General features: G+C 51.5%; 74 protein-coding genes, 3 tRNA genes, 2 pseudogenes and 1 other annotated feature (1 of these 80 running past the window's edge). Of the genes and pseudogenes, 68 read left to right on the top strand and 11 right to left on the bottom strand.

Annotation, left to right across the window (positions count from 1 at the left end; genetic code table 11):
• The 6 genes from OGX92_RS22225 to OGX92_RS22200 form a co-directional block, all read right to left on the bottom strand.
• Window positions 1-226, bottom strand: the start of a protein-coding gene (locus OGX92_RS22225) for a lambda exonuclease family protein (RefSeq protein WP_286587102.1). The gene continues 398 nt to the left of window position 1, outside the view; only the first 226 of its 624 coding nucleotides appear in the window; it begins with the start codon at window positions 224-226; its stop codon lies off the left edge, out of view.
• On the bottom strand, window positions 223-969 hold the full coding sequence (gene bet, locus OGX92_RS22220) for a phage recombination protein Bet (protein WP_090049366.1): 747 nt from the start codon (window positions 967-969) through the stop codon (window positions 223-225). The genes OGX92_RS22225 and bet overlap by 4 nt, the downstream gene beginning before the upstream one ends.
• 16 nt (window positions 970-985) lie before the next feature.
• Entirely contained in the window at window positions 986-1,270 is a 285-nt protein-coding gene (gene gamL, locus OGX92_RS22215; RefSeq protein ID WP_045892125.1) for a host nuclease inhibitor GamL, read from the bottom strand.
• Between the two features lie 7 nt (window positions 1,271-1,277).
• Window positions 1,278-2,246, bottom strand: a complete 969-nt coding sequence (locus OGX92_RS22210; protein WP_286587100.1) for a coiled-coil domain-containing protein — start codon at window positions 2,244-2,246, stop codon at window positions 1,278-1,280.
• Between the two features lie 70 nt (window positions 2,247-2,316).
• Window positions 2,317-2,514 (bottom strand): DUF1482 family protein, encoded by a 198-nt coding sequence (locus OGX92_RS22205; RefSeq protein ID WP_048207095.1) that lies wholly within the window; start codon window positions 2,512-2,514, stop codon window positions 2,317-2,319.
• Between the two features lie 272 nt (window positions 2,515-2,786).
• Window positions 2,787-3,107, bottom strand: coding sequence for a hypothetical protein (locus tag OGX92_RS22200; RefSeq protein ID WP_286587098.1), 321 nt, complete (start codon window positions 3,105-3,107; stop codon window positions 2,787-2,789).
• A gap of 640 nt (window positions 3,108-3,747) precedes the next feature.
• Between OGX92_RS22200 and OGX92_RS22195 the strand changes: the two genes are divergently transcribed.
• Complete coding sequence (locus tag OGX92_RS22195) at window positions 3,748-3,957, top strand: hypothetical protein (protein WP_100134961.1); 210 nt, start codon at window positions 3,748-3,750, stop codon at window positions 3,955-3,957.
• 38 nt (window positions 3,958-3,995) lie between these two features.
• Here the strand turns inward: OGX92_RS22195 and OGX92_RS22190 are convergent, their stop codons facing one another.
• Both OGX92_RS22190 and OGX92_RS22185 read right to left on the bottom strand, forming a co-directional pair.
• The gene (locus OGX92_RS22190) at window positions 3,996-4,376 is read right to left on the bottom strand and encodes an SEN1984 family lipoprotein (protein ID WP_040117292.1); all 381 of its coding nucleotides are present in this window, start codon (window positions 4,374-4,376) and stop codon (window positions 3,996-3,998) included.
• 47 nt (window positions 4,377-4,423) lie between these two features.
• Window positions 4,424-5,128: an XRE family transcriptional regulator gene (locus OGX92_RS22185; protein WP_286587096.1), complete on the bottom strand. Its 705-nt coding sequence runs from the start codon at window positions 5,126-5,128 to the stop codon at window positions 4,424-4,426.
• 111 nt (window positions 5,129-5,239) lie between these two features.
• Between OGX92_RS22185 and OGX92_RS22180 the strand changes: the two genes are divergently transcribed.
• From OGX92_RS22180 to OGX92_RS22000, 37 genes are all read left to right on the top strand, one after another.
• Complete coding sequence (locus OGX92_RS22180) at window positions 5,240-5,467, top strand: helix-turn-helix domain-containing protein (protein ID WP_040117293.1); 228 nt, start codon at window positions 5,240-5,242, stop codon at window positions 5,465-5,467.
• A gap of 28 nt (window positions 5,468-5,495) precedes the next feature.
• The gene (locus tag OGX92_RS22175; protein ID WP_045344953.1) at window positions 5,496-6,041 is read left to right on the top strand and encodes a toxin YdaT family protein; all 546 of its coding nucleotides are present in this window, start codon (window positions 5,496-5,498) and stop codon (window positions 6,039-6,041) included.
• Between the two features lie 85 nt (window positions 6,042-6,126).
• Window positions 6,127-6,996 (top strand): replication protein, encoded by an 870-nt coding sequence (locus OGX92_RS22170; RefSeq protein WP_286587092.1) that lies wholly within the window; start codon window positions 6,127-6,129, stop codon window positions 6,994-6,996.
• Window positions 6,981-7,853: an ATP-binding protein gene (locus OGX92_RS22165; RefSeq protein ID WP_286587090.1), complete on the top strand. Its 873-nt coding sequence runs from the start codon at window positions 6,981-6,983 to the stop codon at window positions 7,851-7,853. Before OGX92_RS22170 ends, OGX92_RS22165 begins: the two co-directional genes overlap by 16 nt.
• Window positions 7,850-8,149, top strand: coding sequence for a protein ren (locus tag OGX92_RS22160; protein WP_286587089.1), 300 nt, complete (start codon window positions 7,850-7,852; stop codon window positions 8,147-8,149). Before OGX92_RS22165 ends, OGX92_RS22160 begins: the two co-directional genes overlap by 4 nt.
• Entirely contained in the window at window positions 8,146-8,679 is a 534-nt protein-coding gene (locus OGX92_RS22155) for a hypothetical protein (RefSeq protein WP_286587087.1), read from the top strand. The genes OGX92_RS22160 and OGX92_RS22155 overlap by 4 nt, the downstream gene beginning before the upstream one ends.
• Entirely contained in the window at window positions 8,676-8,888 is a 213-nt protein-coding gene (locus OGX92_RS22150) for a hypothetical protein (RefSeq protein WP_198579588.1), read from the top strand. The genes OGX92_RS22155 and OGX92_RS22150 overlap by 4 nt, the downstream gene beginning before the upstream one ends.
• Window positions 8,885-9,334 carry an ead/Ea22-like family protein gene (locus OGX92_RS22145; RefSeq protein WP_286587084.1) on the top strand — a complete coding sequence of 150 codons (450 nt, stop codon included), beginning with the start codon at window positions 8,885-8,887 and terminating at the stop codon, window positions 9,332-9,334. The genes OGX92_RS22150 and OGX92_RS22145 overlap by 4 nt, the downstream gene beginning before the upstream one ends.
• Window positions 9,331-9,555: a hypothetical protein gene (locus OGX92_RS22140; RefSeq protein ID WP_234113492.1), complete on the top strand. Its 225-nt coding sequence runs from the start codon at window positions 9,331-9,333 to the stop codon at window positions 9,553-9,555. The genes OGX92_RS22145 and OGX92_RS22140 overlap by 4 nt, the downstream gene beginning before the upstream one ends.
• 1 nt (window position 9,556) lies before the next feature.
• Window positions 9,557-9,730, top strand: coding sequence for a hypothetical protein (locus tag OGX92_RS22135; protein ID WP_286587083.1), 174 nt, complete (start codon window positions 9,557-9,559; stop codon window positions 9,728-9,730).
• 3 nt (window positions 9,731-9,733) lie between these two features.
• Window positions 9,734-10,309, top strand: coding sequence for a hypothetical protein (locus OGX92_RS22130; RefSeq protein WP_286587082.1), 576 nt, complete (start codon window positions 9,734-9,736; stop codon window positions 10,307-10,309).
• Window positions 10,309-10,611, top strand: coding sequence for an ASCH domain-containing protein (locus tag OGX92_RS22125; RefSeq protein WP_286587081.1), 303 nt, complete (start codon window positions 10,309-10,311; stop codon window positions 10,609-10,611). The genes OGX92_RS22130 and OGX92_RS22125 overlap by 1 nt, the downstream gene beginning before the upstream one ends.
• Window positions 10,604-10,801, top strand: coding sequence for a hypothetical protein (locus OGX92_RS22120; RefSeq protein WP_286587080.1), 198 nt, complete (start codon window positions 10,604-10,606; stop codon window positions 10,799-10,801). Before OGX92_RS22125 ends, OGX92_RS22120 begins: the two co-directional genes overlap by 8 nt.
• Window positions 10,802-10,868: 67 nt before the next feature.
• Entirely contained in the window at window positions 10,869-11,363 is a 495-nt protein-coding gene (locus OGX92_RS22115) for a DUF1643 domain-containing protein (RefSeq protein WP_032943664.1), read from the top strand.
• Window positions 11,356-11,613: a DNA polymerase III subunit theta gene (locus OGX92_RS22110; RefSeq protein ID WP_286587079.1), complete on the top strand. Its 258-nt coding sequence runs from the start codon at window positions 11,356-11,358 to the stop codon at window positions 11,611-11,613. Before OGX92_RS22115 ends, OGX92_RS22110 begins: the two co-directional genes overlap by 8 nt.
• On the top strand, window positions 11,613-11,867 hold the full coding sequence (locus tag OGX92_RS22105; RefSeq protein WP_286587078.1) for a hypothetical protein: 255 nt from the start codon (window positions 11,613-11,615) through the stop codon (window positions 11,865-11,867). Before OGX92_RS22110 ends, OGX92_RS22105 begins: the two co-directional genes overlap by 1 nt.
• A gap of 198 nt (window positions 11,868-12,065) precedes the next feature.
• A complete protein-coding gene (locus OGX92_RS22100; protein ID WP_286587077.1) occupies window positions 12,066-12,503 on the top strand; it encodes a recombination protein NinB in 438 nt (145 codons plus the stop codon).
• A gap of 16 nt (window positions 12,504-12,519) precedes the next feature.
• Entirely contained in the window at window positions 12,520-12,666 is a 147-nt protein-coding gene (locus OGX92_RS22095) for a NinE family protein (protein WP_259472355.1), read from the top strand.
• Window positions 12,659-12,949 (top strand): DUF1364 domain-containing protein, encoded by a 291-nt coding sequence (locus OGX92_RS22090; RefSeq protein WP_286587076.1) that lies wholly within the window; start codon window positions 12,659-12,661, stop codon window positions 12,947-12,949. The genes OGX92_RS22095 and OGX92_RS22090 overlap by 8 nt, the downstream gene beginning before the upstream one ends.
• Window positions 12,946-13,308: a crossover junction endodeoxyribonuclease RusA gene (gene rusA / locus OGX92_RS22085; RefSeq protein WP_286587075.1), complete on the top strand. Its 363-nt coding sequence runs from the start codon at window positions 12,946-12,948 to the stop codon at window positions 13,306-13,308. Before OGX92_RS22090 ends, rusA begins: the two co-directional genes overlap by 4 nt.
• Complete coding sequence (locus OGX92_RS22080; protein ID WP_088732240.1) at window positions 13,305-13,442, top strand: YlcG family protein; 138 nt, start codon at window positions 13,305-13,307, stop codon at window positions 13,440-13,442. Before rusA ends, OGX92_RS22080 begins: the two co-directional genes overlap by 4 nt.
• Complete coding sequence (locus OGX92_RS22075) at window positions 13,442-14,131, top strand: bacteriophage antitermination protein Q (RefSeq protein ID WP_286587074.1); 690 nt, start codon at window positions 13,442-13,444, stop codon at window positions 14,129-14,131. Before OGX92_RS22080 ends, OGX92_RS22075 begins: the two co-directional genes overlap by 1 nt.
• Before the next feature lie 121 nt (window positions 14,132-14,252).
• Window positions 14,253-14,327: transfer RNA gene (locus OGX92_RS22070), tRNA-Asn, on the top strand.
• A gap of 5 nt (window positions 14,328-14,332) precedes the next feature.
• Window positions 14,333-14,407 (top strand) — tRNA-Thr (locus OGX92_RS22065).
• Between the two features lie 2 nt (window positions 14,408-14,409).
• Window positions 14,410-14,485: transfer RNA gene (locus OGX92_RS22060), tRNA-Arg, on the top strand.
• Window positions 14,486-14,670: 185 nt separating this feature from the next.
• Window positions 14,671-14,943: a phage holin family protein gene (locus OGX92_RS22055; protein ID WP_048224292.1), complete on the top strand. Its 273-nt coding sequence runs from the start codon at window positions 14,671-14,673 to the stop codon at window positions 14,941-14,943.
• Window positions 14,943-15,431 (top strand): lysozyme, encoded by a 489-nt coding sequence (locus tag OGX92_RS22050; RefSeq protein WP_286587073.1) that lies wholly within the window; start codon window positions 14,943-14,945, stop codon window positions 15,429-15,431. Before OGX92_RS22055 ends, OGX92_RS22050 begins: the two co-directional genes overlap by 1 nt.
• The gene (locus OGX92_RS22045) at window positions 15,428-15,865 is read left to right on the top strand and encodes a lysis protein (protein WP_286587072.1); all 438 of its coding nucleotides are present in this window, start codon (window positions 15,428-15,430) and stop codon (window positions 15,863-15,865) included. The genes OGX92_RS22050 and OGX92_RS22045 overlap by 4 nt, the downstream gene beginning before the upstream one ends.
• 280 nt (window positions 15,866-16,145) lie before the next feature.
• Window positions 16,146-16,691, top strand: a complete 546-nt coding sequence (locus OGX92_RS22040) for a KilA-N domain-containing protein (protein WP_286587071.1) — start codon at window positions 16,146-16,148, stop codon at window positions 16,689-16,691.
• A 144-nt stretch (window positions 16,692-16,835) separates the two neighbouring features.
• Window positions 16,836-17,177, top strand: a complete 342-nt coding sequence (locus OGX92_RS22035; RefSeq protein ID WP_286587070.1) for a DUF1413 domain-containing protein — start codon at window positions 16,836-16,838, stop codon at window positions 17,175-17,177.
• A 150-nt stretch (window positions 17,178-17,327) separates the two neighbouring features.
• Window positions 17,328-17,546 (top strand): hypothetical protein, encoded by a 219-nt coding sequence (locus tag OGX92_RS22030; protein WP_286587069.1) that lies wholly within the window; start codon window positions 17,328-17,330, stop codon window positions 17,544-17,546.
• On the top strand, window positions 17,543-17,749 hold the full coding sequence (locus OGX92_RS22025; RefSeq protein ID WP_286587068.1) for a hypothetical protein: 207 nt from the start codon (window positions 17,543-17,545) through the stop codon (window positions 17,747-17,749). The genes OGX92_RS22030 and OGX92_RS22025 overlap by 4 nt, the downstream gene beginning before the upstream one ends.
• A gap of 3 nt (window positions 17,750-17,752) precedes the next feature.
• On the top strand, window positions 17,753-18,391 hold the full coding sequence (locus OGX92_RS22020) for a putative metallopeptidase (protein ID WP_286587067.1): 639 nt from the start codon (window positions 17,753-17,755) through the stop codon (window positions 18,389-18,391).
• 31 nt (window positions 18,392-18,422) lie between these two features.
• Window positions 18,423-18,890 carry a DUF2280 domain-containing protein gene (locus OGX92_RS22015; protein ID WP_286587066.1) on the top strand — a complete coding sequence of 156 codons (468 nt, stop codon included), beginning with the start codon at window positions 18,423-18,425 and terminating at the stop codon, window positions 18,888-18,890.
• Window positions 18,874-20,172, top strand: a complete 1,299-nt coding sequence (locus tag OGX92_RS22010) for a PBSX family phage terminase large subunit (RefSeq protein WP_286587065.1) — start codon at window positions 18,874-18,876, stop codon at window positions 20,170-20,172. The genes OGX92_RS22015 and OGX92_RS22010 overlap by 17 nt, the downstream gene beginning before the upstream one ends.
• A gap of 12 nt (window positions 20,173-20,184) precedes the next feature.
• Window positions 20,185-21,654 (top strand): DUF1073 domain-containing protein, encoded by a 1,470-nt coding sequence (locus OGX92_RS22005; protein ID WP_286587064.1) that lies wholly within the window; start codon window positions 20,185-20,187, stop codon window positions 21,652-21,654.
• Window positions 21,581-22,588, top strand: coding sequence for a phage minor head protein (locus tag OGX92_RS22000; protein WP_286587063.1), 1,008 nt, complete (start codon window positions 21,581-21,583; stop codon window positions 22,586-22,588). Before OGX92_RS22005 ends, OGX92_RS22000 begins: the two co-directional genes overlap by 74 nt.
• 45 nt (window positions 22,589-22,633) lie before the next feature.
• Here the strand turns inward: OGX92_RS22000 and OGX92_RS21995 are convergent, their stop codons facing one another.
• Complete coding sequence (locus tag OGX92_RS21995; protein ID WP_286587062.1) at window positions 22,634-22,834, bottom strand: hypothetical protein; 201 nt, start codon at window positions 22,832-22,834, stop codon at window positions 22,634-22,636.
• On the opposite strand from OGX92_RS21995, the gene OGX92_RS21990 reads away from it, so the two are divergent.
• From OGX92_RS21990 to OGX92_RS21910, 17 genes are all read left to right on the top strand, one after another.
• The gene (locus OGX92_RS21990) at window positions 22,818-24,188 is read left to right on the top strand and encodes a DUF2213 domain-containing protein (protein ID WP_286587061.1); all 1,371 of its coding nucleotides are present in this window, start codon (window positions 22,818-22,820) and stop codon (window positions 24,186-24,188) included. The two genes, OGX92_RS21995 and OGX92_RS21990, sit on opposite strands and share 17 nt — an antisense overlap.
• Window positions 24,188-24,649, top strand: a complete 462-nt coding sequence (locus tag OGX92_RS21985) for a hypothetical protein (RefSeq protein ID WP_286587060.1) — start codon at window positions 24,188-24,190, stop codon at window positions 24,647-24,649. Before OGX92_RS21990 ends, OGX92_RS21985 begins: the two co-directional genes overlap by 1 nt.
• Entirely contained in the window at window positions 24,646-25,701 is a 1,056-nt protein-coding gene (locus OGX92_RS21980; RefSeq protein WP_286587059.1) for a major capsid protein, read from the top strand. Before OGX92_RS21985 ends, OGX92_RS21980 begins: the two co-directional genes overlap by 4 nt.
• Window positions 25,702-25,733: 32 nt before the next feature.
• Complete coding sequence (locus OGX92_RS21975) at window positions 25,734-26,030, top strand: hypothetical protein (RefSeq protein WP_286587057.1); 297 nt, start codon at window positions 25,734-25,736, stop codon at window positions 26,028-26,030.
• A 76-nt stretch (window positions 26,031-26,106) separates the two neighbouring features.
• Entirely contained in the window at window positions 26,107-26,487 is a 381-nt protein-coding gene (locus OGX92_RS21970) for a DUF7370 family protein (protein WP_286587056.1), read from the top strand.
• Complete coding sequence (locus OGX92_RS21965; RefSeq protein WP_286587054.1) at window positions 26,487-26,660, top strand: hypothetical protein; 174 nt, start codon at window positions 26,487-26,489, stop codon at window positions 26,658-26,660. Before OGX92_RS21970 ends, OGX92_RS21965 begins: the two co-directional genes overlap by 1 nt.
• Entirely contained in the window at window positions 26,660-27,016 is a 357-nt protein-coding gene (locus OGX92_RS21960) for a hypothetical protein (protein ID WP_286587053.1), read from the top strand. Before OGX92_RS21965 ends, OGX92_RS21960 begins: the two co-directional genes overlap by 1 nt.
• A gap of 2 nt (window positions 27,017-27,018) precedes the next feature.
• Window positions 27,019-27,483, top strand: coding sequence for an HK97 gp10 family phage protein (locus tag OGX92_RS21955; RefSeq protein WP_286587052.1), 465 nt, complete (start codon window positions 27,019-27,021; stop codon window positions 27,481-27,483).
• Complete coding sequence (locus OGX92_RS21950; protein WP_286587051.1) at window positions 27,480-27,863, top strand: phage tail termination protein; 384 nt, start codon at window positions 27,480-27,482, stop codon at window positions 27,861-27,863. The genes OGX92_RS21955 and OGX92_RS21950 overlap by 4 nt, the downstream gene beginning before the upstream one ends.
• Before the next feature lie 62 nt (window positions 27,864-27,925).
• Window positions 27,926-28,669, top strand: a complete 744-nt coding sequence (locus OGX92_RS21945; protein ID WP_286587050.1) for an Ig-like domain-containing protein — start codon at window positions 27,926-27,928, stop codon at window positions 28,667-28,669.
• Window positions 28,670-28,726: 57 nt separating this feature from the next.
• A complete protein-coding gene (locus OGX92_RS21940; RefSeq protein ID WP_286587049.1) occupies window positions 28,727-29,398 on the top strand; it encodes a DUF6246 family protein in 672 nt (223 codons plus the stop codon).
• Window positions 29,399-29,410: 12 nt separating this feature from the next.
• The gene (locus OGX92_RS21935; RefSeq protein ID WP_286587048.1) at window positions 29,411-32,350 is read left to right on the top strand and encodes a tail protein (tape measure); all 2,940 of its coding nucleotides are present in this window, start codon (window positions 29,411-29,413) and stop codon (window positions 32,348-32,350) included.
• A complete protein-coding gene (locus OGX92_RS21930; protein WP_286587142.1) occupies window positions 32,350-32,850 on the top strand; it encodes a hypothetical protein in 501 nt (166 codons plus the stop codon). Before OGX92_RS21935 ends, OGX92_RS21930 begins: the two co-directional genes overlap by 1 nt.
• Window positions 32,850-33,320: a hypothetical protein gene (locus OGX92_RS21925; protein WP_286587047.1), complete on the top strand. Its 471-nt coding sequence runs from the start codon at window positions 32,850-32,852 to the stop codon at window positions 33,318-33,320. The genes OGX92_RS21930 and OGX92_RS21925 overlap by 1 nt, the downstream gene beginning before the upstream one ends.
• Complete coding sequence (locus OGX92_RS21920; RefSeq protein ID WP_286587046.1) at window positions 33,313-33,732, top strand: NlpC/P60 family protein; 420 nt, start codon at window positions 33,313-33,315, stop codon at window positions 33,730-33,732. The genes OGX92_RS21925 and OGX92_RS21920 overlap by 8 nt, the downstream gene beginning before the upstream one ends.
• Window positions 33,692-36,178: a host specificity factor TipJ family phage tail protein gene (locus OGX92_RS21915; protein WP_286587045.1), complete on the top strand. Its 2,487-nt coding sequence runs from the start codon at window positions 33,692-33,694 to the stop codon at window positions 36,176-36,178. Before OGX92_RS21920 ends, OGX92_RS21915 begins: the two co-directional genes overlap by 41 nt.
• A 58-nt stretch (window positions 36,179-36,236) precedes the next feature.
• Window positions 36,237-38,450 carry a tail fiber/spike domain-containing protein gene (locus OGX92_RS21910; RefSeq protein ID WP_286587044.1) on the top strand — a complete coding sequence of 738 codons (2,214 nt, stop codon included), beginning with the start codon at window positions 36,237-36,239 and terminating at the stop codon, window positions 38,448-38,450.
• Here OGX92_RS21910 and OGX92_RS21905 read toward each other — a convergent pair whose 3' ends face one another.
• Window positions 38,451-39,485, bottom strand: a complete 1,035-nt coding sequence (locus OGX92_RS21905; RefSeq protein ID WP_191219833.1) for an acyltransferase — start codon at window positions 39,483-39,485, stop codon at window positions 38,451-38,453.
• Window positions 39,486-39,993: 508 nt separating this feature from the next.
• On the opposite strand from OGX92_RS21905, the gene thrS reads away from it, so the two are divergent.
• The 13 genes and pseudogenes from thrS to OGX92_RS21835 all read left to right on the top strand — a co-directional run.
• Window positions 39,994-41,922 (top strand): threonine--tRNA ligase, encoded by a 1,929-nt coding sequence (gene thrS, locus OGX92_RS21895; protein ID WP_003832572.1) that lies wholly within the window; start codon window positions 39,994-39,996, stop codon window positions 41,920-41,922.
• Between the two features lie 3 nt (window positions 41,923-41,925).
• The gene (infC, locus tag OGX92_RS21890; protein WP_048997935.1) at window positions 41,926-42,468 is read left to right on the top strand and encodes a translation initiation factor IF-3; all 543 of its coding nucleotides are present in this window, start codon (window positions 41,926-41,928) and stop codon (window positions 42,466-42,468) included.
• A gap of 96 nt (window positions 42,469-42,564) precedes the next feature.
• Window positions 42,565-42,762: a 50S ribosomal protein L35 gene (rpmI, locus tag OGX92_RS21885; protein ID WP_003030583.1), complete on the top strand. Its 198-nt coding sequence runs from the start codon at window positions 42,565-42,567 to the stop codon at window positions 42,760-42,762.
• A 55-nt stretch (window positions 42,763-42,817) separates the two neighbouring features.
• Window positions 42,818-43,174: a 50S ribosomal protein L20 gene (gene rplT, locus OGX92_RS21880; RefSeq protein WP_003030578.1), complete on the top strand. Its 357-nt coding sequence runs from the start codon at window positions 42,818-42,820 to the stop codon at window positions 43,172-43,174.
• A 120-nt stretch (window positions 43,175-43,294) separates the two neighbouring features.
• Window positions 43,295-43,419: a sequence feature (Phe leader region), on the top strand.
• Entirely contained in the window at window positions 43,300-43,344 is a 45-nt protein-coding gene (gene pheM, locus OGX92_RS21875; protein WP_001386830.1) for a pheST operon leader peptide PheM, read from the top strand. Its footprint overlaps the feature before it by 45 nt.
• Window positions 43,420-43,543: 124 nt before the next feature.
• Complete coding sequence (pheS, locus tag OGX92_RS21870; protein ID WP_003832580.1) at window positions 43,544-44,527, top strand: phenylalanine--tRNA ligase subunit alpha; 984 nt, start codon at window positions 43,544-43,546, stop codon at window positions 44,525-44,527.
• Between the two features lie 15 nt (window positions 44,528-44,542).
• On the top strand, window positions 44,543-46,930 hold the full coding sequence (gene pheT / locus OGX92_RS21865) for a phenylalanine--tRNA ligase subunit beta (RefSeq protein WP_003832581.1): 2,388 nt from the start codon (window positions 44,543-44,545) through the stop codon (window positions 46,928-46,930).
• Window positions 46,931-46,934: 4 nt separating this feature from the next.
• Window positions 46,935-47,234 (top strand): integration host factor subunit alpha, encoded by a 300-nt coding sequence (gene ihfA, locus OGX92_RS21860; protein ID WP_003030571.1) that lies wholly within the window; start codon window positions 46,935-46,937, stop codon window positions 47,232-47,234.
• A gap of 121 nt (window positions 47,235-47,355) precedes the next feature.
• Entirely contained in the window at window positions 47,356-48,336 is a 981-nt protein-coding gene (gene btuC, locus OGX92_RS21855; protein ID WP_003832584.1) for a vitamin B12 ABC transporter permease BtuC, read from the top strand.
• A gap of 60 nt (window positions 48,337-48,396) precedes the next feature.
• On the top strand, window positions 48,397-48,948 hold the full coding sequence (locus tag OGX92_RS21850) for a glutathione peroxidase (protein WP_003832585.1): 552 nt from the start codon (window positions 48,397-48,399) through the stop codon (window positions 48,946-48,948).
• Window positions 48,948-49,697: a vitamin B12 ABC transporter ATP-binding protein BtuD gene (btuD, locus tag OGX92_RS21845; RefSeq protein WP_008784579.1), complete on the top strand. Its 750-nt coding sequence runs from the start codon at window positions 48,948-48,950 to the stop codon at window positions 49,695-49,697. The genes OGX92_RS21850 and btuD overlap by 1 nt, the downstream gene beginning before the upstream one ends.
• 77 nt (window positions 49,698-49,774) lie before the next feature.
• The gene (locus OGX92_RS21840; RefSeq protein WP_003832591.1) at window positions 49,775-50,239 is read left to right on the top strand and encodes an NlpC/P60 family protein; all 465 of its coding nucleotides are present in this window, start codon (window positions 49,775-49,777) and stop codon (window positions 50,237-50,239) included.
• Window positions 50,240-50,557: 318 nt separating this feature from the next.
• Window positions 50,558-50,752 (top strand): annotated as a pseudogene (locus OGX92_RS21835) (EAL domain-containing protein); the annotation flags it as partial.
• A gap of 16 nt (window positions 50,753-50,768) precedes the next feature.
• Here OGX92_RS21835 and OGX92_RS21830 read toward each other — a convergent pair.
• A pseudogene (locus OGX92_RS21830) lies at window positions 50,769-51,083 on the bottom strand (IS1-like element IS1B family transposase); the annotation flags it as partial.

Genomic DNA, 51,083 nt, shown 5'->3' with positions numbered 1-51,083 from the left:
ACATCTCACGCGCCACTGGCTCCAGTTCGGTACCGCGCATCATCGCGGCATTGGAGAATCCTTCCTCCAGTTTCCCGGTAAGCCGCTGGCAAATCAGCTCAGCCATGTAGTTCTGTCGGCTGGCGGAGTAACCAGACTTTGTGCGAGCCATGACATCAGCCAGTCGACTGGCTGTGACCTTGCCGCAGCGCGCGGCAAACCATTCTGGTGTGCGTTGTTCCATCATTCAGCCTCCGTCTCTGCGGCATTGATAGGTTCGGCGTTGTCGACAGCAAGACTCATGTCATACATGCGTCGCTTCTCAACTGCGCCGATCACCTGCTTCTCTTCAGCGCTCAGCGCCACCCAAAACTCCTGGTACTTCACAGTTCCAAGGCGGGCGGCAGACTCACCTTTAGCGATCAGTTCGGGGCGACGACTGTCTGATTCATGGCCTGCATGAACTTCTGCTGTTGTTCCTTCAATAACTCGCTCTGCCTCGTCCTGGTCGAAGATGCCAGCGAACCCAAAGGCCAGACGCGCGCACTGAATCAGTGTCTTGTGGCGAAGCATTCGGGTAGGGTGGGACTGCCAGGGTTGTGTGTTGCGTTTACACTCACCCATATATTCGGTGACGACTGTCGGGTGGCTGCGGTCCTTGCGGTAAATCTTGCAGGTACACGCGCCTTCCTCTTTGTCGTAAGAGAATTCCATGCCGTCAAACTGAGGATGTTCGTTGATAATTCGCGCCCATCCGTCAACACCAACCACCGGCACGATCCCGCCTTTATCTGGGAAAGCGTAAATCTCTTTGGTCCATGGATTCAGGCCGTACTGGTTGGCGACGATCAGCAGGGCTGTAAACTGCTCGTCCGTGACGTTGCCACCTTTGAACGCTGTATTCTTCAGCGTATTCATCAGGTCTGTACCGGCATCCATGCCGAGGCGTGCGGCCAGTTTTCCAGCCATAGTGGAAAGTGCAGTACTCATTGTTAATCCCTCAAAGTTAAAACGGGCAGCCGGTACGGTGTTCCCAGTCGTATTCCGCCTGGGCGTAAGCAACTGCCGAAATGAAATCGTTGTAGGCCTCGCCAGCTTTATCGCTGCGAAGTCCTTCGTATGGGCTGGAGTCAATCGGGATCGTGAAGTGGAAGAGGCCGGACGGCTCTTTTGGCATCATGTCGATGATTTGCTGCGCCCGGTCGTCGATCCACTTCTCTTTCTCGTCGGTGAGCTGCTGCTCAACCCAGCGCCGATCTTCGATGCGGTCGTAAGTGAGGTATGCGTTCATGGTTGCCTCAATATTTGATGTGCGCGTCCTGCACTTTGCCGCCAGCGATCGCCAGCACTGCTTTCTGCGCAAATTCTTCGGGGATGCTCTGAGCAATAAGGTCTGCGTAGACACGACGGTTGACGGTGCGGCGGTGCTCTTTGTCCGCGGCGCGTCGCGCTTCTTCTTCAGCTTTGCGCTGCTCTTCGGCCAGACGGGCGGCTTCTGCCTCTTCCTGGCGGCGGCGCTCCGCGGCAACGGCTTCTTCTTTTTCGCGGCGCGCACGCTCTTCTGCTTCCTGCTTCTCGCGTGCCGCACGCTGTTCCGCTTCAATGCGCTGGCGTTCCGCCAGCTCAGCGCGAGCTTTCTCTTCAGCTTCACGGCGCGCTGCGGCTTCAATCTCCTCTTTGTGCTTCGCTTCGGCATCGCGGCGGGCTTGCTCTGCCGCTTCCTGCTTCAGCCGCTCGTCACGCTCACGCCGGGCCTGTTCCGCCTGGCGGCGCTGCTCTTCGCGGTCACGGTCGAAATCCTTGTTCATCAACAGAGCCATTTCGTGGTCTGCTTCTAACTTGGCCGCCAACTCCTGATCGAACTTGATGTTCATTTCCAGCGCTTCGGCGTGCAGCGCGTTCATGGCTTCTTCAGCCTTAATGCGTTCCTGCTCGGCTTCCCATTCGGTAAGTGGGCGCCGTACTTCATCCTTCAGCGCGTCCAGCCTCTCACGTACAATGCGGCGGCTTTCGTCGATCTGCTTCGGCAGGGCCTTAAGCTCGGCAACCAGATCTTTACCGGCGTTGTCGATATAGGTTTTGGAGCGGGCAACCTTATGCGCCATGGATGCGATAGCATCGCGGCCTTTACGGGTAGACACATCCGGTACCAGGCTGCGAGCTTCTTTCTCGATCGCCTCAATAATCGGGTCGAGCTGTTCTTTGGTGGTGAATACCGCCATTGCGTTCTGTTTCTCAATGACGACTAAATCCGTTACTTCGCTCATGGTTTCTCCTGAAATTTGGATGTGCAGATCCCGCCCGCAGAAAGCCAGGCCGATCGGTTGAATAGGGTGGTTACTGCTGCGCGATGGATTTCGCCGGGAACTCGCCGTTGCGGAGGATGCTTTCTACTGGCCAGCATTCTGCCGTTACTTTCTGCTCTGTAGCTGCCTGGCTGCATTCCTGCTGGCTGTCGTATACGCCGAGAATGACATCCTGATAATCACCGTTGGTCATTGCCACGGTCAGGACGAGTGCGAATAAAGTTTCCATCAGTGAAGAGTCCTCCCGATGGCGACGGCGTAAAGGCGCTTTGCTTCTTCCCACGCCGGAGCATTGCGATGGAGTACCGCGAACGAAGCGAGTCGTTGGGCCTCTCTGATCTGCTGCTGGTTTACCATGATTTCCTCTTGGCCTTATCGCGGCGAACGGAACGGTTAATACAAGACTTCTGCGCTAATGGGCGGTGGATGGCCGCCGGTTGTCATAACTAAGCCGCCTCGGTGAAGCGACTGAGGTATGAAAAAACCCGCCGTGGCGGGTCTTCAGAAATAGTCTTTATGGTCGTGCATCGCTCGCTGGAGGATCACCTTTGCATCTTCAAAGCTGGCAGATTCAAAAGCCTCTCTTATGGCCTTAGCCAGGCAAGTCGCATCGCTTTCATAGTCATCAGCTCTGCTTTCCCAGTTTGATGCCTCTTCTTCAGCCTCATAAAGGCGATCGCCATACTCGCACTCGAGTTCCTGGCGCACTTCATCACGAAACTTCTCCTTGATGATTTCGGAGGCTTCTTCAATCGGCATTGTTTCCAGAATCGTCTCTGGCTGATGAGTGCCGTATTTCAGTGAGATGTCAGTAGCAAACATGCAACCTCCAAAAAAAATGCCCGCGCGCTGGCGGGCCAAGAAGACTTTTCCAATCCAACCAGAACAGGATCATCGTCTCCTGTGCGGTTGAGATGGCATTATTACCATCACCAAGCATCGGCGCCCGGTGCTTGAGGTTGGCTCTGTAGTTACCCACTGATGCGGGAGAAATGCTTTGGTCGGTGTGGGCGGTAACCAGCCGCATGAGCCGGGCCCTCTTCACGATTAGGCCGTTCTCACTGACCACACCCCAAAACATTCCCTGTATTGGTCAGCGCCAACTCCCTGCCAGTGTTGCCCGTTCTCACGCCGTTCTCGCTCTCGCGCGGGGATACTCTCTCACCGACCGGATCGCACCCGGTGATACAGCACGTTTTCGTGTAGGGGTCTTAACAGGTCATTGACGCTGTAAATCTGCATGTTGTTAAAAAGCAGGCGACTTGCTGTCCGCCGCTGGCTAACTTCGCTCAGCTGTCGAGGTTTCGTTTCGATGGATTGATAATAGCGATGAGTATTGTTTATAGCAATACGTATTGATATTAATTAATAGCAATTGCTATTATCGCGTTGATAGCTAAAGGAATTTAATTTTGTAAAAGTTGCATGTTATGCTCATAAAAACATCGAGAGGGCGGTATTCATGGAACTGGATGATGAGAGAATTAACTTGATGGCTCACGCTGCTGGGCGTGCGGTGATGGAGTTATGTCTGGCAGATTTACCTGTGACTCAGCAAGCTATAATCGACAAGCTGGAGCAGTACCGAAAGGAAACCGGCAACGTGATCGGTAAAGGGATTAACAGAGATGCAGCGGAGATCGTGCGAAAAGGAAGGAAAGCAATTCAGTGAAGAACCCGGCCAGAAAGCCGGGATGGATAACCAAGTCGTTAATCAGCCCATCCTGATTTCGTATTAATCGCTGATTCGGCCATGGTGTATTTCTGAACCTTGTCATCTTTGAAGAGGATAGTTAGCTCTTTCTTGGTGCCGTTCGTTCCGTTATGGAAAAGGCCATAGAACGGAATGAAGGTGGTGCCGTTTACTTTTACCTTGGCGAAGGAATACTTCCAAATCTCATTGCCGCCATCGGTATAGGACACTGCATCTGGTGATCCAAATAAGCCCTTCACCTCCGCTTTCGTCGTTTTACCTTCTTGGATTTTGCTCTGGACGCTAGTCTCGGTTTCGTTTTTCAACTGCTGGTTACCAGAGGATGCGCAACCGACAAGAGTAACAGCCAAAGCAGCTGCGATAAGGCACTTTTTCATTCTATTTCCTTTGCTGTGTAAGCGTCTAATGATGAAGCTAAAAATTTCTAACCGTGCTTTCTGTATGTCTGAGGCATGCTCCCAATCACTTTACCGAACACCAGTATCCTATTCATTTCTTCTTTTTCGATCGGATCCCATGGGCGATAGGTCTGGTTGTCTGAGATGACCAACAGCTTATCTTTCATCTTCTGCAGGCGCTTCACGTGGGATGTGTCATCGTAGATGAAGGCGTAGATCCCATCGCCATCAAAGTGCTGAACGCTGATATCGACGAACAATAAGTCGCCAGGCTCAATGGTTCCGGACATGCTATCGCCGCGAACATTGATGATTCTGATCTGCTCCGCCTTCCTGCCGTTGAACATCCGGCGGGCATCTTCGACTGAATATTCCACGGATCGTAGCACCTCTACAAACTCGCTGTTGATGGCTCCTGGCCCAGCGCTTACGTAAAAGTCTAGCGCTTCAATGCGGAAAGTGTCAGTAGGTCCCGGCTCGGTTTTTGGCTGAGAAATTGCGGGCATTTGACCATCGTCACGCATCGGGCCAGCTCCGGTTGAAAGCCACTCAGAGCGAACGCCAAGCGCATTGGCAATCTCAACGATTTTAGTTGAGCCGCGGGCATTGCCACTGGTCAGCCGCCAGATGGTGGGCTGAGCAACGCCAGACGCCTTAGCCAGAGCGCCCTGAGACATGCCAGATAGTTCCATCGCCTGATTCAGGCGTTCTGCAAGAGTTTCTTTTTTCATGAGTTTAAATTTATACGCTTGCGTATTGATGGTCAAAACACGTTTAGCTATTGCCTAAATCAATACGCATTGCTATTATCAATTCACACCAATACTCATAGGAATTGGAATATGACGAACAAAACCATCCAGCGCGCCATTGATATCGCTGGTAGCCAGAAGAAATTAGCCGACCTTTGCGGTGTGGCGCAGCCGACGGTATGGCGCTGGTTGCACGGTGGCGGCATTGATGCCCGCTACGTAATGAAGATTGTCAATGCAACTAACGGCAAGCTCAAACCAGCAGATATCCGTCCAGATCTCGCCCAGCTGCTTGGGGCGAATAACACAGCCGCTTAACGGCGGCCTAACCACGAAAGGGAAAGCAATGCATTCACTTGCGTATCAACAAGGTAACAAATTTTCGCCAACGGCGATGATTTACCAGAATCGCCGGGAGCCTGATTCCGCGGCGTTAAACATCGATGGGATCCGCGCTGCTGTTCGCGCCTGGGCAGCTGACTGCCGCAGCCGTGAATTTGTCGCAGCGCTGATTGTTGAAGAGTGGCGGGCAACCGGCGGCACCGGTCTTGATATCCCGACTGACTCGCACCGCCAGATGCAGAAGGTATTCCGCTGGATCGACGGCGATACCGAATATGCGACCAACAACATTCGCCAGCTGGCACCGGCAATCATGGCCGTCCTGCCGCTGGAGTATCGAAACCGCCTGGCGCCGCAGAACGACACCATGTCGCTGATCGCCTCTGCGATGAAAGAGTGTGCAGAAGCCAAGCAGGCCGTGCTGCTGGACGCTCCAGAGCATCAGAAGCTGAAAGAGGTAAGCGAGGGTATAGCGTCGCTATTCCGCCTCATGCCGGAGCAGGTAGGCCCGCTGATGACGATGGTGACGTCGATGCTGGGGGTTATGTGAGAGGAACCAGAAAAGAAAAAGCCCTTGAAGCGGTCACTTCAAAGGCCTTCCAAACACTGTGTTACGCCAAGTAACGGGAGTAAGTATGTCAAACACCGCAGAAATTCTCAACTTTCCCGCTGTAGTTTCGGGAATACAGGAGCAACGCGTGGCCGATACAGACGATGGGTACACCCGTCTGGCAAACGAGTTGTATGAGGAGCTTATCGGCGCGAACCTGACCAAAAATCAGGCCAAGGTAGCTCATGCTGTTTGCCGCAAAACCTATGGGTTCAACAAGAAGATGGACCGCATAGCAGACTCACAACTTTCTGAGCTGACCAGACTACCTCGCCAGAAGGTTAACGCTGCCAAAAACGAACTCATTGCGATGAATGTTTTGGTGTCCGACGGCATGCTGATCGGGCCCAACAAAAACCTGAGTGAGTGGGTAATTCCGGGCACTAAGCCTGCGCCAAAATGTCACCATAGTAGTGACTGTCACCATGGTAGTGACAGTGTCCCTACGGTGGTGACAAAAAGTGTCACCAAAACAGTGACAACCCTGTCACTAAAATGGGGACACACAAAAGACACTATTACAAAAGACAATAAAGACAATATTAATAAACCCCCTAAATCCCCCAAACCGGCTTCGTTCGATCCGGCTGGTGTTGACCTTCCTGAATGGCTGTCAGTTTCAGTCTGGAAGTCATGGGTCGATTATCGTCGTGACCTGAAGAAACCGATCAAGTCTCAGCAGACGGTTACCCAGGCCATCAACCTGCTCGAGCGTTGCAAGTGCAGCGGATATCAGCCTGAAGAAATTATCAACCAGAGCATTGCTAACGGCTGGCAGGGTTTGTTTGAGCCTAAGGGCGCCAAGCAGCCTTCCCGTACTCCGTCACGCGTATCTGAGAACTTCGCTGGCAAAGACTACGGCCAGACTGAAATTCCTGCATGGGCGAGGGACTGATCATGACGCTGGATGAAAAAATAACGCAACTCGAGAAAAACCTCGAAGAGCTGAGCAAACCGCCAGTTGAGATTGAAGATACTCAGGTCACTATCGCTACACAGACCTGCGAGAAGCATGGCCACTATGAGTGCAGGACCCGGACATACCCGAACTCACTCATCAAGATTCCGCCTCGTTCAAGCATCTGCCCGGGCTGCCTTAGCGACGAGTTGATCCGCCTTCAGGGTGAAAAAATTCGTAACGACGAAGCCGCGCGCAAAAGAAATATCGATCTGCTGCTGGACGGACTGAACATCCCGGCGCGCTTCGAAAACTGCACGCTGCAGAACTATGAGCCAGTGAACGACGACGCAAAACGCGCACTTAAGGTATGCCAGGCGTATGCAAGCCGTTGGCCAGAGCGTTTGCAGAAGGGTGGCGGCCTGGTGATGTGTGGAAAGCCTGGAACCGGCAAGAACCACCTCGCATTGGCTATCGCCCGGCATGCAATCACCGAGCACCAAAGCTCAGCTGTGTTCACCACCGCGCTGAAAATTGCCAGGGAGTACAAGTCAACCTGGTCGAAGGGGGCAAGCCGTACTGAAGACGAAGTGATCCGTTACTTCACGAAGCCCGACCTGCTGATTATCGACGAGGTCGGCGTGCAGTTCGGAAGCGACGCCGAGAAGCTGATCATGTTTGAAATCATCAACACCCGATATGAGCGTATGAAGCCGACCATTCTGATAAGCAACCAGACCCGGGAAGAACTGGCTGCATTCATCGGCGAGCGCGTTCTTGATCGCATGAGCGACGGCGGCGGATGCACGCTGTCATTCACCTGGGATTCTTACCGCTCCAAGGGGGCAGCATGAAAGGCAAACAGGCAATTCTGCGTTATCTCGAAACGCACCGTACCTTCACTGCGAAGGATGTGGCTGCCGAGTGTGGCATGACCATCAACTGCATCACGAAGAACGCTCTCGAGCTGGAGAAGATCCGCAAGATTGTTCGCGTGAGCAAGATCTGGCGAACGGTTACCTATCGCCTGGCGACACCAGAAGAGCAGGCTGGAACAGCGCGCAGCAGCACTAATGGAATATTCAACGAATGTCGTAACAGCGCGGCTATGCAGCGTGTACTGGCGTTTTACGGGAGAGCATCAGCATGAAACCAACATACGAAGAGCTTGAGCAGCAGGTGCTCGAACTGTCAGTACAACTCGCTAACGCCGAGAGCAAGTGCAGGGAGCTGGCGGCGGAGAATGGGGAGTTGAAATCATACCGGCCTAGACCTGGTGGTCAGGTCATGATGGAAGCGCTGGATGCTTTTGAATCGCAAGACGATTACCCAGAAGGCGGCATGATGGACGCCTTTGAACTGCTTTGCTGCAAGCACGTTGAAACCCCAGCCACCGACGCTTTCCTGGCTGAAGTACGAGCCAGTGCGCTTAACGACTTATGTGCAGCATTTGTTAAACACAAGGAACTTGCTGGTTTAGACGATAGTCAGGAAGTCACAGTATTTGAAGCAACAGATGCTCTTTTTCATTGTGCAGAGCAATTAGACACCCAGCTACGCAAAGGAGCCGCGCACCACTGCTCTCACTGTGGTGGTATTGACACCTGCTCTGAGTGCGGTTGTACAGCGACAGACCAGATGCTTGAGCAGTATCGCGCCAGCAAAGGTGCCGCGCTATGAGCAAACCAACCGATGAAGAAATCATCCAGGTACTTCGTTACCATGGCAATTGCATGACCTATGCGGTCACTCACTGGTTACGCGATAACTACAAGGGCATCAAGACAGCGTATGTACTGCGCCGCCTGAAAAAGCTTGAGGCTCTCGGTGCAGTGAAGCGAGTTAAAAGCAGTTATGCGGTTCAAATCTGCTGGGAGGCAGCCCAATGACAGCACTCAACAAACAGGCGCTGCGTGAAGCGGCGGAGAAGGCGTTACCTGCGATGAAACGCCTGCTAATGATGACTAGCGATGAGTTGTTTGATGAGGCACTGTTAAACGTCGATGGTGATGTTGATGCGGCGAATGCCTTCAGTTTGCTTTCAGGACCAGAAACTATGCTCGCGCTGCTTGATGAACTGGAACATTACAAATCACGTGAAGAACGAGTTACGAAGCTGGTCCTGGATAACTCGACAAGCTGGAATGAACTCTACAAGCAACTGGAAGCCGCAGAGAAGCGCATAGCAGAACTGGAGGCGCGGACAGTGACACTGCCAGATGAGCCTTTCTACCCAGATGGCGATATTGACTGTCCGTTATCCGTAAACCTTGTTGATATTAAAACTGCATGTGATGAGGCTGGAGTGCCGTTGGTTGTGAGGTGTGGGAAATGATAGCAGCTAATTATACCGCCCATTTTTATTGTGACTGTGATGGCTGCACATCAAAACAATGGGGTTCTCCTGATTTCGGTGAGTTCATAGGTAACTCATGGTCGCAATGCGCAAGGGAAGCGAGAAAGTCAGGATGGCGTATCAGTTCTGACAGAACCAGATGCTTTGCGCCTGGACACAAAATATGTCGCGCCGCTGGCATTGGCGTGAAGGGGGAGTGAGATGGCTAAATCAATTATCGTGACAATTGAAATTGATGTTCCTGACGAGGCGACAGACAGAGATATCACTGATTTTGTCGATGTTGAGTACGGTCAGTGTGGATCCATGAAGATGGATAACCCATGCCGTGGTGATGCGGTGGAGATATTCGGCGCCACCTGGGATAAGGACTAACCCATGACAACTAACAACCACTCGGCGAATGGTCCTGTATCACTCGATCGCCTGCACCAGATAAGCGAAATACTCAGCAAAGCAGCAGCACAAAGCGAAGGCGGCAATCTCGGCTACGCAATGGCTGATGCTGTAAAGGTGATTGATGAAGTGCTGGAAGCGAGGAACGCCGAGCCGGTAGTGCTGGATGAAGATCCGCGCGACGCATTCGAGCGATCATTCAAAATGCCGAAGCATGTCACCCGCTGTGGCACTGGATATGCAGTAACGGAGTATTCCGCATGGTTGGCCCATGATTTCATCAGGATGTGGGAGGGCTGGAAGGCCTGCCGCGCCGCCATGCTTCAGGCTAGCAACTCTCCGGTAATTCCGGATGGTTGGGTTATGGTTCCGGTTGAGCCAACAATGGCAATGCTGGACGAGTTCGACTCAATTATTGATTACGGTGCAGAAGACTCAAAGGATGCATGGAGCAGACTGATTGCAGCAGCACTGCAGCAGGAGGTGAGGTCAGCACTTGAACATGGAATGCAGCGTTACGCCGGTGCTATGCAAAAACTGTCAGAAGGGGATAAGTGATGGCTAATCTTCAAATGGCAGTTAACGGTGAATACTTCGACCAGATGAAGTCAGGCGAGAAGACGGAAGAGTATCGCCTGGTGAATAAATACTGGTGTCGCAGGCTATCGCATGGTCACAACCAAAAGCTACCGCGACGATTTGAGCGACTTATTATCACCCGCGGATACCCAAAGCGTGACGATGCAACCCGCAGAATCGACATCCCGTATGACGGTTACGAAATCAAGGTGATTACTCACCCTCACTTCGGGCCTGAACCGGTTAAAGTGTTCGCTATCAAGGTAAATATCAATGGATAAATGTCGCGGTGTTTTAGGCTTTCTGTTCGGTCATTCATATCTTCCTGTAATCACCAGAGGTGCTCCTGCTGCAAATATTGGAGCAATGGAAGGTAGCGGTATGGTCATCATCGAGTTGATAGATAAAACAAGGCCAGAGACGTTTCATGGTATCTACTGCAAGCGCTGCGGGAAGGTGATCAATGGCTAAGTCCGCAGCAGAACGCAAAGCGGCTCAGTGATGTATAATCCCCTCCATAACCCGAGGGGATTTTATTATGTCAGCGAATTTCAGCGAATGCGGTAAGTATCGATACCGCCTTGATCGGAAAATTGGAGTCGCGCTCAAGACGGTAGCGTTCATTGGTATAAACCCATCAATAGCAAATGATGTAGATAACGACAGAACCGTTAACCGGATGTTGGAATTTGCGAAGGAAAATGGAGCAGGCAAGGTCATAGTTGCTAATGTGTTTTCTCTTGTTTCAACAGATATCAATGGATTGAGAACAGATATTCCCCTAAGGGGAAATGAGCACGATTTCCACTTCCAGCAGATTATTAGCGAGGCCGATATTTTAGTTCCGTGCTGGGGGAGTAGAGCGAAGCTGAGGGCGGGTAATAGACATCTCCTGGATAATTGCATGAACTTACTACTGTCTTCTGGGAAGCCAGTCCTTTGCTTTGGGAAAACAAAATCAGGCAAGGACCCTTTGCATCCGCAAAGACTCCCATCAGGTACCAAGCTAAAGGAGTGGGCATTGGATGAGTGATTTCAACATTGCAGCAAAATCGAAAGAAGAGCAGGACAAGGTTAACGTTGACCTTGCTGCTTCAGGCGTTGCCTACAAAGAGCGTCTGAACATACCAGTTATCGCCGAGCAGGTAGCCCGCGAGCAGCCTGAACATCTGCGCGAATACTTCATTGAGCGCGTTCGCTACTACCGCGAGCAAAGCCTGACTCTGCCGAAATCATCCGATCCGCGTTATCTGGATATGGCTGCGCAGAACGAGAAGAAGTAATGGGGCGCTTAATTGTTGCAGGTATAAATTTTTATATGCTGGCAGAAGGTGAATCATACCCAACCCCTAATATCGGCAACAATTACTCCGTTTCTTACGTGGTTTTCCCTTACCAGGGTAAATGGGTTGCTCAGAAGCTTCGTAAAGGTGGTCGCTGGATAGATATCACTGACCAGCGATTCGACACCGAAAACGAGGCTTTCAACTTCACATACGAATACGCGTTTACGCACAAAGACCGCCACAAGTTTTAATCCGAGCACAGCAAGCAACGTTTGATTTCCAATAATCAACCAGCCATAATCACTTCACCAGAGCCTGAACAACTCTGGTGACTTCTGCGCATTTAAGGGGACTTAAATGCGACCACAATCTGAACTCCTCACCTTGTCACAGATGCAGAAATGCACCTGCGATTTTCTGCATTCGTCGTTACCTCTTGGAGGTGGCGTATGAAGCAGCAATATCTCCTCCGTAACACCAACATCCGCGTCAATGTCATCAACGCGATTAACCAGTTGCAGATTGATGAGAAGCGACCGGTCGTCATCGAGATAAAAGAGATGACCCGCTCCATTGACCAGAATTCCAAACTTTGGGCAATTTTGGGCGACGTCAGCGGTCAGGTTGAATGGCACGGACGAAAGCTCTCATCCGAATCGTGGAAGCACATCTTCACAGCCGCACTGGTTAAGCAGGAGGTGGTTCCTAACCTGACCGGTGATGGCTTCGTGGTACTGGGTCAGTCAACCAGCAAGATGACAGTCTGTCAGATGCGCGATCTTATCGAACTGATCCACGCCTTTGGCGCAGAGCGTAACGTCCGTTGGGGAGATGAATCTCGCTTGGCTATGGAATGGGCTTCCCGCTTCGGAGGTCAACGTGGCTAACCTTATCAATCGTGTCATGAATGGCGGCATTTACAAAGTGGCAACTCGCGGCAAGCGTAAGCCGGAACCAAACCCTTCAGAGATCCCAACACTTCTCGGCTATACCGGCGGTCTCGTCGATAAGAAATGGCTGCGCCTCGCGGCACGGAGGAAGCATGGCTAATTTGTGCAAAGCGGCGCGCGGACGCGAATGTCAGGTGCGGATCCCAGGCGTATGTAACGGCAATCCTGAAACATCAGTGCTGGCGCATATTCGCCTTGCTGGCCTGTGCGGTACCGGAATCAAGCCGCCTGATCTGATTGCCACCATCGCCTGCAGCAACTGCCACGACGAGATTGATCGCCGCACCCGCTTGGTCGATGCCGAATATGCAAAGGAGTGCGCGCTGGAAGGTATGGCCCGCACGCTGGTTATCTGGCTGAAAGAGGGGCTGGTGAAAACATGAACCAATATCGTATCTCATTGCCATGGCCGCCGAGTAATAACCGCTACTACCGACATAATCGCGGGCGCACGCACATCAGCGCAGAAGGGCAGGCATACCGCGACAGTGTCTCCAGAATCATCAAAGACTCAATGCTGGATATCGGCCTGGCCACACCCGTAAAAATCCGTATCGAGTGTCACATGCCGGATCTCCGCCGCCGGGACCTGGATAATCTGCAAAAGGCTGCCTTCGACGCGCTGACGAAATCTGGGTTCTGGCTCGATGACCAGCAGGTCGATTATTACAGCGTGAAGAGAATGCCAATCGTCAAAGGTGGCAGGCTTGAGTTAACCATCACCGAGATGGAGTCGGTATGAAACCAGAAACGATCGATATATTACGCATGCGCTGGCAGCGACTCCGTATCTACCGCCGACCGGGTTCCGTGTTGGTAGATTACCGAATCCTTCGTAACTTCGTTCGCATCTATCACTCTGCAGGAGCCGCATAATGAACAGTCAGCAGCTGGAATACGTACGTCAGCAACTCATTGTGGCGACCGCAGATCTGAGCGGGGCGACTAAAGGGCAGCTGGTAGCTTTCGCTGAGAACGCGCAATTCACCGCGACGGCGCGCAGCCGAGGCAGGAAAAAGGTATTCGACAAGGATAAGCAGCGCATGGTCAACCCAGACGGCCCAGCGATGAGTAGCAGTCAGTCCCGCGCCAAGGGCTCGTCTATAGCGCTGGTCAGCCCGGTAGAGTTCGGCACTGCTTCATGGCGACGCGCTGTCCTGTCACTGGAAGAGCATCAAAAATCCTGGCTTCTGTGGAACTACAGCGAGAATATCCGCTTCGAGCACCAGGTGGCGATTACCCAGTGGGCATGGGCAGATTTCCAGGGGCAACTCGGCGCGAAGAAGGTGGCCGGCAAGACTATGGAGCGTCTGAAGAAGCTTATCTGGCTGGCGGCTCAGGACGTCAAAGCGGAGCTGGCGGGTAAGGATGTGTATCAGCATCAGGACCTGGCCGCCCTGTGTGGCGTTAAGCCGGATAACTGGTGTCATAACTACGCCGATTACTGGCGTGCCATGTGCGCCATCTTCAAGCGGCTTGATGGAGAGTCCCTCATCTGCACTGTGAGAACACGATCACAACAAAAGGCGACTTTTTCGCAGCAGGGTATTGCAAAAGTCAATTAAATAAGCCATATTTGAGTCTACTTTGATATGCTGCCTAAATTACATCGGCGGCATGAAGATGATAGTCACTATCCAGTTTGTAAAATGAGCCCTGGCATCCCGCCGGGGCTTTTTCGTTTCAGGGTCAGAAGCACAGCGGTTGTGCGTTCGGCTGTTAACCGAATGGTCGAAGGTTCGAATCCTTCCTGTCCCGCCAAATTCGCCGGTCTAGTTCAGTGGCAGAACGGCAGCCTTGTAAGCTGCGCGTCAGAGGTTCGATTCCTTTGCCCGGCACCAATTTGCCTGTAGCTCAGTGGACAGAGCAGCATCCTTCTAAGATGTCGGTCGCTGGTTCGAGTCCAGCCAGGTGAGCCAAATCCCAGCCAGGGTATCTTCAGCCGCAGAGCTGACATTGCCACACCCTCATATTCCCGCCGCGAGCGGGTTTTTTATTTCAGGCCCCGGGAATCATCATCGATATGTCTCGTTGTTAAATCCAGCCCGAGGGCCTGACCCCTTTCAAACACACAGCTCCCGCATTTACCGCGAGGAGAGAGACTATGAAGATGGACGAAAGATACAGCAACGCGACATACGGCAGCGCTGGTCTTGCGGCTTTCTTTGCCAGCCTGTCATTGCAGGACTGGGGCTTCATCATTGGCGTCGCGTTCAGCATTATCCTCGGCGTCCTGACATACAGGCTCAATAAACGTGAGCAAATGAAGCGCACGAAGATACTGCAGGACATTCTGAACAAGACCGACTCAAGCAACCCATCGGCTACAGCTAAAGTCCTCGCTGATCTCGGACAGAAAGCCCCGAAGGAAATCTGATGAACAGCACATTGCGAAATAAAATTGCTGCCTCAATCGGCGGCGGCGCGATTGCGATCGCAACTGTCATGCTTTCAGGTAAGGACGGGCTTGAGGGTCGTGATTATGTGGCCTACCGGGATGTTGTCGGAGTGCTGACTGTCTGCGATGGTCACACCGGATCCGACATAATCCCCGGCAAGCGATATACCGATAAAGAATGCGATGCACTAACCCGGAAAGATTTAACACGCATTGCAGCTCAGGTTGATCCGCATATCAAAGTGCAGACCACTGAAACCCAGCGAGCTGCAATCTACAGCTTTGCTTACAACGTCGGCGCTACCGCAACCATCAACTCAACCCTGCTGAAGAAACTCAACGCGAAAGATTACGTAGGAGCATGCTCTGAGCTAAAGCGCTGGGTATACGCTGGCGGCAAGAAGTGGAAAGGCCTGATGAACAGGCGCGACGTTGAATATGAGGTTTGTACCTGGAGTCAGAAATGAGCAGGTTAACCGCAATCATTATTGCCGTAGTCGTCTGCATCATCGTGTCGCTTGGATGGGCTGTTAATCACTACCGCGACAACGCGATCACCTACAAAGATCAGCGTGATAAAGCCACGTCAACCATTAATGACATGCGAAAGCGTCAGCGTGACGTAGCTGAGCTCGACGCCAAATACACGAAGGAGCTTTCTGATGCTAATGCAACTATCGAAAGTCTCCGTGCTGATGTTTCTGCTGGTCGTAAGCGCCTGCAAGTCGCCGCCACCTGTGCAAAGTCAACGACCGGAGCCAGCGGCATGGGCGATGGAGAAAGCCCAAGACTTACAGCAGATGCTGAACTCAATTATTATCGTCTCCGAAGTGGAATCGACAGGATAACCGCGCAGGTTAACTACCTGCAGGATTACATCAACACGCAGTGCCTTAAATAAGCAAAATTGAAAAATATTTCAGTTGGTCATGTCTATTTATAACTATTCAATTCAACGAATATCTATTTATTGAGTGATTATATCTATCTGAATTTAAATGATTTAATCAAGCCTCGCGATTGCGGGGCTTTTTTATTCCCGCAGTAAACCGCGCATCGCAGCGCATGACAATCCCGAGTCTTTCAGAAAGCTGAGCCTGAGAACTGCCGTATATGGTGGCGACCATCTCGGGGCGGCTTTTCTGTGCGAACAGGCTCATCTTTCTAAAAGGTAAATCGCAATGACATACCCAACAGTGATCGTAAATGGCGTCTCCGTCCGTGTGGACGAGAAGGGAAGATATAGCCTGAATGACCTTCATGCCGCCGCTGTTCTGAAAGGAGAGGCTACTGAGTCGCAAAAGCCAGGTAAATTCATCCGTAGCGCTTCAGTGAAACGGTTTGTTCAGGCGCTGGTAGGCAAAGGACAAAAATGTCCTATGGAAGATAACCCGGCACTTAGGGTAATCCGAGGTGGTGACGAGCCCGGGGTATGGGCTGCAGAACTGCTCGCTATCCGATATGCAGCCTGGATTAAGCCGGAGTTTGAAATCCGCGTTTATGAAACCTTCCGCGAGGCCGTGCTCAACGGGCTTAGCAATATGAACAGACTCAACCGCCTCGACTTACTGATCGCCAATGAGACCAAAGAGGTCAGTGCCTGCGCCCGGGCAATGAACAAGTGGGGCGTCGGTGGCCGCAAGAAACTGCTCAACTGCGCGCGTGATCGGATCGTCAGCCAGATGGATCCTGATATGGTCACGCTGATGGAAGCGAAAGCTGGGTAACCGGCTCAAAATTGAGCTCGTCGGCAAGAGAGCCACTTTCACAACGGCTCTCCATTACAAAGCTCATCTGCGGGTGGGCTTGATAATGAAACTCTCTGCTGATAATGATATGACATTAAAAGTAGCTATGGAGTTGTGGGAGTTATGAGTCGCGTGAGTGCAGATTTGATTGAGAAGGCCAAAAAAGTAGTAAATGGGCCGCAAAACGAAAGTGAAATAATAAAAGTAGCGCTCGAATATTATATCAAAATGAAAGCCGGAAGGCGTTGGCAACAAGACGATGTAGATGCTTTCGTAAGTCAAATTGAGCAACTCCAAGCAGGGGAATATTTTACCATTAAGGAACTAATTGATGACTGGGAAGAACTGAATTCCTCTAGCCAAAAAACGCTAGGGAAAAAGTTATCTAAATACTCGAAAGGTTCGAAACAGGTTAAGAAAACAGGTAAGTCCGATACCAATCTACAAGGTTACCAAAAAATATGATTTGTATTTTCCTCGAATCATAATCAGTCTCGTTGCCGCCTCCGGGCGGTTTTTTATTGCCATAAAAATGAGTAGGCTTATTGTAATGGCAATATCCCTTATAGCGGATAACCAACCTAATATCCCCACAAGCGGATAAAGAGGCTCTCAATGTCCGACATCTACCAAATCACTCTAACCACCCAAACAGGCGAAACCTTCACGGGCAAGATGTCACGACGTCAGCCTGAGCTGGTTAACGGCTTTGTGCCGCTGGCGACGGAGACTGGCGAGTGGCTTTACTTTGCTCCGGCCGATGTGAAGCGCGTGCAGTTCACGCCAGTACCTGCAGAGGAAACACCGGCAGAAACCGAGGAGCCCGAATCATGAAGAGCGCATTTATCCCTGTTACCCTGAATCTGGATGTTTCAGTTGCGGGAGAAGAGGCTCAGGCCGTAGCCAGCGAACTGTTGCGCCGAACCAATGGCCTTAGCCCGCGCATCTCTGAAGATGAGGCGCTTCGCATCCTGCTGGTCGACGTGACCCGGGATTACCTGAAGGCCAAGAGCAAGGCAGAACAAACAACGGAGTAATCCATGGCTAACGATGACGAGCGCAGGCCATATCCGCCAGTCAACTTCATCGACTCCGACAACTGGCAGCCATACACCAGGTTGATCCCCGCCAATGAAGTGCATGAGTGGATAAGCCAACAAATCCTCAGCGATAGCGGAAGCATACATAATCCTGATCACGCCCATTTAATTGAAGCTGATTTGTGCTTTATGTGGGCTTCAGAATCGTTCGCGAAAAAAGGTCGATATATTCTTGGTCAGGCCGAACAGGTAATGTTCCGCGCGGGCGGCTGGCAGAAGGCAAGAATGGAACAGCAGATGTATGAATGGTTTGGGCGCATCCCGAAGTTCATCATCACGTTGGCCGCCGATTATTGTTCACAATGCAGCGACCTCGAGTTCTGCGCATTGGTAGAGCATGAGCTTTACCACATCGCCCAGGCCACCGATGATTTCGGAGCGCCTAAGTTCAACAAAGAGACCGGGCAGCCAGTGCTAACACTGCGCGGTCACGACGTCGAAGAATTCACTGGTGTCGTACGTCGATACGGTGCCAGCAAAGAAGTACAGGAGCTCGTTGATGCGGCCAATGCGCCAGCAGAAGTTGCTCAAATCGATATAGCCAGGTCATGCGGGACGTGCATGTTGAAGCTGGCGTAACGCTTTATTCAGATTGTCATGGAGGTAGCCTGTGGCAGCATTATCGACAGAGGTTAAAGCCTTCATCGTTCAATCGCTGGCCTGTTTCGAAAGCCCGGCAAAAGTCATTGAGCTTGTAAAGGCTGAATATGGCATCGATGTCTCACGGCAGCAGGTGTCGCAATATACGCCAGGAAATGCAATGGCGGCTAAGTTGAGCCAGAAGTGGATCGACCTGTTCAACGGCACCCGCGAACGCTTCCAGAATGAAATCTCCGATATCCCGATTGCTAACAAGGCATATCGTCTCCGTGCGCTTGACCGGATGATGACCCGTGCCGAGGGCATGAAGAATATGGCGCTAGCGGCTTCGCTGATGGAGCAGGCCGCTAAAGAGGTTGGCGACGCGTACAGCAACAAACAGAAGGTCGAGCACACCAGCCCGGACGGCAGTATGTCACCGAGACCGACGACGATTCGCCTGGTAGGAGTTGACCCAGCCAATGGAAAGCCAAGTTGACCTCCAGATACCGGCCAAGTTAGTCCCCGTATTCGCGACAGAAGGCATCCGCTATCGTGGTGCGCACGGTGGGCGCGGTTCGGCAAAAACGCGCACGTTTGCACTAATGACCGCCGTAAAGGCTTACCAGGCGGCAGAGGCCAATATAAGTGGTGTGATCCTTTGCGCCCGCGAATACATGAACTCGCTGGAAGAGTCCTCCATGGAGGAGATCAAGCAGGCTATTCGCTCCGTTCCGTGGCTTGATGATTACTTCGACATCGGCGAGAAATACATCCGGACAAAGAACCGCAGAGTCAGCTACGTATTCTGTGGTCTTCGCCATAACCTCGACAGCATCAAATCCAAAGCACGAATTCTTGTAGCCTGGGTTGATGAGGCCGAATCGGTATCCGCTACTGCATGGAAAAAACTTCGCCCGACAGTTCGAGAGGAAGGCTCTGAGATTTGGGTCACCTGGAACCCGGAGAAGGACGGCAGCGCCACCGACAAGCTCTTCAGAAAGAATCCGCCAAAAAGCTCGATGATTGTCGAGATGAACTATGTGGACAATCCATGGTTCCCTGCGGTGCTCGAGGAGGAGAGACAGGAAGACCTGGCAAACCTCGATTACGCAGACTATGCGTGGATCTGGGAAGGAGCTTACCTCGAAAACTCCGACAAGCAGGTGCTGGCAAACAAATACGTCGTGCAGAGCTTCGAAGACGATCTCTGGCAGAAATCAGAGCGCTTGTTGTTCGGCGCCGACTTCGGATTCGCGAAGGACCCCAGCACGCTCATTCGCATGTTTATCCTGGATAACAACCTCTACATCGAATACGAGGCTTACGGGAACGGCGTTGAGCTCGACGACATGTGGAAGTTCTACGCCGGGAAAACCGACGCCACGCCGAAGCAACTTATCGACTGGAAGGTTACCGATGAGGCTAAATTCCCAGGCATCCCTGAAGCGCGAAAATGGCCCATCAAAGCCGACAACTCTCGTCCTGAGACTATCAGTCACATCAAAGGACAGGGTTTCAATATCTCTGCCGCTCAGAAGTGGCAGGGTAGCGTAGAGGACAGCATCACCTGCCTGCGCGGGTTTAAGAAGATCATCATCCATCCACGCTGCAAAGAAACAGCGAAAGAGGCGCGGCTTTACTCGTACAAAACAGACCGCATCACTGGCGAAGTTCTGCCGGTTATCGAAGACAAAAATAACCACTGCTGGGATGGCGTCCGGTACGGTCTCGATGGGTACATCAAGCACAAAGCGCAAGTCGGCGCAGTATTCTTCTAAGGAGCATCGCCAGTGAGCGAACAAGATAACGGCCTTCAACTGGCTGTGAACAACCTCGCCACTGAAATGCGGCGAGCGAATTACCTGAATGCCATCGGCACCGGTGGCGGGAACACAAAGCGCCCGACGCTCTATCAGGAGTTTGGCTACCCGCGCACTATCACCTTCAACGACTTCTACAACATGTACCGCCGCAATGCCGCTGGCTTTGCTGTGGTGCATCGCCTGCTGGATGGTTGCTGGCAGGACTATCCAGTCATTGTTGACGGTGATGAAGCGCAGGAGGCGGAGAAAACAAACGCCTGGGAAAAGAAAGTCACCAAGTTCATGAAGAAGCTGTGGCCGAAGGTGAAGGATGCCGATCGCCGCAATATGGTCGGGCGTTACTCCGCGTTGCTTCTTCAGGTGAAGGACAACAAACCCTGGAACGAGCCAGTAGATAACAAGCTGGTGAAATCCCTTGGCGAGTCAGCGCTGGTAAAACTTATCCCGGTATGGGAACCGCAGTTAACTGTCGCCGAATGGGATAACGACCGTCAGTCAGAAACGTTCGGCCAGCCGAAGATGTTCAACTTCAACGAGCAGCCGGTTGGCGATGAGCAATTCGTCGGCCAGCTGCGCGGCGAACCGGTGCACCCGAGCCGCGTCATCCTCTTCTGCGAAGGATCTGAAGACGACAACGTTCTGTCCGGAATCCCGCTGCTGGAGGCTGGTTTCAACAAAGGCCTCGATATCGAGAAGATTTCTGGCGGTGGCGCTGAGGGCTTTCTGAAGAACGCTAGCCGTCAGATTGCCGTCGAATTCAGCAAAGAAACCGATATGGCTACGCTGGCAGACCAGGCTAAGAAGGCTGGCTATGCCGATCTCGGCGAGGCAATGGGCGACAAGGTCAATAAGCTGAACCGCGGCACCGACGCGGCGGCCGTGATGCAGGCCGGTCAGATGCACGTTCTGAGCGTTACGCCCGGCGACCCGGGCCCGACCTGGGAAGTTACCGCTAACGAACTGGCTGCCTCCGTACAAATACCGTTCACCATTCTGTTCGGTCAGCAGACCGGGCGCTTAGCGAGTGACGAAGATAAAACAGACTGGGCTATCCGACGCAACACGCGCCGCAATGGCTTCATGACTGACCGCATTACCGCTCTGCTTGAGCGCTTCTGGACACTTGGCATCATTGATCCGCCGACAAAAGGCGAGGTCACCATCTCGTGGAGCGACCTTCTGGCGCCAGGCGAGAAAGAGAAGATCGAGAACGCATCTAAGCTGGCCGACATCGTGCAAAAAACCACTGGCTTCTATGGCGGTGAGCCGCCTGTTACAGCCAATGAGCTGCGCGAAGTGGTTGGGCTTGACCCGCTGCCGGAGCTAAAAGAACCACCAAAACCTGACGATAAGGTGACTACCGATGATCCACTGGCCGATGACACCAGAACAGGCGGCAAAGGTGGGCCTGCCGATAGTTCCGCGCAGCAAGGTTGACCCGACCCGATCGGCAAAGCAGGTTACCGCGATGTATCGGGATATCGAGGAACGGTATCTCGGCATCAAACGCGCGCTGAAAGCTCTATTCGACCAGCGCCTGACCGGGCGAGAGCGAGAGGTAAACAGCCATGACTGGCATTTCCTGTGCCACGACAACGGCGCGGATATGCGGCTCTACCAGGTCAACGCCGGCAAGTTCATATACGACATGTCGGCGCAGGAACTGGCGGATTTGCTGGAGGCGGTGCAGTCGATTCTGGATGATTACCTGCTTGATGGTGGTGAGCAAAACCTGTGGGCGATGGATTACGTCGTCGCAGAAGCGCAGCGCGGCACGCTGGAGGCGTTCAACAACCTTTCGCAGCAGTCGCAAGTGTACGCCAGTCAGACGACGTTACAGCAGCTTTTAAGCAGTCCCGGTCATCTTAACCAGATATCGGCGGCCAGACTGACAACGTTCAGCGACTGGAAGGTCATCAGCGATACAGCCCGCGGCGACCTGACCAATGTCATCACCGACGCGGTAGCGCGCGGCGTGAATCCTCGCGAAACGGCCAGCGTAATCAGTGAGCGCCTCGATGTCAGCATGTCGAAGGCGAAGAACATCGCTCAGACTGAGCAGGTCGGCGCGCTGCGGCAGGCGCAATGGAACGAAACTGACTGGGCGGCTGACAGGCTGGGGCTGAGTACCGGACTGCTGTGGTTGTCAGCGCTCAAACCTACGACGCGCACCTGGCACGCCAGCCGTCACGGAAAGGTCTACACCACCGAAGAGGTGCGGGACTTCTACGCAGAGAACGGTAACCGGTATAACTGCTACTGCAGCCAGATTCCGGTACTGCTCAACGACGACGGCAGCATTTTCAATGAAGGGCTGGCCGATAAGCTGGCGAAAGAACGCAAACAGTGGACCGCTAAGGAGGCAGCATGATCTTGGTAATTATTCTGTTGCAGCTGCCTCTCTTGGTTCTGATTGTTATGTTAGCGGGTTCGGGTTCAGCAAATCCTTGCTCCTGTCATCGCTGCGGTAAATATGTTCCTGCGCCAGCGCGATTTTTCGATGGCTGTCGGCCAGCGCCACTGAGTGGGTATCAACCGAGTAAAACAACTTTATCAGGCAAAGTGCTGCCACCACCAAAACAACGCTAAGAGGACGCAACGTGAAGCTATCCAGCATCCACGTTAAATCCCTCGCCATCAACGCCTCCAACATCTCAACGACCACCATCAACGGCCAGGAACACTACGTCATTCGTGGTGCGGTCCCGATCGTCGATGACATCGTGATGAATGGTGGCCTGTACCCGGCGGAGGAGATTAACAACAGCTACCAGACGATGGAGCGCAAGTTAATGCCGATCGGCCACCCGATGGTGAACGGCAAATACGTCAGCGCCAACGACCCGCAGGCGGTTAACGATTACTATGCCGGGGCATGGGCTCAGAACGTCAGCAAGGCCAACGACAAGGTCGTGATGGACGTTTACGTCAATAAGGCTGTGGCAGACACCAAGCCTGACGGTAAGCGCCTTATTCAGCGCCTCGACGACATGATTTCCGGCAATAACGCCGACCCGATTCATGTCTCTACCGGTCTGCTGCTGAACAAAGAGCAAAAGGCAGGGGAGTCGAAGCAGAAGAAGTACTCCTGGGTCGCTCACAACATGCAGTTCGACCACATCGCGATCCTGCTCGACGAGCCAGGCGCCGGTACGCCGGATGAAGGTGTCGGCATGTTCGTCAACGCTGACGGGCAAGAGGCGGATGTTGAATCGACGAGCCTCATCGATGCTGCCAACACCCTGAAAGACGGCTGGTGGAACAAAGTTAAGTTCTTCATCAGCAACGCATCAGAGATGTCCTTTGACGACATCTACCAGGCACTGCGCATGTCCATCAAGCAGGACGACAAAAAGTGGCGCTACGTCGTCAGTGTCTGGCCTGACCATTTCGTCTATGAAGAGGATGGCGATAACGCCAAGCCGAAGCTCTTCGACCAGAAGTACCTCATCTCTGACAAGGTCGTAACGCTTGTCGGCGATCCAGTAGAAGTCGTGCGCAAACCAACTGAGTACGAAGTCAAAACCAACGGAGAAACAAACCCGATGAAAGAGAAGATGATCGCCGCGCTCAATGCCGCCGGCGTTAAAACCGAGGGGCTGACCGACGATCAGGTCTGGGATGCCTACAACCAGCAGATGCAGAAGAAAGAAGGTGGCGGCGACCCTGCTCAGGCTCAGATTAACTCTGACGTGATTACTGCTGCAGTTAACGCGGCCATCACGCCGCTGAACGATAAGCTGAGCAAGCTGGAAACTCAGCTGCAGGCGAACGCTGAAAGCGAGCTGAAAACCAAACGTGACGCTGTTAAAGCGAAATTCTCGTTCATGACCGAAGCTGCGATCAACTCGCTGGCTGGCGATGCGCTGAACGACTTGTACTCACAGTGCCAGACCAGCACCGGTCTGAACCCTGCATTCCAGGGGAATGGCGCTCAGAGTGAAATCCTTAACATGGAGGCACCTGAATAATGGCTCTCGCACCTCGTTTTCATACCGTAATCGCTGGCCCGGCCCGTAAGAATGACCCGCAGGTCATTGAAGCAATCATGGCGGCGGCCGTGAAACCCGGCTCACTGGTGATTCTCGACAGCACCGGGAAACTGGCGGTTCACAATGTCGCTGGAGGTGCAGGCGTTGCTCTGGCTCTTCAGCACAACTATATCGGCGGCGGTGATATTCGCGACGCGGTTCCTGCCGGTGATACCGGCGCGGCCATCATGTGCGAAGACGATGTGGATTACCACATGCTGGTCAAAGCAGGCGAAGTGTTGCTGGAAAACGAAGGCCTGGTTTCTGCCGGTGACGGCACGCTTGCCAAGTCAACCACACCAGCTACCGACCAGGTCCTCTTCTATTCACGCGAAAAAATCACCGTTGGCGCTGAAGCTCAGCTCGTGAAAGTTCGCAAATCAGGGAAAGCAACCGCATGAGCATGATCGTATTCAACAAAAAGCTGGTTACTGAATATAACCAGGTAAAGCAGGCGTGGAATCAGCTGCTGATGCAGCGTGAGTCCTTCAACATCAACCAGAACACTATTTCCGCCCAGTATGGCGGCGCACTGGAAGTTAACCAGGCCGCGCTGATTTCCAAAGACTATTGGCGCGAAGTGGACAACATCACCACCCGAGTCTTCCGTAATGACGAAGGCAACGGCCTGCTGGACGATCTGCTCGCTCTCGGTACGCCAATCTCTATCGGCAAGACAGCGGCTCTGTACCGCGTCTCCAGTGACGCTGGCAAGGTTCATCGCACCCTGACCGGACACGTACCGGAAGAGCTGGATAAAGTTATCTACGATGAGGCTGGTGACCCAATCCCGATCTTCAACACCGGCTACAGCCGAGAATGGCGTGAGTGGAACGGCATGCAGTCCGAAAACCTCGATGCAATGGCCGATGACCAGGAAGCGCATGTTGCTGCGATTCGCGCAGATATGGCTGACTACATGCTTTCCGGTGATGCGAAAGTGAAGGTTAAAGGCTATGTTGGCGCTGGTATCACCAATCATGCCAACACTAACCAGGTGGATCTGGGGGCATCCGGTCTGAATATCGACCTGACCACCTCGACACCTGATCAATCAGTGGCCTTCTTCACTGGTCCGTTTGCTAAGCTGCTGGATGATAACTACGTGCAGGAGAAGGTGAAGGTATGGGTGTCTCCAGACATCATGCGCAACCTGAACAGACCGTATTCTAACGCTGCCGGCTTTAAAGAAGGCACCGTGCTGGAATACATCATGCGCTATGGTCGCATTGAGTCTATTAACCAGACCTTCAAATTGACCGGTAACCACTTTGTCGCGTACGTGCGTAACTCGCAGTACATCAAGACGCGAATCGCCGCGCCGGTTGGTACCTTCATGATCCCGCGTCAGAACCCGTTCGACAACTACAACTCTCTGGTCTGGAGTGCTGTCGGTCTGCAGATTAAGCGCGATTTCAACGGTCGTTCTAAAGTGTTCAACGCACAGGGGTAAGGGGCTTCGGCCCCTTTTCTTCAGGAGAGAGCATGAAAAAGTTAAAAGTCGAGAAGACTGGCTGCTGGGGAACGATTAACGGCGTATTCCAGCAACTGCCGGTGGGTCATGAGTTCGTTGCTGTTGCTGTGCCACCGGCTTTCGCTGGCCGTGTATCGGTCGTGGGTGAAGTCGAGGCTCAGGAGCTTGAAGTTGCGACGCCTGGTGCCGAAGATGCTCCTGCAGAGCAGGCAGAGCAGGCAGAGCAGGCAGAGCAGGCAGAGCAGGCAGAGCAGGCAGAGCAGGCAGAGCAGGCAGACGCTACCGCTAAGCCTAAAAAGGGGAAATAACCATGGCGCTTCGTGAGTTCGATAACCCGGCTAAATCCCGAGATGAGCTGGATGAGCAAGCAAAAGGTAAATAACCATGGCTGACCCAATCACAGCGGCAGACGTGCAGGCGTTCCTCGGTGAATTGGGTTACTCCATCCCGGGTGCGCTGCTGGAGCCGATCCTCTGTGTGGTGAACAAGATTATCCCGTGCCTCGATGGTGCGGGGTATGACGATTGCACCGCGAAGCTGATCATGATGTACGCCGCCGCTCTGATGGCTACGTCGTCCGGGGCTCGCCGCATCAAATCGCAGGGTGCGCCGTCCGGCGCGTCCCGCTCGTTTGAATATGGCGACGACAGCATTACCTGGCTGCGCGACTCGCTGGCGAAACTAGATACCAGCGGATGCACCAGTGAGTTGCCAATCAGTGCTGGTAACAGCGTGGGCCTGTTCCTGGTGGTCGGAGGCTGCTGATGACGTGGATATCAGTAAGCGTCAGGCTGCCGAAGTCATTTTATCGTGTGTGGGTAATGACCGACACCGGGCGGGAGACTACTGGCTACGTTAAATCTGACGGCGAGTGGCATATCAACTGTGCTCGCATCCGGGTGACTGGCGCGAAGGTGCTGCGCTGGAAGGAGGGCTGATGTCATCTACTGCTTCATGGTCCTACAACAAGCCGTGCACGATATGGCGCAAGGGTGCAGGTGGCAATGACGAGTGGGGCGATCCTGTCGACCCATACGAACCTCCCGAAACCATCATGTGCGACTACATCGGCGGCCTGTCAGCAAAGCTCGGCTCCATCGGTAAAGAGGTTGTCGTAAAAAACACCTTCTTTACTGCGTTTGCGCTGGCTGATGAGGGCGATTACATCCTGATTGGCTTAAGCACTGAACCAGACCCGGTCGTGGCAGGTGCCGATGAGGTTCGTCACGTAACGCGATGGAACGACACTCTCGACGGCCTGGAAGATGACTGGGCGATAATTACGGGAGTGTAACCATGGGCATCAAGGTGAAAGGTATTAGCGCGGCGAAGAAGCACCTGAACGATGTTATCAACGACGTTAAGGGGCGCAAGGTCATTCGTGCGTTGCAGTCGGCGATGATTCTCATCGGTGCCCGGGCGGCCTATTACACCCCGATCGACACCTCCACGCTGATTAACAGCCAGTTTCGGGAAATCGACGCTGGCGGCGTACTCATCACCGGTCGCATTGGTTACTCGGCTAACTATGCCGCGTACGTTCATGAGGCATCAGGCAAACTGAAAGGCCAGCCGCGCGCGCACTTTGGCGTGACCAGTAATCGCTCATCAGTCGGCCCGCAGAAACCAAAAGAGTTCGGCGGTGGTACTGGCACTGGTAACTACTGGGATCCGCACGGTGAACCGCAATTCCTTACCAAGGGCGCGAATGACGAGCGCGATAACGTTGATGCGGTGATGCGCAAGGAGCTTTCGCTATGACACCCATGATGCACGAGCGGGTGCGCAATATGTTCGGCGATGCCGGGCTAACGGCCGGCTTCACGGTGCAGCAGTTGATGTATGACGACCCGGGCGACTTGTCGAAGGCGATCATGGTATTCAGGCCAAACGGCGGGTCGAATATCCGCACCGATCTCGGGTCTGAATATCACGTCCTGGTAGACGTCGTCGGCGCGAAAGATAAGCGCAAAGACGCGCTCAACGCCGTGCAGCGTATCGTCGATTACGTCCAGACCAATCCCATGGCTGATGAATGTGTCGGCTACATCCAGAACATGGGCGCAATCCCCGCGCCGGTGCTCACAGAAGAAGGACGAATAGTCTTTCGACTCCAGTTCGCTTGCACCTTCGGCGAATAGCTCCCTCAACCAGACAGACCCGCTTCGGCGGGTTTTCTTTTATGCAAATTAAGGAGTTTCAAATGGCTGATTGCCAGAACTCAAATGAACGCCTGTTTGGCGGCGCTATCGTGCTGGAGGTTGCCGATGGCTGCCCGGACGTTAAACCACTTGAGTCTGAGTGGCTGGCGCTGGCCGCTGGCACGTCTAAGGGCTTCGACTTCAACCCGAACTCTGTTACTTCAGACGCAGATGACGGCGGCGGCTATGTCGAAACCATCATCACGAACAGTGACTTCACTATCAGTTTTGAAGGTGAAGTACGTAAGAAAGACAAGCTGGACCAGTACGGCATCGGCAAGTTCGTCACGTATTTTGCTGCGCAACTGAAGGCTAAGAAGCAGCCTGGTATTTGGGTTCGCATGGACTATGGACCGGTTGAATTCATCGGCTACATGAACATCACGGCGCTGAGCTCTGACGGTGGAACCAACGACATCGTCACGTTCTCCACCGAGTTCAAAGTCGGCGATGCAACCACCATCGAAGTGAACGAACTGACTGCTGTAGCAGTGACTGGCGTGACGGTAACTCCGACAACCAGCACCGGCACGGCGGGCGGTACCAGCACCTTCACGGTGAATATCGCACCAACCGGCGCTACCAACAAAGACTTCACTGTAGCGACTACCGACGCCACCAAAGCCACTGCCACGGCATCCGGCAACACCGTTACCGTGACGCGTGTAGCCACCGGCAGCGCGCAGATCATCATCAACACCGAAGACGGAAACTTTGTGGCCGTGCATACGGTTACCGTTACCTAACGGACATTCCAAAGGGCGGCGTGCTGCCCTTGATAATGACCGTTTACTGGAAGGCCTATGACCGCTTTAACCGATATTGGCGAACTCTCTATCAGCGACAGCCGCGAAGGCGGGAAAGATTACCTGCTGCGGCCTTCATTCGAGGCCATGACCAGGATCGGCACTCCCGAAGAGATTGTGCAGGTGTACGCAACCATACACGGCAATGATGTCGCTCAGCTGATTGAGGTGTGCGCAGGCACGCTGGGGCGTTTCCCTGCCTGGTTATCTCCATCATTTAACCGCGCTGCTGAGAAGTTGTTATCAATGTGCATGCTGGTGCTGCAGGCGTGCTGTGATGAGGACCTGACGCCAATGATTGGCGAGTGGAAGGGTTGGCGACACTGCGTTGTATACCGCCCTGGCCAGATGCCGAAGAACGACATCATCGTGCTGGCGCAGCACCTCATGCAGCACGGTGTCGTCGGAAAGGCAAAGGTCCGGCAGTTACAGCGCCACGAAACGGGTGTGAGAACGAACGAATTTAAAGCCTTCGACTACATCAGTGCTGCGCGTAGTCACTTTGAGATGAACCGCGCCGAAGCCTCTCAGTTAACGATGACCGAATTCCAGATGCTGCTGGCGGCGAAATACCCGGACCAGAAAGGCTTCACTCGCGAAGAGTACGACAGTATCGCCGACGAGTACCTGGCTAAACAGGCCGCACGTAGGGCAAAAGCAAAGCAATAACCGGAGAATGATATGGCAGGTGAGAAGAACGCCGGTAGCATCGTGTATGAAATCAGCGCCGACGTTGAGCCGCTGCTGCAGGGCGGGAAACAAGCCATTGACGCTCTGGACAAACTGGATGCTGCGGCCCAGCAGTCAGGCAAGGGAATGGACAACCTCGACCAGAGCGCGTCTCAAACCGGATCCGCATTTACTGAACTGGCCGGTTATGCAAACTCGATGGATAACCAGCTGCGCAAGCTGAATACCAACGTGAGCGGAATTGCCCGCGCAATGGAAGAGGCCCGCAGCGGTACCGGCGGCGCGAGCAGTGAATTCAGCCGTGCCGAATCCATCATCGAGGCGCTGGGCAACCAGTTGGCAGTGTTGGACGAAGCTCAGGAGAATGGCGCGCGTAGTGCCGCAGTCCTGGCTGCACAGTTGCGTGCAGGGTCGAAAGCCACCGACGAAGAGAAGCAGAAGATCGGCGAGCTGACTGGCCGACTGTATGACATGAAGACTGGCGCTGAGGGTGGCGCAAAAGGTACTGGCAGCTGGAAGAGCAGCATGCAGCAGGCTGGATACCAAGTTCAGGACTTCATCGTACAGGTCCAGGGCGGGCAGTCGGCGCTGGTGGCCTTCGCACAGCAGGGTTCGCAACTTGCCGGCGCGTTTGGCCCGGGAGGTGCAGTAGTTGGGGCATTCATTGCGCTGAGCTCCGTGCTGGCTGGCGTCCTGATTACCTCTTTGAATGGCGGCAAGAACGCCATGGACGCACTCAAAGATGCAGCCGAAGCGATGGACAAGGTTATCAACGTCTCTCAGAACGGGGTGGCAGCCTTATCTGATAAATACGCTAATCTGGCAAGGACTAATGCCGAAGCAGCAACCATCCTGAGAAATCAGGCAATGATTGAGTACAACGCTGCCATAGCGAAGATACCTAAATCCATCAACGATGCGTCCAATTCTATCGTTGGATTCACCGACAAACTGAAGACCTCTTTCGTTGGTGGCATTGCGTCCATCGATGAATTCAATAAAAACCTTTCTACCGTCGGTGCAACAGCTGACACTTACTCGGCCGCCATGGAGCAAGCAAGGAATGCCGGAGCTAAGTTCACGGTAAACGCTAACGCTATTCAAAACACCGTAACCACCCTTGCAGATAAGTTCGGTGTTTCTGAGCAGCGGGCTTTCGAGTTAAGCAAGCAACTTTCTGAGGTTGCAAGCAACCCAACACCTGAGGCGTTACAGAAGCTTGTTCTTGAGCTGCAGAATACTGAGAGCTCAACTAAAAATGGTGCCGAGGCAATAAGAACGTTCCTTGGCCCGTTAACAGAACTCGTCAGGGTGGCAGGAGAGGCTCAAATCAATCTCTCCGGGATGAAAAAAGAGGTCGACAACCTTACTTCTGGCCAGAAAAACCTCATCAAGCAGTCAGAGCGCAACCTGGCTCTATCGAAATTGCAGGGCGAGGCCCGCGCGCGGCTGCAGGCACAATATGCAGCCGAAGATGCAGGGTTTGCGAAGGATGATCCGCACGCTAAGCAGATGGAAGATGATGCTGCCGCTACGTACAAGAATACGCAGGCGCAGAAGACACTTCAGTCCGAGCAGAAAAAAGGCGCTTCCCAGGCGGATTCTATTGCTCAGAAACTAGCGAATCTGAAACAGCAGTCAGAACTTGCCGCCGACTCAACCAATAAACTGAGTCGCGAACAGGCGATGCTCAATGCTGAGCAGTCTCTTGGAAAAGGAGCTACTCAAGCGCAGATCGCAGAGGCTCGCCAGTATGCTGCTGCAAAATGGGACACTGCCAACGCCATAAAGGCGCAGGCGGCAGCTGAGAAACTTCTTCCTGAGGCACGCGAGAACGCCAGTTACAGGCAGGATGTAGAGGATCTTAATACCGCTCTGGCTGCGAAGAAAATCAGCCAGGACCAGTTTAATCAGACATCCGAGAGATTGGAGGCTACTCACCAGGCAAACCTGGCAAAAATCCGCGCCCAACAAGCGGTAACTCCACAGCAAGATGCGGTCGGTGGCGTTGACCCTGTTCAGCAACTGGCGAACGAGAACGCCCGCAAGCTAGCGCTCATTCAGGCATTCGAACAGCAGGGGCTTATCACTCATCAGAATGCACTTATGTTGCGCGCTACTGCTGACAGGGAGTACGAGCAGGCTCGCATTTCTGCGCAGTGGGAGATATGGAGAAATCAGAGCCTGGGCAATGAAATGCTCGCCGCTAGCTTTGAATCACTTGCAGGCAATGCTTCCAATGCTTTCACAGGGATCCTGACCGGAAGCATGTCTGCTCAAGAGGCAATGCGATCTCTAGCAAGCAACGCGCTGAATAGCCTCATCAATGGCTTTGTGCAAATGGGTGTTGAGTGGGTTAAATCTGCGATCACTGGTAGTGCTGCTCAAATCGCCGCCACCACAGCAACGACATCGGCTGCAGTCGCAGGTACAGCAACGACTACCGCAGCGAGCGTTTCCTCAGCAGCGGCAACCACCGCGGCATGGACTCCAGCGGCTATCGTCGCATCTATTGGTTCTTTTGGTGGTGCGGCGGCCATTGGTATCGGTGCTGTCATAGCTGCAATGGCGATGGCTGGAGGAATTGCTGGTAAACGCAAGAATGGCGGCCCAGTTTCATCAGGTTCGATGTACCAGGTAGGTGAGGGCGGCATGCCTGAAATTTACCAGGCATCGAATGGTAGCCAGTACATGATTCCAGGGGACAATGGGAAAGTCATCAGCAACAAAGACCTGAATAGTGGGTCTGCAGGAGGAGGTGTGGTTGTGAATATCAATAACTACACCGGTGCCACAGTTGATGCCCAGGCAACACCTGATGGAAAAGGCGGCTGGTCTGTCGATGCGTTTATTTACGACATGGATAATGGCGGCATAGCAAGTCAGGCAATACAGAGAAACTTCACAGCGCCGCGCAAGGCAAGGAGCTAATAATGGCGATCCCATATCCTGACTGGCTCCCGCTGGCGCAAAAAGGAAAAACACCAGCCACAGATACCGGGTTCAGGACTGACCAGCCGACGGTCGGTTCGCCGATATTCCAGAAACTCACCGACGATCTGAAGACGACGTTTTCGTTGACATGGATTTTCAAAACCAGAGACCAGCACCGGGCCTTTATGCAATGGTTACGCAGTCCAAACTATCTCGACAACGGCAACCAGTGGTTCACGATGCCTCTTGGAACCGGGACCGGAGGCACCGGAATTGAGATACAGGAGCTGCATTTCCTTGCATGGCCGACCTGGTCGCAGTCAGGGTCCGTGTTTACCTGGAGCGGCGATGTCGTTGCGCGGAAACTGGTTAACTCTGATGACGAATACGACGACATCATTGTCGAGCTTCCACCGCCGTGGGCGTCATGGCTGGATATTATTGTCACCGGATATCCTGATGAACGGGATCCGGAAAGCATCCCCAGGGTACCGTAATGCCAACACTCAGAGAGTTTCAAAGCCAGCGACCAAACCGGATACTGTACGAAACGATAACGTTCTACAGTCCGGTTTTTGGTTATGTGAGGCTGGTAAATAATCAAATCTTCCCGAAGACGCTCGGTGGCCAGGTGTATACGCCATGCCGCATGGAGCTTACTGAAAGCCAGCAGAGCAATACGCCGATCCTCGACAGTACCGTAAAGTTCAGCCGACTGGCGCAGGATTTCAAGCAAAAGCTGAAACAGTGGAAGGCCTTCGACCGCATCACGCCAATATCTGCCACTTACCAACTGTTTGATGCTGCTGACATGGGGATGGCGATTAAGTCCTGGACGCTGTATGTCAGCGATTGCTCGATGGATGACAAGGACGTTACCTGTCCGCTCACCCGAATAAATCCACTCAACCGCAACGTTGGGCGCCTGTATACCGTCGAAGAGTTCCCGGGGCTGCAGAATGTCTAAAGATGAGTTTGTGTCCCTTGTTACGGGAATGCCGTGGCGAAACCGGGCATGCAGTTTCGAGACGGCAGATTGCTGGGGGCTGGTAGTGCTTTACTACCGTCACGTTCTTGGCATCGAAATACACCAGTCTCCTGACTACGAGTGTGGCCACGATTTCCTAACCTGCTATGACGCTGATGTTGTCTTCTGGAAGCGCTGCGACGTGTTTGCGGAGAACGGCATATTCGTGGCGTGGGTGGGGAGCCAACCGGTTCACGTCGGGCTGATAGTTGATGGTCGCGCACTACACAGCCGCGGGGAAAACGGGCACGTCAGGTCTGACGCCATCAGAACAATTCAAAAACTATTCACCAGAGTCGAGTTTTATTCTTATGCCGATAATCGAAATTCAGCGAGTTCCAGGACTGCCTAAGGACCGGGCTGTCGTAGAGGTCGGTACTGTATTCTCTGAGTGGCTGATGCAGGAAAGCCTGCATAAAGACGTCAGAATAAACGTGAACGGCAGAGAGCTGCAGCCAGATGATGAGCTGGCGTTCAGCCTCCAGGAGTCTGACCGGGTCATCATCTTTGACCAGCCAAAAGGCGGCGGCCTGATAGGGACCATCCTTAACCCACTCGAGCACCTCAACCCGATTAAGTTCACGCAGAAGGTTTTGTCTGGCCTGATGCCAAAGCCTAATGCCGGATCCGCTGCCGCCGGTAACAGCAAGACATCACCAAACAACAGCCTGAAAGGGCAGACGAACATCGCGCGTAACGGAGAAGCGAAGCCGGATAACTTCGGGCAGGTAAGGGCATTCCCGGACCTGATTCAGGAATCGCTTTTTGAGTATGTGAGCAACCTGAAATACGTTACCGAGTTGATGTGCTTTGGCCTTGGCAAGTATGACGTTACGTCAGTTCGATTTTCAGAGTCGAATCTCGGCTCTATGGCTGGCGCCAGCTACACGATTTATCAGCCTGGAGAAACCATCCCAACAATTCAGGAAGGGTACCAGTTTGATGACGTTGATGGTCAGGAATTGCCAGGCCCTAACGAAAGTGATGAGCTACCGGTTGAAACGGCAACTGCCAATACAGTAATCAGCGGTAATTATACTGGTGGTCAGATATCGATGAAGATCGTCAAGCAGGCGGAATTTGATTTTTTCAAAGACCTGCCGCGGCCTTCACCAGTTAAGTTCATTATCAACATCACGTATTCGACTACTGAGGGGGCGGTTACACAGGATGTGACCCTCAGCGCCAACCTCATCAACTGCATTGAAAGTGATGATGGTGCGGTGATAAACCCAGTTCAATATTACGAGTTCATCTTTGACCAACTGAATGGCCCTGGCATCCCTATTGATACCGCGACGATAAACACGACCAAATTTATCCTGATGCAGAATTCTGGCGTTACCGTCGGTCCGTTTTTCTCTCCGCTTCCGGCAGAACAGCTATGGATACACACGCAGTCCAGGCTCGGTCCGGAGGATTACACCGACTGGAAGGTGGTTATCTGGAAAGTTGATGATGATAATAATCAGATCCCCGGTACGATGCAGGAGTTCGTCTACCACGTCCAGAATCCGCGAGATGATCTGTCAGATACCTTTTACCAGACAGATAAAATCATTCCGACGGCTGGGGTTGGCCGATATTCCATTTCCCTTACCAGGACGAACAACAGTCACGACAGGAGCGTGCTGCAGCTGGAAGAGATTCATTCGGTGAACATCCGTAATAACGTCGTGTATCCGGACGATACGCTCGTGACCGTAAAGGTGAGGGCCACCGAGAACGCGACCAGCGGTCGTGAGAGAAAGTACAATGCGCTCATCACGCGGCACGTTATCAGCTACAACGTAGCGACGCAGCAGGTTGATTACACCATCAGGCCATCGCGCAAGTTTGCAGATATCGCGCTGCACAACTGGTTGGTGGTCGGTAAGCAGCCAGAGGACACGATCGACATTTATGGGTTGTACCAGATTCAGGCAGAGCTAGATGCTATTGACCCGCGCCTGGGTTACTTCGACTACACCTTCGATGACGAGGATATCTCACTGGGCTCGCGCATGGAGTCCATTTGCGATGCGGCCAGCGTGTCGGTTTACGATGATAATGGCGTGCTTTCGTTCACGCGTGACAGCAAAAAGGCATCGCCGGCTACAATCTTCAACCGGTCAAATACGAAGCCAGACGGGTATTCACTGTCTTACGACATGACGCTTCCAGGAGGCTTTGACGGCGTGGAGGTTCAGTATCGTAATCCTGACACCAACAAACAGGACTACGTGAGATACCGGGTAGATGGAAACAGCATTGTTGAAGGTCAGCCTACAAAGGCGAAAAAGTTCGAGCTGTTGTATATCAGGAATCGTTTCCAGGCTAATGAGCGCGCCTTGCGTGAGTGCCGCCGACTTATCTATTCCCGCATGACGATGTCTGTCACAGCGCTAGCTGACGGAGAATGGGTGAATATCGGGGACATGGTCCAGGTGCCGGACACCTACGATACTAACCAGCAGGCTGGCTACATCGTGTCGCGTACCGGTAATGATTTTGAAACCAGTGAGAGGATCACCTTCTCCGGATCGATGTTCGTTCAGATAACCGACTCGATGGGGGCGACTACGGCGCGCTATCCAGAATCCCCGCGCGCAGACACACCGTACGGATTTACAGCTGCAATTCCCGCCGTCACTCTCAACCTTTATGACGGCCTCGACGTTCAGTCACCTTCGCGATACGCAATTGCTACTTCGGAGGAGCTTGACTCTGGGCGATGGACTGTCACAGCCAAGCAACCAGATGGAAAGGGTAGTACCGCATTAACCCTCGCTGAGTACAGCGACAAGATCTACGAATAGACCACCAACTTTCACAGCACAACCCGGCGCTATGGCCGGTTTTTTTTATGGAAATAATATGGCTACGCAACCTACTAATCTGCCAGTACCAAGCGAATCGCATCGCGACATTAAATTTAATGCAGGGAAAATTGATGAATTTGTTACGTCAATGGCTCGGAAATATATTGACCGTTTTGGCGATGCTCACTACACCATTGAAGGGCTGCGCTGGGTGGCTCAGCAGGCGATCTCAGCGTTTGGCTATATTACGCTGGACAGTTTCGAAGATGGAAACACACTGACGCTGCCAAATCAGGTTCTGCGTCTGGAAGCATCTGGGGAATATTACCGCTGGGATGGGGTATTCCCCAAGGATGTCCCTGCTGGTTCAACACCAGAATCAAGTGGCGGCATAGGAGTTGGAGCATGGGTTGGAGTAGGTGATGCGTCACTACGAGGAGATCTTGCAAGCAGCAATGATGGCAATGGCGATGAATTGGTAGTGGTGAAGCAGCCAATTTCAGGATCGACAGTGAGAACTGTTCATGACTGGCTTTCGGATATTATCACAGCTAAGGACGGAGAAAATATTTTTGCTGATGGTGTTAATAATGATGCTGTTGGTATAAATGCTTTTCTACCTGTACTGGCATCATCGCAGCGTGAACTCCTTTTAGTTCCTGGCCTCTATCTGATAAACGATGACATTACAATAGATATTCCTGTAACGTTCCAGCCAGGTGCAATCTTGAAGCCCAGAAACGGAGCTCAGGTTACGTTCAACTCAGAGATAAGAGCAGGGGGATATAAAATATTCGACACTGAGGATGATTTTTACACGTCACCTGTAGCTGTGCCATCTGTAAAGATAGCAAAAGGCGGAGTAAAACCAGAGTGGTTTGGTGCTGCTACGGTGAGTTCTTATGATGAGATTGCATCTTCTGTTAACTGCTCACCTGCATTTATGAAAGCGTGGAGGGCAACTACTGGAGAGTATACTGCGAATGTCACTGCATCATATAGACAATCAGAATATATGCATTCATATATAGAGCTTTCATCAGGTAAATACAGGATGGATAAAGAAGTTTTCCTTGGTCACACTGATTTCACACCAACAACGGTGAGATACAACAAAAATGGTGGCGGTGTTATTGGTAAAGGATCAGGGATTTCTGTTCTTGTATTCACAGATGGGGCATATACTGGGAATGCATTTTTTTCTGCTGTTGATATGTCTGGTGAAATGCATGAATTCAGATCATTTAAATGTGCATTCTATGATCCTTCAAAAGTTGGCGACGAGATGTATCAAAGCAAGGCCGGCGCAATGATGCTTTTTTCAACGATCGACTCGTTAACGACGTCAGATATCTGGGCATCTGGTGCAAAACTAGTTGTTTCAGATCCGTCAGGATTTGGTAGGGGTGGGGTCGGAGTTCAGTTTGATTCTGTTGTGGATCACCATTTCAATAATATATTAGTTGAGCATTGTGCGCATGGTTGTGCATTTAGTTCATGTATTAGTACAGGTGTTAATGTAAAAGGATTTAGAAATACATTAAGCGATCTGTCATTTGGCAATATGATTCCAGCATGGCCTGACATTATCAGTCAACACACTAAGAATGTTATCTCAATCTATGGGTTTGAGTCAAAATCAAATTCTAATTCTTCAATTACATTTGGAACCAATGATAATAATATATCTATTAATGGTGTGGTTGTAGATGGCAGAGCAGAATCATCTAGCAACGTGATTACTAAATTAATAATCACTTTTGCCACTGGTGGCGGATGCTCAGGAAATATAAGCGGATGCGTAGATAATGTTTTATATGGACTTATAAATGACGGTGGTTCAGCTCAGGCAGGTAGACCGGGAGGAACATTACATCTTGATTTCGTCGTTAATAATGTCACTGGAAGCAGTTCTTCAGAAAATGCCGTTGTAGTTTTGGATAAAACTGATTCTAGTGTTATCATGAATTTGAGCATAAATGGGACTACATTCCCAGCAATAATAAACAGGACATCTCAGTTGAGAGCATATCTAAACATATCAGATATGAACCTAACTTCTCCGGTAAGTGGATTTAGACCTATCATATCAAAAGGAGGAAATGTAGTAATGATGTCTATAAATATAGCTAATACAACCACAGCAACAGATCTTGCATATGTTGAAAATAGTACATTATTACTTCCTTCATTGATGATAACCCCCGTAACTTCTGTTTCAAAAGGCAGCGGGGGAGTGGCAAAAACAACCCAGTTAATTGATTGTTGATTATTTTCTATCTGGTGTTGATATTATTCTTGATACACCAGATAGAATTGTAATTCTTTTTATTAAAATATTGTCTGTGATATATGAAATTACAAACGATATGGATAAGCAGGTGCATATCATCATTAATGAATTATATACAATATTGCTTGTCATAAAATAAACGTATATGACATTTAGAATTGCCATGTGTATTAAGTAAACGCCATAAGTATGCTTGGAAACCTCCGTTATTAGAACGCCTCCCCTGGAAAATGAAAAGTCTGTTCGTGCAAAAAAAAGGAATATTGATGTTGATAGAATTATCATATTAATCCCTGAGTCAAAAGGCATTAAATAATGATAGTCTTTTGTTTTATAAATTGATATAACGGTTAATATATAACCAATAATAATCAAAGAAATTGATGTTATTTTTTTCATTGTGAACTTCTTGCGACCAATGTATCCACCAATGAAAAAATAAAGATACCAGTGATTTAAATATGGTAGTTCAAATTGTTTTATGTTTATATCTGTTAAATTGCTAGAGTACATATTTATCAAATATGCCATTAACAATGATATGAATAATAAATTTAAAGTTCTATCACTAACCTCATTGATAATTCTTGAAAATACTGGGGTGAATAAATACATTCCGATTATGACATAAACAAACCAAAAATGTACAGATAGAGATCCATTAAATAATTTTATGAAATAATCACTATAAATATTTAAGCTTGATGTTGATTCTCTATTCATTATAATAAAGTGAAGCAATGAATATATTAAGAATGGTATTATTATATTTACCAATCTCTTAAAATAAAATGATTTGATGGATGTTATTTTTGAGTTCAATAAGTAATATCCACTTATAATGAAAAAAACTGGCAATCCAGCCCTGAATATTGAGTGTAGAAATAGCCCTGCATAATTATTGAAATCCATTAGTCCATTTGGATTAAAGTTATATGTTGCATGTATTCCTATAACAAAAATACATGATAAAATTCTTAATGCATCTATATTTAAATTCCGTTCTTTCATAAATACCACGTATATTATATATAATGTATGCAAAATTTTTAACATTATTGCAGGTAAATGAATATCGTACAACAATTATAGCTAAAGCCCGCGCATGCAATAATAGTCTTAGTTTTCAAAATGTACCACTAGGCGTTATCATCAAGTCAGTCTGCCCACCACTCCATCATCTCCTGTCGCGTATCGATGTACTGAGCGTGATTGTATGCCCTGCGCATAGAGCTATTGCTAGCATGCGCTCGCATCTTACTCACTTAGTCGATCGCATCCATTGTTGCAAGACAATTTGAATCAATGTGAAACAGAGTGGTGCAATCACCACTTTTTTAGTGTTACCATCGTTTTACCGGGTGAGAGGCTGCTGATGTCAGTTTTTCATTTGTGTACCAGATTGTGTACCAATTTAGCGATTGTTGGTTAGATGGTTACACAACTTACTGTAAACAAACAAATTTTCTCTTTGTATGTGATCTTGCGTGTGGGTCACCACTGCAAATAAGGATATAACATGCCTGTTATTACTCTTCCTGATGGCAGCCAACGCCATTACGACCACGCTGTAAGCCCCATGGATGTTGCGCTGGACATCGGTCCAGGTCTGGCGAAAGCCACTATTGCTGGCCGTGTTGATGGTGAGCTCGTAGATGCTTCCGATCTGATTGAGCATGATGCGAAGCTCTCCATCATTACCGCGAAGGATGAAGAAGGTCTGGAGATCATTCGTCACTCCTGTGCGCACTTGTTAGGGCACGCGATCAAACAACTCTGGCCGCACACCAAAATGGCGATCGGACCGGTTGTTGATAACGGTTTTTACTACGATATCGATCTTGACCGTACGTTAACCCAGGAAGATGTCGACGCGCTCGAGAAGCGGATGCACGAGCTCGCTGAGAAAAACTACGATGTCATTAAGAAGAAAGTCAGCTGGTACGAAGCGCGTGAAACCTTCGTGAAGCGTGGCGAGACCTATAAAGTCTCCATTCTTGATGAAAACATTGCCCATGATGACAAGCCTGGCTTGTACCATCATGAAGAATATGTCGATATGTGCCGTGGCCCGCACGTGCCGAACATGCGTTTCTGCCATCATTTCAAACTGATGAAGACTGCAGGGGCATACTGGCGTGGCGACAGCAATAACAAGATGCTGCAGCGTATTTATGGTACTGCATGGGCAGATAAAAAAGCCCTGAATGCCTACCTGCAACGTCTGGAAGAAGCGGCCAAACGCGATCACCGTAAAATCGGTAAACAGCTTGACCTGTATCATATGCAGGAAGAAGCACCGGGTATGGTGTTCTGGCACAACGATGGCTGGACTATCTTCCGTGAACTGGAAGTATTCGTTCGCTCAAAACTGAAAGAATACCAGTATCAGGAAGTGAAAGGTCCGTTCATGATGGACCGTGTGCTGTGGGAAAAAACAGGTCACTGGGACAACTACAAAGATGCAATGTTCACCACCTCTTCTGAGAACCGTGAATACTGCATTAAGCCAATGAACTGCCCAGGCCACGTGCAGATCTTTAATCAGGGTCTGAAATCCTATCGCGATCTGCCGCTGCGTATGGCTGAGTTTGGTAGCTGCCACCGTAATGAACCGTCAGGTGCACTGCATGGCCTGATGCGTGTTCGTGGCTTCACTCAAGATGATGCACATATCTTCTGTACTGAAGAGCAGATTCGTGATGAAGTTAACGCGTGCATTCGTATGGTCTACGATATGTACAGCACCTTTGGCTTCGAGAAAATCGTCGTCAAACTGTCCACTCGCCCCGAAAAACGTATCGGTAGCGATGAAATGTGGGACCGTGCTGAAGCTGACCTGGCCGTTGCGCTGGAAGAAAACAACATCCCGTTTGAGTTCCAACTGGGTGAGGGCGCGTTCTACGGTCCGAAAATTGAATTTACCCTGTATGACTGCCTCGATCGTGCATGGCAGTGCGGTACTGTACAGCTGGACTTCTCCCTGCCGTCCCGTTTAAGCGCCTCTTACGTTGGCGAAAACAACGAGCGTCAGGTTCCGGTTATGATTCACCGTGCAATTCTTGGGTCGATGGAACGTTTCATCGGTATCCTGACCGAAGAGTTCGCTGGCTTCTTCCCGACCTGGCTCGCGCCGGTTCAGGTTGTGGTCATGAACATCACCGATTCTCAGTCTGAATACGTTAACGAATTAACGCAGAAACTACAAAATGCGGGTATTCGTGTAAAAGCAGACTTGAGAAATGAGAAGATTGGCTTTAAAATCCGCGAGCACACTTTACGTCGTGTCCCTTACATGTTGGTCTGTGGCGACAAAGAGGTAGAAGCAGGCAAAGTTGCCGTGCGCACCCGTCGTGGCAAAGACTTGGGCAGCCTGGACGTAAATGAAGTGATTGAGAAGCTGCAACAAGAGATTCGCAGCCGCAGTCTTCAACAACTGGAGGAATAAGGTATTAAAGGCGGAAAACGAGTTCAAACGGCACGTCCGAATCGTATCAATGGCGAGATTCGCGCCCTGGAAGTTCGCTTAACAGGTCTGGAAGGCGAAGCTTTGGGTATTGTGAGTCTGAGAGAAGCGATCGAAAAAGCTGAAGAAGCTGGAGTAGATTTAGTTGAAATCAGCCCTAACGCCGAACCGCCAGTTTGTCGTATTATGGACTACGGCAAGTTCCTTTATGAAAAGAGTAAGTCTTCTAAGGAACAGAAGAAAAAGCAAAAAGTTATCCAGGTTAAGGAAATTAAATTCCGTCCTGGCACCGACGATGGCGATTACCAGGTAAAACTCCGCAGCCTGGTACGCTTTCTGGAAGATGGCGATAAGGCTAAGATCACGCTGCGTTTTCGCGGTCGTGAGATGGCCCACCAACAGATCGGTATGGAAGTGCTCAACCGCGTCCGTGACGATCTGAGTGAACTGGCAGTAGTCGAATCCTTCCCTACGAAGATCGAAGGCCGCCAGATGATCATGGTGCTCGCTCCTAAGAAGAAACAGTAAGGCCTTCAAGTAGCAATGTCTGTGGAGCCTACGGGTTCCGCAGCCGTTGTTCGCCTACGTTTCGTTTATTAACAATGCGAAGTGGAAGTTATTAAAATGCCAAAAATTAAGACCGTACGCGGTGCTGCTAAGCGTTTCAAAAAAACCGGTGGTGGTGGATTTAAGCGTAAGCACGCAAACCTGCGTCATATTCTGACCAAAAAATCTACTAAGCGTAAACGTCACCTGCGTCCAAAAGGCCTCGTGTCTAAAGGCGATCTGGGTCTGGTTATCGCGTGCCTGCCGTACGCATAAGCCGTTAACGTTTAATTCATTTTTTTACTAAGAATATAGATACAGGAGAGCACATATGGCTCGCGTAAAACGTGGTGTAGTTGCCCGTGCACGTCACAAGAAAATTTTGAAACAAGCTAAAGGCTACTACGGTGCGCGTTCTCGCGTATACCGCGTTGCCTTCCAGGCTGTTATCAAAGCTGGTCAGTACGCTTATCGTGACCGTCGTCAGAAAAAGCGTCAGTTCCGTCAACTGTGGATTGCGCGTATCAACGCAGCAGCACGTCAGAACGGTATTTCTTACAGCAAATTCATCAACGGCCTGAAAAAAGCCTCTGTTGAAATCGACCGTAAGATCCTGGCTGACATCGCAGTATTCGACAAAGTAGCGTTCACCGCTCTGGTCGAAAAAGCGAAAGCAGCTCTGGCATAAGCCGGTGAAAAGAGGGAGCCTGGCTCCCTCTCTTTTATTTGTAGAGCAATCAATTAGTTGACAATTTATCCGTAAGCCTTTTCAATAAAGGTTGTCCGGTTTTTACCACACAAGGTAACGCAAGCATGAATGCTGCTATTTTCCGCTTCTTCTTTTACTTTAGCACCTGAACTCAGGAGGCTTGCGCGTGAAAGAAGAAACGGAAAACAGCGCCTAAAAGCCTCCCTGGTGGAGGCTTTTTTTATACGCGTCATCCTTCAAGTTGTCTCTATATTGGCTGCATTCGCTCTTTGGCCGCGTTGATACAACTTGAATGATTTTGCGTATATACGAGCGACTAGTGAATATCGCAACATAACGAGGAAAACCATGTCACATCTCGCAGAGCTGGTTGCCAGTGCAACGGCCGCCATTAACCAGGCTTCAGATGTTGCCGCGTTAGACAATGTCCGCGTCGAATATTTGGGCAAGAAAGGGCACTTGACCCTTCAGATGACAACCCTGCGCGAACTGCCGCCAGAAGAGCGCCCGGCAGCAGGTGCGGTGATTAACGAAGCGAAAGAGCAGGTACAGCAAGCGCTGAACGCACGTAAGGCCGAATTAGAAAGCGCTGCACTGAATGCTCGTCTGGCTGAAGAAACGATCGATATCTCCCTTCCTGGGCGTCGTATCGAAAACGGCGGTCTGCATCCTGTAACGCGTACAATCGACAGGATTGAAAGTTTCTTCGGTGAGCTGGGCTTTACCGTGGCGACCGGTCCGGAAATCGAAGATGACTATCATAACTTCGATGCGCTCAACATTCCTGGCCATCACCCGGCGCGCGCTGACCACGACACTTTCTGGTTTGACGCGACGCGTCTGCTGCGCACGCAGACTTCCGGCGTGCAGATCCGCACCATGAAAGAAAAACAGCCGCCGATCCGTATTATCGCCCCGGGCCGCGTATATCGTAACGATTACGATCAGACTCACACCCCAATGTTCCACCAGATGGAAGGGCTGATTGTTGATACCAACATCAACTTCACCAACCTGAAAGGCACGCTGCACGATTTCCTGCGCAACTTCTTTGAAGAAGACCTGCAGGTACGTTTCCGTCCTTCCTACTTCCCGTTTACTGAACCATCTGCGGAAGTTGACGTGATGGGCAAAAACGGCAAATGGCTGGAAGTGCTGGGCTGCGGGATGGTTCACCCGAACGTGTTGCGTAATGTTGGCATCGATCCGGAAATCTATTCCGGCTTTGCATTCGGTATGGGTATGGAGCGTCTGACCATGCTGCGTTACGGCGTTACCGATCTGCGTTCTTTCTTCGAAAACGATCTGCGTTTCCTCAAACAGTTTAAATAAAGGCAGGATAAAACAATGAAATTCAGTGAACTGTGGTTACGCGAATGGGTAAATCCGGCGATTGATAGCGATGCGCTGTCAAACCAAATCACGATGGCGGGTCTTGAAGTTGACGGTGTGGAACCTGTTTCCGGCGCGTTTAACGGCGTTGTGGTAGGTGAAGTGGTTGAATGCGGCCAACACCCTAACGCTGACAAACTGCGTGTCACCAAAGTGAATGTAGGCGGCGACCGCCTGCTGGATATCGTCTGCGGTGCGCCAAACTGCCGTCAGGGGTTGAAAGTGGCTGTGGCAACCGTTGGTGCCGTTCTGCCGGGCGATTTCAAAATTAAAGCCGCGAAACTGCGCGGTGAACCATCTGAAGGCATGCTGTGTTCGTTCTCCGAGCTGGGTATTTCCGACGATCATAACGGGATTATCGAACTGCCTGCCGATGCGCCAATTGGCACCGATATCCGTGAATACCTGAAGCTTGACGACAACACCATCGAAATCAGCGTCACGCCGAACCGCGCCGACTGCTTAGGCATCATCGGTGTAGCGCGTGACGTTGCTGTACTGAACAAAGCCCCGCTGGTTGAGCCGGAATTCGCGCCAGTAGCTGCGACCATTAGCGACGTCCTGCCGATTCAGGTCGAAGCCGTGGAAGCCTGCCCACGCTATCTGGGCCGCGTGGTGAAAGGCATCAATGTTAAAGCGCCGACCCCGCTGTGGATGAAAGAAAAACTGCGCCGTTGCGGTATTCGTTCTATCGATGCCGTGGTCGACGTGACTAACTATGTGCTGCTCGAACTGGGCCAGCCGATGCACGCATTCGACAAGGACCGCATTGAAGGCGGAATTGTTGTCCGTATGGCAAAAGAAGGTGAGACCCTGGTATTGCTGGACGGAAGCGAAGCGAAGCTGAATGCAGATACGCTGGTGATTGCGGACCACAACAAAGCGCTGGCGATGGGCGGCATCTTTGGTGGCGAACATTCCGGCGTGAACGATGAAACACAAAACGTCCTGCTGGAATGTGCATTCTTCAGCCCGCTGTCTATTACCGGTCGCGCGCGTCGTCACGGCCTGCACACCGATGCATCTCACCGCTATGAGCGTGGTGTCGATCCTGCGCTGCAACATAAGGCCATGGAACGTGCAACGCGCCTGCTGATTGATATCTGCGGCGGTGAAGCGGGCCCAGTCATTGACGTGACGAACGAAGCCACGCTGCCAAAACGCGCAACCATTACGCTTCGTCGTAGCAAACTGGATCGTCTGATCGGACACCATATTGCCGATGAGCAGGTGAGCGACATTCTGCGTCGTCTGGGTTGTGACGTGACGGAAGGGCAGGATGAGTGGAAAGCGGTCGCCCCGAGCTGGCGTTTCGATATGGAAATCGAAGAAGACCTGGTCGAAGAAGTCGCCCGCGTATACGGTTATGACAATATCCCGAACACGCCGATTCAGGCGGGTCTTATCATGGGTACGCATCGTGAAGCGGATTTGTCGCTGAAACGTGTAAAAACCATGCTGAATGACAAAGGCTATCAGGAAGTCATTACCTATAGCTTCGTCGACCCGAAAGTCCAGTCGCTGCTGCACCCGGGTGAAGAAGCGCTGCTGCTGCCAAGCCCAATCTCTATTGATATGTCGGCAATGCGTTTGTCCCTGTGGACCGGCTTGCTGTCTACGGTAGTGTATAACCAGAATCGTCAGCAGAACCGCGTACGTATTTTCGAAACGGGTTTACGTTTCGTGCCAGATACGCAGGCCAACCTCGGGATCCGTCAGGATCTGATGCTGGCTGGCGTGATCTGCGGTAACCGTCATGATGAACACTGGAATCTGGCAAAAGAGACCGTTGATTTCTATGATCTGAAAGGCGATCTGGAAGCAGTTCTCGACCTGACCGGAAAACTGGGGGACATTCAGTTCAAAGCTGAAGCGAATCCAGCACTGCATCCGGGTCAGTCTGCGGCGATTTATCTGAAAGGTGAACGTATTGGTTTCATTGGGGTTGTTCATCCTGAACTGGAACGTAAACTGGATCTGAACGGTCGCACTTTGGTGTTTGAACTGGAGTGGAATAAGCTCGCAGACCGCGTGGTGCCTCAGGCGCGTGAAGTTTCTCGCTTCCCAGCGAACCGTCGCGATATCGCAGTCGTTGTGGCAGAAAACGTTCCCGCTGCGGATATTTTATCCGAGTGTAAGAAAGTTGGCGTAAATCAGGTAGTTGGCGTAAACTTATTTGACGTGTACCGCGGTAAGGGTGTTGCGGAGGGCTATAAGAGCCTCGCTATCAGCCTGATCCTTCAGGATACCAGCCGTACACTTGAAGAAGAGGAGATTGCCGCTACCGTCGCCAAATGTGTAGAGGCATTAAAAGAGCGATTCCAGGCATCATTGAGGGATTGAACCTATGGCGCTTACAAAAGCTGAAATGTCAGAATATCTGTTTGATAAGCTTGGGCTTAGCAAGCGGGATGCCAAAGAACTGGTCGAGCTGTTTTTCGAAGAGATCCGTCGTGCTCTGGAAAATGGTGAGCAGGTAAAACTCTCTGGTTTTGGTAACTTCGATCTGCGTGATAAGAATCAACGTCCGGGCCGTAACCCGAAAACGGGCGAAGATATTCCCATTACAGCACGGCGCGTGGTGACCTTCAGACCCGGACAGAAGTTAAAAAGCCGGGTTGAAAACGCAACGCCCAAAGAAGAGTGATTTAACGATACGCAGAGTATGACGCGTATAACTAAAAAGGCCGCTATGCGGCCTTTTTCCTTTTCACTACCGAATCAGCACCGTAGAATCACCTCCATCTCTTTTCAGCAGAATGGAAAACATGCTGACTTTCGCCCATCAACAGCAGCGTCGAAACGTACGCTGGATACTGTCACTGTCAGTACTTATGCTACTGGCAACGATTCTAAGCTTGTGCGCAGGAGAACAATGGATCGCTCCCGGCGACTGGTTCAGCGCCCGCGGCGATCTGTTCGTCTGGCAAATTCGACTTCCCCGTACCCTTGCCGTTTTGCTGGTAGGCGCTGCATTGGCCTTATCTGGCGCAGTGATGCAAGCTCTGTTTGAAAACCCGCTCGCAGAGCCTGGATTACTGGGCGTATCTAACGGCGCGGGAGTCGGGCTTATCGCGGCGGTGCTGCTGGGGCAGGGGCAACTCCCCGGCTGGGCGTTGGGCCTTTGCGCCATTGCCGGGGCGCTGATTATCACGCTTATTTTGCTACGTTTCGCCCGTCGACATCTGTCTACCAGCCGTCTGCTGCTGGCGGGGGTGGCGCTGGGGATAATCTGTAGCGCGCTGATGACATGGGCTATCTACTTCTCTACCTCGTTTGACTTACGACAGCTGATGTACTGGATGATGGGGGGCTTCGGTGGCGTAGACTGGCATCAGGCTTGGCTCATGGTGGCGTTGATTCCGGTACTGGTGTGGATCTGCTGTCAGTCGCAGCCGATGAATATGCTGGCGTTAGGAGAGACTTCTGCGCGTCAGCTGGGACTGCCATTATGGTTCTGGCGCAACCTGCTGGTGGTTGCCACAGGCTGGATGGTTGGCGTGAGCGTGGCTCTGGCAGGGGCGATTGGTTTTATTGGGCTTGTGATCCCGCATATTTTGCGACTGTGCGGCCTCACCGATCACCGTGTTTTACTGCCAGGTTGTGCGTTGGCTGGCGCAATCGCATTATTGTTTGCTGATGTTGTCGCGCGTTTGGTGCTGGCCTCGGCTGAGTTACCTATCGGCGTGGTAACGGCCACTATGGGTGCGCCGGTATTTATCTGGCTATTGTTAAAAGCCGCGCGCTAGAACGCGTTGGTTCGGTCTATGATTAAAAACTGAAAATCCACCTGTTGTTCTGGAGATGCTATGCAAAACACTATCCTCGATACAGAAGTGACGACCATCGACGGCGAGGTTACCTCACTGCAGCCGTATTCCGGGAATGTGCTGTTAATCGTCAACGTTGCTTCAAAATGTGGGCTGACGCCGCAGTACGAGCAACTGGAGAATCTGCAGAAAGCCTGGCACCAACAGGGCTTCAGCGTTCTTGGTTTCCCTTGCAATCAGTTTCTGGGCCAGGAGCCGGGCAGCGAAGAGGAAATAAAAACGTACTGCAGTACCACATGGGGCGTAACTTTCCCGATGTTCAGCAAAATTGACGTCAACGGCGAGGGACGCCACCCGCTGTATCAGAAGCTGATTGATGCCGCGCCAACGGCCGTTGCGCCTGCGGACAGTGGGTTCTACGAGCGAATGGCGAGCAAAGGCCGTGCGCCGCTCTACCCGGACGATATCCTGTGGAATTTCGAGAAGTTTTTAGTGGGTCGCGATGGAAAAGTGCTGCAACGATTCTCACCGGATATGACGCCTGAGGATCCCATCCTGGTGCAAACCATCAAGCAGGCGCTGGCAAACTAATGTCTCGATTGATGCAGCTACAGGACGTCGCGGAATCGACCCGTCTCGGCCCGCTTTCTGGTGAGATAAAAGCAGGAGAGATCTTGCATTTAGTGGGACCAAACGGTGCCGGAAAAAGTACGCTGTTGGCGCGTATGGCGGGTCTGACAAACGGAGAGGGAAGTATCACTTTTGGTGATATGCCGTTGGAGGAATGGCCGGCCGCCAGGCTGGCGCAATATCGCGCCTATCTTGCGCAACAGCAAAATCCGCCGTTTGCCATGCCGGTCTGGCATTTTCTGACGCTGCATCAACCCGACAAAGCACGCACCGATCTGTTACAGGAGATCGCCGATGCGCTCGGTCTGGGAGATAAACTGGGGCGCGGCGTGAACCAACTCTCCGGCGGTGAGTGGCAGCGTGTGCGCCTGGCTGCGGTTATCCTGCAGATTTGCCCACAAGCGAATCCATTAGGTCAGCTTTTACTGCTGGATGAGCCGATGAACAGTCTGGACGTCGCGCAACAAAACGCACTGGACCGACTGTTGAGTCAGCTGTGTTTGCAGGGCATAGCGATTGTGATGAGTAGCCATGACCTTAATCACACCTTACGCCATGCGCATAAAGCCTGGCTACTCAAACGCGGGAAACTGCTTGCCAGTGGTTCACGAGATGCGGTACTGACGCCGGCCAATCTGTCTGCGGCCTATGGCGTCAACTTCCGACGTTTGGATATTGAAGGGCACAGAATGCTCATATCAACCACTTAAGTGAAATGGGTTCTTGAAAATCATATAATTTCCACGCTAAATTGGCATAAAAATAAAATTCAGAGGATTCGTACTGAATGCGCTTTTGGCTCCTTTTCATCACAGCATTGTTTTTGGCGGGCTGCAGCAGCCATCGTGCGCCTGCGCCAAATGCCCGCTTGTCGGATTCTATTGCCGTTATCGCCGGTCTTAATGATCAGCTCCAAACCTGGCATGGCACACCCTATCGTTATGGCGGTATGAGTCGTAGTGGGGTGGATTGTTCTGGATTTGTTTTGATGACGATGCGCGATAAATTCGACCTGCAACTTCCGCGCGATACGCGTACGCAATCAAAGATTGGTACCGAAATTGATAAAGATGATTTGCTGCCAGGCGATCTGGTTTTCTTTAAAACCGGGTCTGGGGAAAGCGGTCTGCATGTTGGTATTTACGATACCAATAATCAGTTTATTCATGCTTCAACCAGCCGTGGCGTGATGCGCTCGTCTCTGGATAACGTTTACTGGCGTAAAAACTTTTGGCAGGCACGACGTATTTAATCCCCCGTAACTCCGAGGCTGCCATCGAGTGCGCAGCCTTAACATCACCATTTGAAAGTTAACTTTTATTTCTGCTTTTGGTTAGACAATACCCCTGAACATTAAGAGCGTATCTTGCTAAAAATATGATTTATTCCGAGATATTAAAAAGTGCAAAGCTGGATATTCGCTTATAATCAGGATAAGCTAAAAAAAAGGATTCGATTTACCGGCTAAAAAGGGAAAAATGAAAGGGCCTCTACTTGCATCAGCAGTAACGTATTTCTCCATCCTTTGCTACAGGATGCCGGATAACACCCATGCAGCGGGGCTGGCACGATGATTGTTTCACTGGATAATCTTTACCATTCTGAGTTCTCTTTTCTTCCTGCGAGAAGCGAAAAAGGCGATCTTGAATTCGTCGATATCATCACCAGTTTCGCCAGTGCGCATGGGGATGTGCGTATACCCACCGAGCTGGTCCTACCTCGGATGTCAGACGACGAACAATGTCGTTTATTTGTAGAAAAACTAGGGTAATGACTCCAACTTATTGATAGTGTTTTATGTTCAGATAATGCCCGATGACTTTGTCATGCAGCTCCACCGATTTTGAGAACGACAGCGACTTCCGTCCCAGCCGTGCCAGGTGCTGCCTCAGATTCAGGTTATGCCGCTCAATTCGCTGCGTATATCGCTTGCTGATTACGTGCAGCTTTCCCTTCAGGCGGGATTCATACAGCGGCCAGCCATCCGTCATCCATATCACCACGTCAAAGGGTGACAGCAGGCTCATAAGACGCCCCAGCGTCGCCATAGTGCGTTCACCGAATACGTGCGCAACAACCGTCTTCCGGAGCCTGTC

It is taken from the genome of Citrobacter sp. Cpo089, assembly GCF_030332695.1.
Classification (GTDB): domain Bacteria; phylum Pseudomonadota; class Gammaproteobacteria; order Enterobacterales; family Enterobacteriaceae; genus Citrobacter; species Citrobacter portucalensis.
This window is presented reverse-complemented; position numbering and strand designations above follow the sequence as displayed.

What these genes read in the sequence shown, in the direction of transcription:
- bet (WP_090049366.1), bottom strand. Translation starts at nt 969, where the DNA reads ATGAGTACTGCACTTTCCACTATGGCTGGAAAACTGGCCGCACGCCTC.
- gamL (WP_045892125.1), bottom strand. Translation starts at nt 1,270, where the DNA reads ATGAACGCATACCTCACTTACGACCGCATCGAAGATCGGCGCTGGGTT.
- OGX92_RS22210 (WP_286587100.1), bottom strand. Translation starts at nt 2,246, where the DNA reads ATGAGCGAAGTAACGGATTTAGTCGTCATTGAGAAACAGAACGCAATG.
- OGX92_RS22205 (WP_048207095.1), bottom strand. Translation starts at nt 2,514, where the DNA reads ATGGAAACTTTATTCGCACTCGTCCTGACCGTGGCAATGACCAACGGT.
- OGX92_RS22200 (WP_286587098.1), bottom strand. Translation starts at nt 3,107, where the DNA reads ATGTTTGCTACTGACATCTCACTGAAATACGGCACTCATCAGCCAGAG.
- OGX92_RS22195 (WP_100134961.1), top strand. Translation starts at nt 3,748, where the DNA reads ATGGAACTGGATGATGAGAGAATTAACTTGATGGCTCACGCTGCTGGG.
- OGX92_RS22190 (WP_040117292.1), bottom strand. Translation starts at nt 4,376, where the DNA reads ATGAAAAAGTGCCTTATCGCAGCTGCTTTGGCTGTTACTCTTGTCGGT.
- OGX92_RS22185 (WP_286587096.1), bottom strand. Translation starts at nt 5,128, where the DNA reads ATGAAAAAAGAAACTCTTGCAGAACGCCTGAATCAGGCGATGGAACTA.
- OGX92_RS22180 (WP_040117293.1), top strand. Translation starts at nt 5,240, where the DNA reads ATGACGAACAAAACCATCCAGCGCGCCATTGATATCGCTGGTAGCCAG.
- OGX92_RS22175 (WP_045344953.1), top strand. Translation starts at nt 5,496, where the DNA reads ATGCATTCACTTGCGTATCAACAAGGTAACAAATTTTCGCCAACGGCG.
- OGX92_RS22170 (WP_286587092.1), top strand. Translation starts at nt 6,127, where the DNA reads ATGTCAAACACCGCAGAAATTCTCAACTTTCCCGCTGTAGTTTCGGGA.
- OGX92_RS22165 (WP_286587090.1), top strand. Translation starts at nt 6,981, where the DNA reads ATGGGCGAGGGACTGATCATGACGCTGGATGAAAAAATAACGCAACTC.
- OGX92_RS22160 (WP_286587089.1), top strand. Translation starts at nt 7,850, where the DNA reads ATGAAAGGCAAACAGGCAATTCTGCGTTATCTCGAAACGCACCGTACC.
- OGX92_RS22155 (WP_286587087.1), top strand. Translation starts at nt 8,146, where the DNA reads ATGAAACCAACATACGAAGAGCTTGAGCAGCAGGTGCTCGAACTGTCA.
- OGX92_RS22150 (WP_198579588.1), top strand. Translation starts at nt 8,676, where the DNA reads ATGAGCAAACCAACCGATGAAGAAATCATCCAGGTACTTCGTTACCAT.
- OGX92_RS22145 (WP_286587084.1), top strand. Translation starts at nt 8,885, where the DNA reads ATGACAGCACTCAACAAACAGGCGCTGCGTGAAGCGGCGGAGAAGGCG.
- OGX92_RS22140 (WP_234113492.1), top strand. Translation starts at nt 9,331, where the DNA reads ATGATAGCAGCTAATTATACCGCCCATTTTTATTGTGACTGTGATGGC.
- OGX92_RS22135 (WP_286587083.1), top strand. Translation starts at nt 9,557, where the DNA reads ATGGCTAAATCAATTATCGTGACAATTGAAATTGATGTTCCTGACGAG.
- OGX92_RS22130 (WP_286587082.1), top strand. Translation starts at nt 9,734, where the DNA reads ATGACAACTAACAACCACTCGGCGAATGGTCCTGTATCACTCGATCGC.
- OGX92_RS22125 (WP_286587081.1), top strand. Translation starts at nt 10,309, where the DNA reads ATGGCTAATCTTCAAATGGCAGTTAACGGTGAATACTTCGACCAGATG.
- OGX92_RS22120 (WP_286587080.1), top strand. Translation starts at nt 10,604, where the DNA reads ATGGATAAATGTCGCGGTGTTTTAGGCTTTCTGTTCGGTCATTCATAT.
- OGX92_RS22115 (WP_032943664.1), top strand. Translation starts at nt 10,869, where the DNA reads ATGTCAGCGAATTTCAGCGAATGCGGTAAGTATCGATACCGCCTTGAT.
- OGX92_RS22110 (WP_286587079.1), top strand. Translation starts at nt 11,356, where the DNA reads ATGAGTGATTTCAACATTGCAGCAAAATCGAAAGAAGAGCAGGACAAG.
- OGX92_RS22105 (WP_286587078.1), top strand. Translation starts at nt 11,613, where the DNA reads ATGGGGCGCTTAATTGTTGCAGGTATAAATTTTTATATGCTGGCAGAA.
- OGX92_RS22100 (WP_286587077.1), top strand. Translation starts at nt 12,066, where the DNA reads ATGAAGCAGCAATATCTCCTCCGTAACACCAACATCCGCGTCAATGTC.
- OGX92_RS22095 (WP_259472355.1), top strand. Translation starts at nt 12,520, where the DNA reads ATGAATGGCGGCATTTACAAAGTGGCAACTCGCGGCAAGCGTAAGCCG.
- OGX92_RS22090 (WP_286587076.1), top strand. Translation starts at nt 12,659, where the DNA reads ATGGCTAATTTGTGCAAAGCGGCGCGCGGACGCGAATGTCAGGTGCGG.
- rusA (WP_286587075.1), top strand. Translation starts at nt 12,946, where the DNA reads ATGAACCAATATCGTATCTCATTGCCATGGCCGCCGAGTAATAACCGC.
- OGX92_RS22080 (WP_088732240.1), top strand. Translation starts at nt 13,305, where the DNA reads ATGAAACCAGAAACGATCGATATATTACGCATGCGCTGGCAGCGACTC.
- OGX92_RS22075 (WP_286587074.1), top strand. Translation starts at nt 13,442, where the DNA reads ATGAACAGTCAGCAGCTGGAATACGTACGTCAGCAACTCATTGTGGCG.
- OGX92_RS22055 (WP_048224292.1), top strand. Translation starts at nt 14,671, where the DNA reads ATGAAGATGGACGAAAGATACAGCAACGCGACATACGGCAGCGCTGGT.
- OGX92_RS22050 (WP_286587073.1), top strand. Translation starts at nt 14,943, where the DNA reads ATGAACAGCACATTGCGAAATAAAATTGCTGCCTCAATCGGCGGCGGC.
- OGX92_RS22045 (WP_286587072.1), top strand. Translation starts at nt 15,428, where the DNA reads ATGAGCAGGTTAACCGCAATCATTATTGCCGTAGTCGTCTGCATCATC.
- OGX92_RS22040 (WP_286587071.1), top strand. Translation starts at nt 16,146, where the DNA reads ATGACATACCCAACAGTGATCGTAAATGGCGTCTCCGTCCGTGTGGAC.
- OGX92_RS22035 (WP_286587070.1), top strand. Translation starts at nt 16,836, where the DNA reads ATGAGTCGCGTGAGTGCAGATTTGATTGAGAAGGCCAAAAAAGTAGTA.
- OGX92_RS22030 (WP_286587069.1), top strand. Translation starts at nt 17,328, where the DNA reads ATGTCCGACATCTACCAAATCACTCTAACCACCCAAACAGGCGAAACC.
- OGX92_RS22025 (WP_286587068.1), top strand. Translation starts at nt 17,543, where the DNA reads ATGAAGAGCGCATTTATCCCTGTTACCCTGAATCTGGATGTTTCAGTT.
- OGX92_RS22020 (WP_286587067.1), top strand. Translation starts at nt 17,753, where the DNA reads ATGGCTAACGATGACGAGCGCAGGCCATATCCGCCAGTCAACTTCATC.
- OGX92_RS22010 (WP_286587065.1), top strand. Translation starts at nt 18,874, where the DNA reads ATGGAAAGCCAAGTTGACCTCCAGATACCGGCCAAGTTAGTCCCCGTA.
- OGX92_RS22000 (WP_286587063.1), top strand. Translation starts at nt 21,581, where the DNA reads ATGATCCACTGGCCGATGACACCAGAACAGGCGGCAAAGGTGGGCCTG.
- OGX92_RS21995 (WP_286587062.1), bottom strand. Translation starts at nt 22,834, where the DNA reads ATGCTGGATAGCTTCACGTTGCGTCCTCTTAGCGTTGTTTTGGTGGTG.
- OGX92_RS21985 (WP_286587060.1), top strand. Translation starts at nt 24,188, where the DNA reads ATGGCTCTCGCACCTCGTTTTCATACCGTAATCGCTGGCCCGGCCCGT.
- OGX92_RS21980 (WP_286587059.1), top strand. Translation starts at nt 24,646, where the DNA reads ATGAGCATGATCGTATTCAACAAAAAGCTGGTTACTGAATATAACCAG.
- OGX92_RS21975 (WP_286587057.1), top strand. Translation starts at nt 25,734, where the DNA reads ATGAAAAAGTTAAAAGTCGAGAAGACTGGCTGCTGGGGAACGATTAAC.
- OGX92_RS21970 (WP_286587056.1), top strand. Translation starts at nt 26,107, where the DNA reads ATGGCTGACCCAATCACAGCGGCAGACGTGCAGGCGTTCCTCGGTGAA.
- OGX92_RS21965 (WP_286587054.1), top strand. Translation starts at nt 26,487, where the DNA reads ATGACGTGGATATCAGTAAGCGTCAGGCTGCCGAAGTCATTTTATCGT.
- OGX92_RS21960 (WP_286587053.1), top strand. Translation starts at nt 26,660, where the DNA reads ATGTCATCTACTGCTTCATGGTCCTACAACAAGCCGTGCACGATATGG.
- OGX92_RS21955 (WP_286587052.1), top strand. Translation starts at nt 27,019, where the DNA reads ATGGGCATCAAGGTGAAAGGTATTAGCGCGGCGAAGAAGCACCTGAAC.
- OGX92_RS21950 (WP_286587051.1), top strand. Translation starts at nt 27,480, where the DNA reads ATGACACCCATGATGCACGAGCGGGTGCGCAATATGTTCGGCGATGCC.
- OGX92_RS21945 (WP_286587050.1), top strand. Translation starts at nt 27,926, where the DNA reads ATGGCTGATTGCCAGAACTCAAATGAACGCCTGTTTGGCGGCGCTATC.
- OGX92_RS21940 (WP_286587049.1), top strand. Translation starts at nt 28,727, where the DNA reads ATGACCGCTTTAACCGATATTGGCGAACTCTCTATCAGCGACAGCCGC.
- OGX92_RS21935 (WP_286587048.1), top strand. Translation starts at nt 29,411, where the DNA reads ATGGCAGGTGAGAAGAACGCCGGTAGCATCGTGTATGAAATCAGCGCC.
- OGX92_RS21925 (WP_286587047.1), top strand. Translation starts at nt 32,850, where the DNA reads ATGCCAACACTCAGAGAGTTTCAAAGCCAGCGACCAAACCGGATACTG.
- OGX92_RS21920 (WP_286587046.1), top strand. Translation starts at nt 33,313, where the DNA reads ATGTCTAAAGATGAGTTTGTGTCCCTTGTTACGGGAATGCCGTGGCGA.
- OGX92_RS21915 (WP_286587045.1), top strand. Translation starts at nt 33,692, where the DNA reads ATGCCGATAATCGAAATTCAGCGAGTTCCAGGACTGCCTAAGGACCGG.
- OGX92_RS21910 (WP_286587044.1), top strand. Translation starts at nt 36,237, where the DNA reads ATGGCTACGCAACCTACTAATCTGCCAGTACCAAGCGAATCGCATCGC.
- OGX92_RS21905 (WP_191219833.1), bottom strand. Translation starts at nt 39,485, where the DNA reads ATGAAAGAACGGAATTTAAATATAGATGCATTAAGAATTTTATCATGT.
- thrS (WP_003832572.1), top strand. Translation starts at nt 39,994, where the DNA reads ATGCCTGTTATTACTCTTCCTGATGGCAGCCAACGCCATTACGACCAC.
- rpmI (WP_003030583.1), top strand. Translation starts at nt 42,565, where the DNA reads ATGCCAAAAATTAAGACCGTACGCGGTGCTGCTAAGCGTTTCAAAAAA.
- rplT (WP_003030578.1), top strand. Translation starts at nt 42,818, where the DNA reads ATGGCTCGCGTAAAACGTGGTGTAGTTGCCCGTGCACGTCACAAGAAA.
- pheS (WP_003832580.1), top strand. Translation starts at nt 43,544, where the DNA reads ATGTCACATCTCGCAGAGCTGGTTGCCAGTGCAACGGCCGCCATTAAC.
- pheT (WP_003832581.1), top strand. Translation starts at nt 44,543, where the DNA reads ATGAAATTCAGTGAACTGTGGTTACGCGAATGGGTAAATCCGGCGATT.
- ihfA (WP_003030571.1), top strand. Translation starts at nt 46,935, where the DNA reads ATGGCGCTTACAAAAGCTGAAATGTCAGAATATCTGTTTGATAAGCTT.
- btuC (WP_003832584.1), top strand. Translation starts at nt 47,356, where the DNA reads ATGCTGACTTTCGCCCATCAACAGCAGCGTCGAAACGTACGCTGGATA.
- OGX92_RS21850 (WP_003832585.1), top strand. Translation starts at nt 48,397, where the DNA reads ATGCAAAACACTATCCTCGATACAGAAGTGACGACCATCGACGGCGAG.
- btuD (WP_008784579.1), top strand. Translation starts at nt 48,948, where the DNA reads ATGTCTCGATTGATGCAGCTACAGGACGTCGCGGAATCGACCCGTCTC.
- OGX92_RS21840 (WP_003832591.1), top strand. Translation starts at nt 49,775, where the DNA reads ATGCGCTTTTGGCTCCTTTTCATCACAGCATTGTTTTTGGCGGGCTGC.